Source organism: Streptomyces sp. NPDC048389, assembly GCF_040706335.1.
Lineage (GTDB): Bacteria > Actinomycetota > Actinomycetes > Streptomycetales > Streptomycetaceae > Streptomyces.
The window spans coordinates 1-55129 of record NZ_JBEZKP010000003.1; the positions used below are offsets into that span (position 1 = coordinate 1).

The 55129-nt window shown below is 72.0% G+C and carries 55 protein-coding genes and 5 pseudogenes (1 of these 60 cut by a window edge); 41 read left to right on the forward strand and 19 right to left on the reverse strand.

Annotated elements, in window-relative coordinates; translation table 11 throughout:
• Positions 1 to 181: 181 nt before the first annotated feature.
• From AB0903_RS03175 to AB0903_RS03210, 8 genes and pseudogenes are all read left to right on the forward strand, one after another.
• Positions 182 to 462, forward strand: a pseudogene (locus AB0903_RS03175) (hypothetical protein); the annotation flags it as partial.
• A gap of 16 nt (positions 463 to 478) precedes the next feature.
• On the forward strand, positions 479 to 1546 hold the full coding sequence (locus AB0903_RS03180; protein WP_366698432.1) for a glucose 1-dehydrogenase: 1068 nt from the start codon (positions 479 to 481) through the stop codon (positions 1544 to 1546).
• Positions 1543 to 2043, forward strand: coding sequence for a gluconokinase (locus AB0903_RS03185; RefSeq protein ID WP_366698434.1), 501 nt, complete (start codon positions 1543 to 1545; stop codon positions 2041 to 2043). Before AB0903_RS03180 ends, AB0903_RS03185 begins: the two co-directional genes overlap by 4 nt.
• A 192-nt stretch (positions 2044 to 2235) precedes the next feature.
• On the forward strand, positions 2236 to 3360 hold the full coding sequence (locus tag AB0903_RS03190; RefSeq protein WP_366698436.1) for an amidinotransferase: 1125 nt from the start codon (positions 2236 to 2238) through the stop codon (positions 3358 to 3360).
• Positions 3361 to 3581: 221 nt separating this feature from the next.
• A pseudogene (locus AB0903_RS03195) lies at positions 3582 to 3939 on the forward strand (PRC-barrel domain-containing protein).
• A gap of 45 nt (positions 3940 to 3984) precedes the next feature.
• Complete coding sequence (locus AB0903_RS03200) at positions 3985 to 4152, forward strand: hypothetical protein (RefSeq protein WP_366698438.1); 168 nt, start codon at positions 3985 to 3987, stop codon at positions 4150 to 4152.
• 486 nt (positions 4153 to 4638) lie between these two features.
• On the forward strand, positions 4639 to 5367 hold the full coding sequence (locus AB0903_RS03205) for a DUF2470 domain-containing protein (protein WP_366698440.1): 729 nt from the start codon (positions 4639 to 4641) through the stop codon (positions 5365 to 5367).
• A gap of 136 nt (positions 5368 to 5503) precedes the next feature.
• Positions 5504 to 5839 carry a YnfA family protein gene (locus AB0903_RS03210; RefSeq protein WP_366698442.1) on the forward strand — a complete coding sequence of 112 codons (336 nt, stop codon included), beginning with the start codon at positions 5504 to 5506 and terminating at the stop codon, positions 5837 to 5839.
• Positions 5840 to 5879: 40 nt separating this feature from the next.
• Here the strand turns inward: AB0903_RS03210 and AB0903_RS03215 are convergent, their stop codons facing one another.
• Positions 5880 to 6248 carry a DUF4180 domain-containing protein gene (locus tag AB0903_RS03215; RefSeq protein WP_366698444.1) on the reverse strand — a complete coding sequence of 123 codons (369 nt, stop codon included), beginning with the start codon at positions 6246 to 6248 and terminating at the stop codon, positions 5880 to 5882.
• A 187-nt stretch (positions 6249 to 6435) separates the two neighbouring features.
• Here AB0903_RS03215 and AB0903_RS03220 point away from each other — a divergent pair, with 187 nt between their 5' ends.
• Positions 6436 to 8079, forward strand: coding sequence for a GMC oxidoreductase (locus tag AB0903_RS03220; RefSeq protein ID WP_366698446.1), 1644 nt, complete (start codon positions 6436 to 6438; stop codon positions 8077 to 8079).
• Positions 8080 to 8100: 21 nt separating this feature from the next.
• On the opposite strand, the gene AB0903_RS03225 is transcribed toward AB0903_RS03220, so the two are convergent.
• Positions 8101 to 8580 (reverse strand): carboxymuconolactone decarboxylase family protein, encoded by a 480-nt coding sequence (locus AB0903_RS03225; protein ID WP_366698448.1) that lies wholly within the window; start codon positions 8578 to 8580, stop codon positions 8101 to 8103.
• On the reverse strand, positions 8577 to 9656 hold the full coding sequence (locus AB0903_RS03230; protein ID WP_366698450.1) for a dihydrodipicolinate reductase: 1080 nt from the start codon (positions 9654 to 9656) through the stop codon (positions 8577 to 8579). The genes AB0903_RS03225 and AB0903_RS03230 overlap by 4 nt, the downstream gene beginning before the upstream one ends.
• A 218-nt stretch (positions 9657 to 9874) precedes the next feature.
• Between AB0903_RS03230 and AB0903_RS03235 the strand changes: the two genes are divergently transcribed.
• On the forward strand, positions 9875 to 10276 hold the full coding sequence (locus tag AB0903_RS03235) for a hypothetical protein (RefSeq protein WP_366698452.1): 402 nt from the start codon (positions 9875 to 9877) through the stop codon (positions 10274 to 10276).
• Here the strand turns inward: AB0903_RS03235 and AB0903_RS03240 are convergent.
• From AB0903_RS03240 to AB0903_RS03255, 4 genes are all read right to left on the reverse strand, one after another.
• Positions 10254 to 10814 (reverse strand): hemerythrin domain-containing protein, encoded by a 561-nt coding sequence (locus AB0903_RS03240; RefSeq protein WP_366698454.1) that lies wholly within the window; start codon positions 10812 to 10814, stop codon positions 10254 to 10256. The two genes, AB0903_RS03235 and AB0903_RS03240, sit on opposite strands and share 23 nt — an antisense overlap.
• Positions 10815 to 10985: 171 nt before the next feature.
• Entirely contained in the window at positions 10986 to 11498 is a 513-nt protein-coding gene (locus tag AB0903_RS03245; RefSeq protein ID WP_366698456.1) for a hypothetical protein, read from the reverse strand.
• Between the two features lie 135 nt (positions 11499 to 11633).
• On the reverse strand, positions 11634 to 12539 hold the full coding sequence (locus tag AB0903_RS03250) for a carbohydrate kinase (RefSeq protein ID WP_366698826.1): 906 nt from the start codon (positions 12537 to 12539) through the stop codon (positions 11634 to 11636).
• Between the two features lie 56 nt (positions 12540 to 12595).
• The gene (locus AB0903_RS03255; protein WP_366698458.1) at positions 12596 to 13201 is read right to left on the reverse strand and encodes a TetR/AcrR family transcriptional regulator; all 606 of its coding nucleotides are present in this window, start codon (positions 13199 to 13201) and stop codon (positions 12596 to 12598) included.
• 55 nt (positions 13202 to 13256) lie between these two features.
• Between AB0903_RS03255 and AB0903_RS03260 the strand changes: the two are divergent.
• Positions 13257 to 13833, forward strand: a pseudogene (locus AB0903_RS03260) (alpha/beta hydrolase).
• A 69-nt stretch (positions 13834 to 13902) separates the two neighbouring features.
• On the forward strand, positions 13903 to 15180 hold the full coding sequence (locus AB0903_RS03265) for an amidohydrolase (RefSeq protein WP_366698460.1): 1278 nt from the start codon (positions 13903 to 13905) through the stop codon (positions 15178 to 15180).
• A 64-nt stretch (positions 15181 to 15244) separates the two neighbouring features.
• Here AB0903_RS03265 and AB0903_RS03270 read toward each other — a convergent pair.
• Positions 15245 to 15603 (reverse strand): annotated as a pseudogene (locus AB0903_RS03270) (LacI family DNA-binding transcriptional regulator); the annotation flags it as partial.
• 246 nt (positions 15604 to 15849) lie between these two features.
• On the opposite strand from AB0903_RS03270, the gene AB0903_RS03275 reads away from it, so the two are divergent.
• Positions 15850 to 17289 (forward strand): Gfo/Idh/MocA family oxidoreductase, encoded by a 1440-nt coding sequence (locus AB0903_RS03275; RefSeq protein ID WP_366698462.1) that lies wholly within the window; start codon positions 15850 to 15852, stop codon positions 17287 to 17289.
• 37 nt (positions 17290 to 17326) lie between these two features.
• Entirely contained in the window at positions 17327 to 18328 is a 1002-nt protein-coding gene (locus tag AB0903_RS03280; protein ID WP_366698464.1) for an NEW3 domain-containing protein, read from the forward strand.
• A gap of 119 nt (positions 18329 to 18447) precedes the next feature.
• Here the strand turns inward: AB0903_RS03280 and AB0903_RS03285 are convergent, their stop codons facing one another.
• Entirely contained in the window at positions 18448 to 19260 is an 813-nt protein-coding gene (locus AB0903_RS03285; protein WP_366698466.1) for a DeoR/GlpR family DNA-binding transcription regulator, read from the reverse strand.
• Between the two features lie 383 nt (positions 19261 to 19643).
• On the opposite strand from AB0903_RS03285, the gene AB0903_RS03290 reads away from it, so the two are divergent.
• The 3 genes from AB0903_RS03290 to AB0903_RS03300 are packed head-to-tail and all read left to right on the forward strand — an operon-like array spanning position 19644 to position 21700.
• Positions 19644 to 20600 carry an SIS domain-containing protein gene (locus AB0903_RS03290; protein ID WP_366698468.1) on the forward strand — a complete coding sequence of 319 codons (957 nt, stop codon included), beginning with the start codon at positions 19644 to 19646 and terminating at the stop codon, positions 20598 to 20600.
• A complete protein-coding gene (locus tag AB0903_RS03295; protein WP_366698470.1) occupies positions 20593 to 20862 on the forward strand; it encodes a hypothetical protein in 270 nt (89 codons plus the stop codon). The genes AB0903_RS03290 and AB0903_RS03295 overlap by 8 nt, the downstream gene beginning before the upstream one ends.
• Positions 20843 to 21700, forward strand: a complete 858-nt coding sequence (locus tag AB0903_RS03300) for a class II fructose-bisphosphate aldolase (RefSeq protein ID WP_366698472.1) — start codon at positions 20843 to 20845, stop codon at positions 21698 to 21700. The genes AB0903_RS03295 and AB0903_RS03300 overlap by 20 nt, the downstream gene beginning before the upstream one ends.
• A 56-nt stretch (positions 21701 to 21756) precedes the next feature.
• Here AB0903_RS03300 and AB0903_RS03305 read toward each other — a convergent pair whose 3' ends face one another.
• Positions 21757 to 22647 carry an SDR family oxidoreductase gene (locus tag AB0903_RS03305; protein WP_366698474.1) on the reverse strand — a complete coding sequence of 297 codons (891 nt, stop codon included), beginning with the start codon at positions 22645 to 22647 and terminating at the stop codon, positions 21757 to 21759.
• Positions 22648 to 23366: 719 nt separating this feature from the next.
• Between AB0903_RS03305 and AB0903_RS03310 the strand changes: the two genes are divergently transcribed.
• Positions 23367 to 24467 (forward strand): glutamate--cysteine ligase, encoded by a 1101-nt coding sequence (locus tag AB0903_RS03310; RefSeq protein ID WP_366698476.1) that lies wholly within the window; start codon positions 23367 to 23369, stop codon positions 24465 to 24467.
• A gap of 258 nt (positions 24468 to 24725) precedes the next feature.
• Here the strand turns inward: AB0903_RS03310 and AB0903_RS03315 are convergent, their stop codons facing one another.
• Positions 24726 to 25601: a methyltransferase domain-containing protein gene (locus AB0903_RS03315; RefSeq protein ID WP_366698477.1), complete on the reverse strand. Its 876-nt coding sequence runs from the start codon at positions 25599 to 25601 to the stop codon at positions 24726 to 24728.
• Between the two features lie 326 nt (positions 25602 to 25927).
• On the opposite strand from AB0903_RS03315, the gene AB0903_RS03320 reads away from it, so the two are divergent.
• The 4 genes from AB0903_RS03320 (at position 25928) to AB0903_RS03335 (ending at position 30541) form a co-directional block, all read left to right on the forward strand.
• Positions 25928 to 26191 carry a hypothetical protein gene (locus AB0903_RS03320; protein ID WP_366698479.1) on the forward strand — a complete coding sequence of 88 codons (264 nt, stop codon included), beginning with the start codon at positions 25928 to 25930 and terminating at the stop codon, positions 26189 to 26191.
• Positions 26192 to 26301: 110 nt separating this feature from the next.
• A complete protein-coding gene (locus AB0903_RS03325) occupies positions 26302 to 27420 on the forward strand; it encodes a substrate-binding domain-containing protein (RefSeq protein ID WP_366698481.1) in 1119 nt (372 codons plus the stop codon).
• Positions 27421 to 27596: 176 nt separating this feature from the next.
• Positions 27597 to 28640 (forward strand): hydroxyacid dehydrogenase, encoded by a 1044-nt coding sequence (locus AB0903_RS03330; protein ID WP_366698483.1) that lies wholly within the window; start codon positions 27597 to 27599, stop codon positions 28638 to 28640.
• The gene (locus AB0903_RS03335) at positions 28637 to 30541 is read left to right on the forward strand and encodes a DUF2264 domain-containing protein (RefSeq protein ID WP_366698485.1); all 1905 of its coding nucleotides are present in this window, start codon (positions 28637 to 28639) and stop codon (positions 30539 to 30541) included. The genes AB0903_RS03330 and AB0903_RS03335 overlap by 4 nt, the downstream gene beginning before the upstream one ends.
• A 135-nt stretch (positions 30542 to 30676) precedes the next feature.
• Here the strand turns inward: AB0903_RS03335 and AB0903_RS03340 are convergent, their stop codons facing one another.
• Complete coding sequence (locus AB0903_RS03340; protein WP_366698828.1) at positions 30677 to 31225, reverse strand: tellurite resistance TerB family protein; 549 nt, start codon at positions 31223 to 31225, stop codon at positions 30677 to 30679.
• 245 nt (positions 31226 to 31470) lie between these two features.
• Here AB0903_RS03340 and AB0903_RS03345 point away from each other — a divergent pair, with 245 nt between their 5' ends.
• Positions 31471 to 31713 (forward strand): WhiB family transcriptional regulator, encoded by a 243-nt coding sequence (locus tag AB0903_RS03345; RefSeq protein WP_366698487.1) that lies wholly within the window; start codon positions 31471 to 31473, stop codon positions 31711 to 31713.
• Between the two features lie 68 nt (positions 31714 to 31781).
• Here the strand turns inward: AB0903_RS03345 and AB0903_RS03350 are convergent, their stop codons facing one another.
• The gene (locus AB0903_RS03350; protein ID WP_366698489.1) at positions 31782 to 32147 is read right to left on the reverse strand and encodes a PRC-barrel domain containing protein; all 366 of its coding nucleotides are present in this window, start codon (positions 32145 to 32147) and stop codon (positions 31782 to 31784) included.
• Between the two features lie 238 nt (positions 32148 to 32385).
• A complete protein-coding gene (locus tag AB0903_RS03355; RefSeq protein WP_366698491.1) occupies positions 32386 to 32673 on the reverse strand; it encodes a hypothetical protein in 288 nt (95 codons plus the stop codon).
• 144 nt (positions 32674 to 32817) lie between these two features.
• On the opposite strand from AB0903_RS03355, the gene AB0903_RS03360 reads away from it, so the two are divergent.
• Complete coding sequence (locus tag AB0903_RS03360) at positions 32818 to 32988, forward strand: CsbD family protein (RefSeq protein ID WP_366698493.1); 171 nt, start codon at positions 32818 to 32820, stop codon at positions 32986 to 32988.
• Positions 32989 to 33238: 250 nt separating this feature from the next.
• Here AB0903_RS03360 and AB0903_RS03365 read toward each other — a convergent pair whose 3' ends face one another.
• Positions 33239 to 34195 carry an aldo/keto reductase gene (locus tag AB0903_RS03365; protein ID WP_366698495.1) on the reverse strand — a complete coding sequence of 319 codons (957 nt, stop codon included), beginning with the start codon at positions 34193 to 34195 and terminating at the stop codon, positions 33239 to 33241.
• A gap of 197 nt (positions 34196 to 34392) precedes the next feature.
• Between AB0903_RS03365 and AB0903_RS03370 the strand changes: the two are divergent.
• Positions 34393 to 34602: pseudogene (locus tag AB0903_RS03370) on the forward strand (DUF6296 family protein); the annotation flags it as partial.
• A 109-nt stretch (positions 34603 to 34711) separates the two neighbouring features.
• On the opposite strand, the gene AB0903_RS03375 reads toward AB0903_RS03370, so the two are convergent.
• Positions 34712 to 35071, reverse strand: coding sequence for a hypothetical protein (locus tag AB0903_RS03375; protein ID WP_366698497.1), 360 nt, complete (start codon positions 35069 to 35071; stop codon positions 34712 to 34714).
• Between the two features lie 554 nt (positions 35072 to 35625).
• Here AB0903_RS03375 and AB0903_RS03380 point away from each other — a divergent pair.
• Positions 35626 to 36129 (forward strand): metallophosphoesterase, encoded by a 504-nt coding sequence (locus AB0903_RS03380; RefSeq protein ID WP_366698499.1) that lies wholly within the window; start codon positions 35626 to 35628, stop codon positions 36127 to 36129.
• A 51-nt stretch (positions 36130 to 36180) separates the two neighbouring features.
• On the opposite strand, the gene AB0903_RS03385 is transcribed toward AB0903_RS03380, so the two are convergent.
• Together AB0903_RS03385 and AB0903_RS03390 are read right to left on the reverse strand one after the other, a co-directional pair.
• On the reverse strand, positions 36181 to 36924 hold the full coding sequence (locus tag AB0903_RS03385) for a cupin domain-containing protein (RefSeq protein ID WP_366698501.1): 744 nt from the start codon (positions 36922 to 36924) through the stop codon (positions 36181 to 36183).
• Positions 36925 to 37131: 207 nt separating this feature from the next.
• Positions 37132 to 38106 (reverse strand): acetylxylan esterase, encoded by a 975-nt coding sequence (locus AB0903_RS03390; protein WP_366698503.1) that lies wholly within the window; start codon positions 38104 to 38106, stop codon positions 37132 to 37134.
• A 299-nt stretch (positions 38107 to 38405) separates the two neighbouring features.
• On the opposite strand from AB0903_RS03390, the gene AB0903_RS03395 reads away from it, so the two are divergent.
• The 13 genes from AB0903_RS03395 to AB0903_RS03455 all read left to right on the forward strand — a co-directional run bounded on the left by AB0903_RS03395 (position 38406) and on the right by AB0903_RS03455 (position 50674).
• Positions 38406 to 39704 carry an alpha/beta fold hydrolase gene (locus AB0903_RS03395; protein WP_366698505.1) on the forward strand — a complete coding sequence of 433 codons (1299 nt, stop codon included), beginning with the start codon at positions 38406 to 38408 and terminating at the stop codon, positions 39702 to 39704.
• A gap of 32 nt (positions 39705 to 39736) precedes the next feature.
• A complete protein-coding gene (locus AB0903_RS03400) occupies positions 39737 to 40483 on the forward strand; it encodes a PIG-L family deacetylase (RefSeq protein ID WP_366698507.1) in 747 nt (248 codons plus the stop codon).
• A 61-nt stretch (positions 40484 to 40544) separates the two neighbouring features.
• Positions 40545 to 41159, forward strand: a complete 615-nt coding sequence (locus tag AB0903_RS03405; RefSeq protein WP_366698509.1) for an XRE family transcriptional regulator — start codon at positions 40545 to 40547, stop codon at positions 41157 to 41159.
• A gap of 78 nt (positions 41160 to 41237) precedes the next feature.
• Positions 41238 to 42206 (forward strand): NADPH:quinone oxidoreductase family protein, encoded by a 969-nt coding sequence (locus AB0903_RS03410; protein ID WP_366698511.1) that lies wholly within the window; start codon positions 41238 to 41240, stop codon positions 42204 to 42206.
• The gene (locus AB0903_RS03415) at positions 42203 to 43390 is read left to right on the forward strand and encodes an acyl-CoA dehydrogenase family protein (protein WP_366698513.1); all 1188 of its coding nucleotides are present in this window, start codon (positions 42203 to 42205) and stop codon (positions 43388 to 43390) included. Before AB0903_RS03410 ends, AB0903_RS03415 begins: the two co-directional genes overlap by 4 nt.
• Positions 43387 to 44460 (forward strand): acyl-CoA dehydrogenase family protein, encoded by a 1074-nt coding sequence (locus AB0903_RS03420; RefSeq protein ID WP_366698515.1) that lies wholly within the window; start codon positions 43387 to 43389, stop codon positions 44458 to 44460. The genes AB0903_RS03415 and AB0903_RS03420 overlap by 4 nt, the downstream gene beginning before the upstream one ends.
• Before the next feature lie 107 nt (positions 44461 to 44567).
• The gene (locus AB0903_RS03425; protein ID WP_366698517.1) at positions 44568 to 46163 is read left to right on the forward strand and encodes an ABC transporter substrate-binding protein; all 1596 of its coding nucleotides are present in this window, start codon (positions 44568 to 44570) and stop codon (positions 46161 to 46163) included.
• On the forward strand, positions 46160 to 47152 hold the full coding sequence (locus AB0903_RS03430; RefSeq protein ID WP_366698830.1) for an ABC transporter permease: 993 nt from the start codon (positions 46160 to 46162) through the stop codon (positions 47150 to 47152). Before AB0903_RS03425 ends, AB0903_RS03430 begins: the two co-directional genes overlap by 4 nt.
• Positions 47145 to 48011, forward strand: coding sequence for an ABC transporter permease (locus AB0903_RS03435; RefSeq protein ID WP_366698519.1), 867 nt, complete (start codon positions 47145 to 47147; stop codon positions 48009 to 48011). The genes AB0903_RS03430 and AB0903_RS03435 overlap by 8 nt, the downstream gene beginning before the upstream one ends.
• A gap of 119 nt (positions 48012 to 48130) precedes the next feature.
• Positions 48131 to 49039 (forward strand): ABC transporter ATP-binding protein, encoded by a 909-nt coding sequence (locus AB0903_RS03440; protein ID WP_366698832.1) that lies wholly within the window; start codon positions 48131 to 48133, stop codon positions 49037 to 49039.
• On the forward strand, positions 49023 to 49694 hold the full coding sequence (locus AB0903_RS03445; protein WP_366698521.1) for an ATP-binding cassette domain-containing protein: 672 nt from the start codon (positions 49023 to 49025) through the stop codon (positions 49692 to 49694). Before AB0903_RS03440 ends, AB0903_RS03445 begins: the two co-directional genes overlap by 17 nt.
• A 256-nt stretch (positions 49695 to 49950) precedes the next feature.
• On the forward strand, positions 49951 to 50145 hold the full coding sequence (locus tag AB0903_RS03450) for a hypothetical protein (RefSeq protein ID WP_366698523.1): 195 nt from the start codon (positions 49951 to 49953) through the stop codon (positions 50143 to 50145).
• Between the two features lie 82 nt (positions 50146 to 50227).
• Positions 50228 to 50674 (forward strand): nitroreductase family deazaflavin-dependent oxidoreductase, encoded by a 447-nt coding sequence (locus AB0903_RS03455; protein WP_366698525.1) that lies wholly within the window; start codon positions 50228 to 50230, stop codon positions 50672 to 50674.
• Positions 50675 to 50757: 83 nt separating this feature from the next.
• On the opposite strand, the gene AB0903_RS03460 is transcribed toward AB0903_RS03455, so the two are convergent.
• Positions 50758 to 51777 (reverse strand): GAF domain-containing protein, encoded by a 1020-nt coding sequence (locus tag AB0903_RS03460; RefSeq protein ID WP_366698527.1) that lies wholly within the window; start codon positions 51775 to 51777, stop codon positions 50758 to 50760.
• 828 nt (positions 51778 to 52605) lie between these two features.
• On the opposite strand from AB0903_RS03460, the gene AB0903_RS03465 reads away from it, so the two are divergent.
• Positions 52606 to 54567 (forward strand): beta-ketoacyl synthase N-terminal-like domain-containing protein, encoded by a 1962-nt coding sequence (locus tag AB0903_RS03465; RefSeq protein WP_366698529.1) that lies wholly within the window; start codon positions 52606 to 52608, stop codon positions 54565 to 54567.
• Positions 54564 to 55129 carry the beginning of an amino acid adenylation domain-containing protein gene (locus tag AB0903_RS03470; protein WP_366698531.1) on the forward strand. 1000 nt of this gene lie beyond the right edge of the window, so only the first 566 of its 1566 coding nucleotides appear in the window; the start codon lies at positions 54564 to 54566; its stop codon lies beyond the right edge, outside the window. Before AB0903_RS03465 ends, AB0903_RS03470 begins: the two co-directional genes overlap by 4 nt.

Genomic DNA, 55129 nt, shown 5'->3' on the forward strand with positions numbered 1-55129 from the left:
TCCCAATCCCCCCCCGGCCCTCTGCCCCCCGCCCCCACACCCCACCCGGGGCCGCCCGCCGCCCGCCCCCCCCCCCCGCCATCGTGCGGGGGGGCGGCCGTCGCCGTTTCGGCGACCGTGAACGCCGGGGCCGCGCAGCCGCGGCCTCGCCGGCCGTGAGCCGGTAGGGCGCGGGCGCCGCTTCGTGCCGCCCGGCACGGCGGAGCGCTGGGCCGGCACGGCGGAGCGCGGAGCGGGCAGGGGGACGTGGATCGTCGTTCCCTGCCCCGGGCGGGCCCCCGGCGGAACGCGGTGGCTGGTGCCGCCCGACGGCAGAGGGACCCTCAACGATCCGATCTGCTCGACCAGGCCCTGCGCGAGGCCGCGGCCTCGCTGGCAGCGAGGGACGAGCAGCTCTGCTTCCCCGAGTTTTCGGTCTCCGCGTCGGGTTACCCGGTCCGATGGATCTTTCGGTCCGTCTGACGGAGAAGGGAAGCCGATGCGCGCACTGACCGTCCGCCCGCACGTCAAGAATTCGCTGGAGGTCCGTGACCTGCCCGAGCCGGTCCGTCAAGAGGACCGGCTCCTGGTGGACGGTCTTGCGATGGGGGTCTGCGGCACGGACAAGGAGATCGTCGACGGCTCCTACGGCTGGGCACCCCCGGGTCGTGACCGGCTGGTGCTGGGGCACGAGTCGCTGGGGCGGGTTCGTCAGGCACCGCCGGACAGCGGGTTCTCGGCCGGTGACCTGGTCGTGGGAGTGGTGCGTCGGCCGGACCCGGTGCCGTGCGGGGCGTGTGCGCGCGGCGAGTTCGACATGTGCCGCAACGGTCGTTACACCGAGCGGGGCATCAAGGAGATCGACGGGTACGGCTCCCAGGCGTGGTGTGTCGAGACGGACCGTGCGGTGAGGCTCGACGCGCGACTGGAGCGTGTCGGGGTGCTGCTGGAGCCGACGTCCGTGGTGGCCAAGGCGTGGGAACAGGTGGAACGGATCGGCAGCAGGTCGTGGTTCGAGCCGGAGCGTGTGCTCGTGACGGGTGCCGGGCCGATCGGGGCGCTGGCGGCGCTGCTCGGCGTGCAGCGCGGCTTGGAGGTGCACGTGCTGGACCGCGTCACCGAGGGTCCGAAGCCGTCGCTGATCTCGGCGCTGGGCGCGACGTACCACACGGAGAACGCCGAGAAGGTGGTCTCGTCGCTCCGCCCGGACATCGTGATCGAAGCGACGGGGGCGGCCGAGGTGGTGTTCGAGGCGATGTCGGGTAACGCGCACTACGGCATCGTGTGCCTGACCGGCGTCTCGCCCGCGGGCCGGAAGCTGACCGTCGAGGCCGGCTCCATCAACCGGGAGATCGTGTTGGAGAACGACGCGGTGGTGGGTTCGGTCAACGCCAACCTGCGGCACTACCAGCTGGCCGCGGAGGCGCTGGCGAGGGCGGACCTGTCGTGGCTGGAGGGATTCATCACCCGCAGGGTGCCACTGGACCGGGCCGGCGAGGCGTTCACGGCGCGGCCCGACGACATGAAGGTGGTCATAGCCCTCGACGCATCGGCCGGTGCGGCATGAGTGCTCCTCTGATCGTCGTCACGGGCGTGTCGGGGGCGGGGAAGACGACCATCGGTCAGAGGCTCGCACAGCGTCTCGCCGTGCCCTACGCCGAGGCCGACGACTTCCATTCGCCGCAGAACGTCGCGAAGATGCGGGCCGGCGTTCCCTTGGACGACGAGGACCGCCGTCCGTGGCTCGACGCGATCGCCGCATGGCTGACCGAACACGCCGGCCGTGGAGGTGTGGTCACCTGCTCGGCTCTCAAGCGCGGCTACCGGGACCGGTTGGCCGCCGTGTCGCCCGACGTCTTCTTTCTCCACCTCGACGGCTCGGCGGAGCTCATCGCGGGCCGGCTCGCGGCACGCAAGGGCCACTTCATGCCGACGTCCCTCCTGCGGTCCCAGATCGATGCCCTGGAGCCGCTGGAGGACGACGAGTCCGGTGTGGCGATTCCCATCGACGGCACGCCCGAGGAGACGGTCGCTCTGGCATACGCCGCCGTCAGGGAGCGGTGAGCGGCCGGACACGGCGGTTGCCGGCGGGTGCTCGCGACGGGCATGAGCCCACCTGTCGCGAGACGTGACACGTCGGATACATTGAGTAGTCGACTCCCGTGATCGAAAGTGGTTGAGCATGGCGGCAGTGCACAGGCCCGGCATCCCGGCGGTGGCAGGCGACGGTCCCCTTGTGCGGGCTGTGGGCCGCTCATGATGCCGGAGTCATCGACCAGAACCGCCCGCGCTGCGGAACCTCTCGTGTCGCCGGTCGGATCGCACAACGAGTGGGACCCGCTGGAGGAGATCATCGTCGGGCGTCTCGACGGCGCGACGATCCCCTCCAGCCATCCGGTGGTGGCCTGCAACATCCCGCCCTGGGGCGCGCGGTTGCAGGGGCTTGCCGCCGGTTTCAGATATCCGCGCAGACTGGTCGAGCGGGCGCAGCACGAACTCGACGGCTTCGTCGATCTTCTGCAGTCCCTGGGTGTCACGGTCCGGCGCCCGGACCCGGTCGACCACAGGCAGCGCTTCTCCACTCCCGACTGGTCTTCGCGCGGCTTCTGCAACACCTGTCCGCGCGACAGCATGCTGGTGGTCGGTGACGAGATCATCGAGACCCCGATGGCCTGGCCGTGCCGGTACTTCGAGACCCACTCCTACCGCGCGGTCCTCAAGGACTACTTCCGGCGCGGCGCGCGCTGGACTGCGGCGCCGAGGCCCCAACTCACCGACGCCCTGTTCGAGCCGGACTTCCGCGTCCCCAAGGCCGGCGAGCCCATGCGCTACATCCTCACCGAGTTCGAGCCGGTGTTCGACGCGGCGGACTTCGTGCGTGCGGGGCGGGACCTGTTCGTCACGCGGAGCAATGTCACCAACCGGATGGGTGTGGACTGGCTGCGCCGCCATCTCGGCCCCGGCTACCGCATCCACGAGATCGAGAGCCGCTGCCGTACGCCGATGCACATCGACACGACGTTCGTCCTGCTCTCGCCCGGCAAGGTGATGGTCAATCCCGAATACATCGACGTCGACCGCCTGCCCGACGTCCTGAGCTCGTGGGACGTCCTGGTCGCGCCGGACCCCGACCCGATCGACGAGCGTCTGCTCAAGCTCACTTCGCTGTGCGGCAAGTGGCTCAGCATGAACGTACTCATGGTCGACGAGAAGCGGGTGATCGCGGAACGGCACCACACCGGGATGCTGCGCACTCTCGAAAAGTGGGGTTTCGAGCCGATCCCGTGCGACATGCTGCACTACGCGCCGTTCGGCGGATCGTTCCACTGCGCGACGCTCGACATCCGGCGCCGCGGCACGCTGGAGTCGTACTTCGACTGACGGGGCGGTGGGACGCCGCCCGGCCGTCCTTCCCGCGGTCCCAGCCTCTCCGCTCCGGCTTCATGCCCCGCCGGGCCGGAATGCGACAGCGGGTCGGCCGTGCGAGCGTGTGGTGATGAAATCGCCCCGTCGCGGGGCGTTCATGGGCAGTGAATGAGGACGAGCCCTCCGGGTACTCGTCGACCGTCGACCCGACCGTTCGAAGTCCCGGGGAGCGTTCTGTGTTCGAGTGCAACGACATCAGAGAATGGCGCGGCCGGGACGTCGTCGACACCGGCGGCGACAAGATCGGCACGCTGGAGGCCGTCTATGTCGACACAGCCACCGACCTGCCCGCCTTCTGCACCGTGAAGATCGGCCTCCCCACCCGTCATCGACTGGCCTTCGTGCCTCTGTACGACGCGCGGGTCGGCCCCGACTACGTCCAGGTCGCCGTGGCCAAGAGGCTGGCCAAGAGCGCGCCCGCCATCGATCTCGACGGGGTCCTGCGGGCCGAGGACGAGCCTGCCGTCTATCAAGTACTACGAACTGGACCGCCGGACCGGTACCGGCGGCGAACGGCGACTGGCACGACGCTGACCGGCACACCACCACGTGTGTGAAGCCCGCGAGAAAGGCACCACGATGTCCCTCTTCCTGCTCCTCGTCCTCGCCGCGGTCATCCTGGGCATCATCGGTGTCGTGGTCGAGGGCCTCTTCTATCTGTTGATCATCGGCGTCGTCGTCTTCCTCGCCGCCGTCCTTGTCCTCGGCCTTCGCATGGGACGGCGCACGGGACGCAATCCGCGCTGAGAGCGATCCGGGCTCCGTGGTCCACGGCAATCCGGTGCTTTCCCTGCTTTCCCTTGCGCAGAGCGTGCACCACGTCGTCGAGGACGGAGGACTCCGCGGAGCCCGGACCCGGCCCTCGGCCTGTCGCGGTACGGAGGACCGCGTTGGCCGACGCGCCGGGCAGGCCGGGCCGGGCGCCGTGCCGCCGCACCCGCAGGACACGGCCCCGGCCGCCGCGCGCCGTCCCGGTCACGAAGGCGGCCGGACGACGCTGTCGGTACGCCGTACGGGGCCCGGCCGGCCCTGGCCCGGCGTTCGGCGTACGCGGGCTGGGTGCCCCGGCCGGGTGGGTGTGGCGGCGCGGCGGCCGCTCCGCGCCGATGGCGGGGGATGCGGCGCGCATAGGTATCCGGAGGGCGGCGGGCCCGTACCGACGGACGGGCCGGAAGAAGGACGGCGGCCAGCCTCGCGATGTTAGGTTAGGTAAGCCTAACTTGAGGAGTCCTGATGGTCTTTGCCAAGGCCCGTCCCGCAGGCCCGAGCAACGCCGAGCGGATCCGCTCCGTCGTCGCCGCTGCCGGTTCCCTGAGCCTGACGACGAACGACAACACCTACGACCTGTTCGCGATGCACTCCATGGACCGCTCGGGCCGGCTTCTGCTGCACGCGCCGGCGGAGAGCCCGTTGGCCGTCGAGGCCGTGTGCGCGCCTCACGGAGTGCTCGTTGCGCTGCTGGAGTTCACGGACATCGCCCCCACCGCGGTCCGTGACCGGGTCCGGGCGCGCGCCACCCTCGCCGGCCGGCTCACGCCGTCGGAGACCCGGACCGCGGCCGGCGTCCTGGTGCTCCGGCTCGATGCCGTGCGGGCGAGCATCCAGCGGCACGGGCCCGTCGAGCACGTCGGCCCGGACGACCTCCGCCGGGCCGAGCCGGACGTGCTGGCGAGCGCGGAGGCCGCGATGCTGCACCACCTCGATGACGACGACCGGTACGTCGTGGCGCAACTCGCCCGCCTGGCCGACCCGCTGCTCCTGCGCGGAGCCGTCCGTGTCGTGCCCTTCGCGCTGGACCGCCACGGGCTCACCCTCCGGTACGAGTATTCCTCCGGGCACGCGGACCACCGGATCTCGTTCCCGGCCCCGGTGCGGGAAGCGGCCGAGGTCGGCCGGCAGGTGGAGGTCCTCCTCGGCCGGGTCCGAGCCCGTACGCGCCGGCGCGGAGCCGACCGGCCGTGAGCGGGAACGGCGAGAGGCGCCCGGTCTGTAGCTACGGGCCACTCCTGGGGCGGACTTCGAGACGGCCGATTTCAGGACGGCGGGCTTCCGAGGGGGGCCGACGCCGTGGCAGGGGCCGCCGGTAGGGTGACGGATCATGACCGTTGCGCGTTCCGTGGCACTGTTCGTCGTCGCCGCCCTCTTCGAGATCGGCGGTGCCTGGCTGGTGTGGCAGGGCATCCGTGAACACAGGGGCCGGCTCTGGATCGGCGCCGGTGTCATCGCCCTCGGCCTCTACGGCGTGGTGGCCACCCTGCAGACCGACGACAACTTCGGGCGCGTCCTCGCCGCGTACGGCGGGGTCTTCGTGGCCGGGTCGATCCTCTGGGGCATGGTCGCCGACGGCTACCGGCCCGACCGCTACGACGTGATCGGCGCACTGGTGTGCCTGGCCGGGATGGCCGTGATCATGTACGCGCCCCGCGGCCGCTGACGGGGGAGCGATGCCGTGAGGGCATCTCCCGGGCGGGATCTCAGGCCCTGGCCGCCAGGCGGGCGTCGAGCGCGTCGACATCGGGGACGAACCAGATGTGGTCGGACCGGTTCGACTCATGGACAAGGGCGCGCAGGGCCGAACTGGCTTCGAGGTGTTGGGAGATGTCGCCGACGACGGCCAGACGGAGCCGGTAGTTGACGAACTTCTGCATGATCTCGCCCGCGAAGCGGGTGCCCAGCGAGAAGAACTCCTCGTCCAGCCGCTCCGCGGGCACGGCCACCATCTCGGCGCCGAGGAAGGCCGAGCCGATCAGGTCCAGCGCGTCCTGGGTGGTGGCCACCTTGGGCCCCGCCGGGTCGCACATCAGGACCTGTACTCCGCTTCGCTCCTCCACGACGTCCGTCACTGGGGCCTCCCGTTCGCGCGCAGATCGCCGGCCTGTCCGACGCGCCAGCCGACTCAGTCACATGATGAGTGCGGTACCCGGTATGCCCGCATGCTTCCGGCCATACATTACTCATCGGTATGTCGTGACTTCCAACACGAGCAGCAGTAGAACGTGTTCCCATTCACGAAAGAGTGAGGAACATCACGTGAACTCCTCCGCCTGGCAGGACCGACCCGTTCGGGGTGTGTCCCGCCGTGACCTCATCGCTGGAACCGGGTCCCTTCTCGGCGGTGCGGTCCTCGCCACCCGCACGACAACGGCGGCCGCGCACCCAGCCCCGGCGGCCACCGCGCCCATCCCCTGCGGTGCGCATGTCCCGGCCCTCGTGATCGGCACCGGATACGGCGGCTCCGTCGCCGCGTTACGCCTGGCCAGGGCCGGTGTCGAGGTGCACATGGTCGAGATGGGCATGGCTTGGGACACGCCCGGCCCCGACGGCAGGATCTTCGCCAACACGACCGCGCCCGATCACCGGTCGTTCTGGCTGCGCACCAGGACCGCACAGCCGCTGAGCAACTTCCTCGGCTTCCCCCTCGACAAGGACGTCCCCCGGTACACCGGGATCCTGGACGCGGAGGAGTTCGGCGGCATCACGGTCTACCAGGGCCGGGGTGTGGGCGGAGGCTCGCTGGTCAACGGCGGTATGGCGGTCACGCCTCGGCGGGAGAACTTCCCGGCCGTCCTGCCCACCGTGGACGCCGACGAGATGTACGACGTCTACTACCCGCGCGCCAACGCCGGCCTCGGGGTCGGCCAGGTGGACCAGGGCTGGTGGGAGAGCGCCGACTGCTACCGGTACGCCAGGGTGGGCCGTAAGCACGCGCAGCGTGCCGGCTTCCCGTTCGTCTTCGTGCCCAATGTGTACGACTGGGACTACATGGAACAGGAAGCGGCCGGCGCCGTGCCCCGGTCGGCGTTGGCGGGCGAGGTCCTGTTCGGCAACAACCACGGCAAGAAGTCGCTGCAGAAGACCTACCTCGCCCGCGCCCTGGCCACGGGTCGCGTCTCCATCTCACCACTCCACAAGGTCACTTCGGTCGCCCCGGCGGCCGCCGGCTACACCGTCCTCATCGACCGGATCGACACCACCGGAGCCGTCACCGCCACCAAGACCGTCACCGCCGACAAGGTGTTCTTCGCGGCCGGCAGTGTCGGCACCAGCAAACTGCTGACCAGGCTCAGAGCCACCGGTGCGCTGCCCGCCCTCAACGAAGAGACGGGCAGGGGCTGGGGCGACAACGGCAATGTCATGTGCGGCCGCGCCAACCACATGTGGGACGCGACCGGCAGCCTCCAGTCCGCGATGCCCACGGCCGGCATCGACAACTGGGCCGCCGGCGGCGTGTTCGCCGAAGTGGCACCGCTGCCGACCGGTATCGAGACCTACGCCTCGTTCTACCTGTCGATCACCAGGAACCCGCACCGGGCCGCGTTCTCCTGGAACCCCACGGCCGGCAGGGTCGACCTCGACTGGCGGACCGCGTGGAAACAGCCGTCGGTCGACGCCGCGCGGACGATCTTCGACAGGATCAACGCCAAGGAGGGCACCGTCTACCGGACCGACCTCTTCGGCGCCTGCAAGATCTGGGGCGACCACCTCACGTACCACCCGCTCGGCGGCGCGGTGCTGGACAGGGCGACGGACAACCACGGCCGGCTGCACGGCTACCGGGGGCTGTACGTCATCGACGGTGCGCTGATCCCCGGGAACACGAGTGTCAATCCGTTCGTCACCATCACGGCACTCGCCGAACGGAACATCGAGGAGATCATCGCCAAGGACCTGTGAGCGACCGCGGCCCGCCGGACCTCAGTGCCCGGGCAGCGTGCACACGGCATCCAGACCCAGCACATGGTTGAGGCGGCCGAACGCCAGCCAGGAGCCGATGCTCATGCTCAGCTCCACGATCTCGAGCTGACTGTAGTGCGCGGTCATCCGCGCCCAGAACGCGTCGTCGAGACCATGATGATCAAGGGCGTACCGCTCGGCGTACTCGGCGGCCAGCCTGGTGCGGTCGTCGAAGGCGTCGGTGGTGCGCCACCGGGTCACCGCGTCGGCGAACGATTCCTCGACCCGCTGCCCGTCGCGATCGGTCCGCCAGTCGAGGCAGAACAGACATCCGTTGATCTGTGCGATTCGCAGCCGCGCGGCCTCGAACTCCCGCAGTCCCAGCGTCGTATGGGCGTAGACGGCCAGGGAGAAGCCAGCGGCGGCGGCCCCGATGCCCGGGACCATCTCGCCCCACACGTACTCGATGGGGTTCCTGCCCTCGGGGACGTCGATGTTCACTGCGGTCTCCTTCCGAGTCGGCCGGCTGCGGGGCGCAGCGGGACGTCGAGCGCGTCGTACAGTCCGGGGCCGGCGTCGGCCAGCCAGTCGACCGCGTTCACCAGCCGGCCCACCGCGGTGGCGTTCCCGCCCGCGGACCGGTTCTCGTCCTCGTCGGTGGCCGAGACCGTGACCTCGATCCGCGGCCGGCCCTCGATGATCACCCGGTGGGCGCCCGCACCGTCGGGCGGCGAAGGCCAGCCGGGCGCGCAGGACGGATGGATACGGGTGATGTGCTCGACCACGATGCGGGGCTCACCGCCGACGATGCCCTGCACCTCGAAGCGCACGGCGCCCTGGGTCCCTGCCTCGAACCCGCCCATCGACCTGGTGCTCACACGGGTGTCCAGCGGACACCGGTCCACGGTCTCCCGGATCTCGTCCACCTCGGCGCCGAGCGCTCTCGCCATCAGCCGTATCTGCCCGCCCCACACCATCGTCGGGACGGACGGCGCGAGCATCAGGGGCTCGTACTCCATCGGCTGCCCCATGCCGATCAGGTAGCGGACGGCGTCGGGCCGGTCGTACGTGGAGTAGTCGAAGATCTCCTGGCAGCGGACGGCGTCCACCGTGGTGCCGAGCCCGCTGATGAACAGCGGCAGGACGTCGTTGCCCCAGCCGGGGTCGACGCCCGAGACGAACAGCGAACCGCCGCCCTCCTCGATCGCGGCCAGTACCGGCTCCCGCAACTCCGGGGGTGCGCTCCGCCGGTCGTAGAGCGCGTACAGCGACGGCGTGACGACCACTGCTCCGGCCCGGATCGCCCGCAGGACGTCGGCGAGGGCGTCGCCGGGGCGGATGTCGCCCGACGCCGCGTACACCACCGCGCGGGGACGGGCGGCCAGGACCGCGTCGGCGTCGTCGGTGGCCGTGACTTTCAGCTCCCGTCCGAGACCGGCGAGTTCGCCCGCGTCCTTCCCGATCTTCGCCGGGTTGCGCACCACCACGGCCGCCAGGGCGAGCGCCGGATGGGCTGCCACGGCGCGGATCGCCGCGCGACCGACATTGCCCGTACCCCACACCACCGTCGGAATCATGCGGCGGAGGGTAGCGCCGGGGTCCGAAGGTTCCCAGAGCCGCGCACCGGGCAATGGAGCCGGACGGCCTGCGTGCCCGGGCCTTGGCCCGACGTCGGTTCACGCAACTCTGCGAAAGCGGCGACATCGCGGGCGCCCTCGCGACATCGACCCGCGGAGGACTTCCGGCGGTCCCCACCGACAGCCAAGGAGGATCCCGCGGGTGGACGTCCCTTTTCGTGCCGGCAGCCGTCGGCTTCGGCGCCGCGGGTGCGGCCGCGCTGACGCTCGGCACCGGCGAGTGGGGCTCCGGCGCGGCCCTCGCCGCCCCGCCGATGAAGAGCGACCCCTTCTCACTCGGTGTGGCCTCGGGGGAGCCGATGCCCGACGGCGTGGTGCTCCGGACACACCCGGCCCCCGACCTGTACGCCCCGGACGGCCCGGGCGGCATGCCCGCGAAACCCGTCCGCGTCCACGACGAGTCGGCCCACGACAAGCGGTTCCAGGTCGGACGGATAGCGGCGCGACCGCACGGCGAGGAGCCCGGCCCCTGTACGGATGCTGTTGCGGCATCCTGTACGGGGCCGGGCTCCTGGGACGCGCTGTGCGCCGGGGTGGTCAGCCCCTGCCGCGGCTCGTGAGGAGATCGCGGACCCGGTCCACCATGCCCATGCCCGGCGCCAGGAGCTTGTTGGCCGGCGGCGTGTCCGGGGCCGAGGGGTGCGGGCGGGTCGGCGCGGTCTCCTTGGCCCGGCGGACCTTCTCTCCCAGCTCCATCAGGAAATCGGGCTTGCACGACTCGGCGAGCAGCGGGAACAGCCGCTTCTCCTCGTCGGAGACGTGCGAGGTGACCGACGACTTCAGCTGTCCGATCAGGGTGTCGAAGCGAGGGTCGCCGGCCTCGCAGCCCTCCAGCTCCTTCAACAGGCGTTCGACCTCGGCATGGTCGGCGACCTCCTGGTCCGCCAGGTCGTCACCGTCGTCCACGAAGCGGCGGACCGCGGGATACAGGTGCTCCTCCTCGGCGACCGAGTGCCGCACGAGTTCCTTGGTCAGCTCGTCCGCCAGTTCTCGGCGCCTCGGGGCCCCGGGGCCCAACGCGTCGATCTCGGCGAACAGCTGGTCGACCTCGCGGTGGTCGGCCGTCAACTCCTGGATGACGTTTCCGCCGTGTCCCATGTCCTGGCGTCCTCTCTCGCTCGCTGCGAAGAATCCCCCCACGGGTTTGGCTGCCCCGCCTCATCGGCGACCCTAACGCGGGTGCCCGGCTCCGGCGCGCGCACCGGGCGGCGGCCACCCGGTGGATTTCACCACCGGCCCGGCTTTGTCCGCGGAGTGCGTCCGCGCGCGTCAGGCCACGTCAGGGAGGGCGGGGCGCAGCCTCGTACCGAGCAGCTCGCGGTGCAACTCGGCGACCGGGCCCAGCAGGTCCGGATGGCGCAGCAGGGAGGCCGCCCGCCGGTCGCTCTCGTCGGGCGAGACCAGACGCCTGTACACGCCGGGGACGTCCTCCTCGAGCCCGGCCACCGCCTCGGCGGCGAGCTCGGGGCTGCCCAGCAGACAGGCCGCCCAGCTGGCCACGACCTCGTCCACCCAGCTGCGCCAGGCATCGTCCTGCGGTGTGTCGGCTCCGGCGTGGCCCGTGTCGCTCAGACCGTCGAGCCTGCCCGAGCCGCCCGGCCCGGCCAGGGCGGCCAGCGAGGCGTCCATCGGCGTCGGATACCGCAGGAGTGCGGCGACGGTCACCGCCTGACGCGCCTGTGCCTCGCACAGCGCGGACGCCATCGCGCCGCCGACCGCCGGGTAGGCGCGGGTCAGCCAGGTGGTGGTCGCCGCTATGAGCGGCGACAGGTCAGCATGCACAGAGGGCCGCCCGTTTCGAGAAGGGTGAGGCTTCGAGAAGGGGTGAGGCTTCGAGAAAGGGTGAGGCGAAAGTACCGCCGCCGTCCGCTGGGGCAAATGACGCACGTCACGCCGCAGTGCCACATCTCGGCCGTACTACATCTCGTCGGCGTACGGCGGCTCGGCTCCCGCCTTCGCACAGGTGAGCGCCGCTGCTCTGGAGGCGAGGCCCAGCACCTCGCGCCAACCGCCCGGTGACAGCGACGCCACGGCGTCCGGCGACAGCAGGCTCCGCTCGGCCAGGGCGTGCAGCAGCGCCGCGTTCACCGTGTCGCCCGCCCCGATGGTGTCCACCACCTCCACCCGCTCGGCAGGGACGGACACGGCCTCGCCGCCACGGGTGAAGGCCGTCAGCCCGTCCCCGCCGTGCGTGATCACGACCGCGGCGGGACCGGCGGCCACCAGCTCCCGGACGTCGGACCCGAGCCAGTCGGCGTCCTCCTCGCTGAGCTTGAGCAGCGAGACGTGGGGGAGCCAGCTCCTGAACCGGGCCCGGTAGGCGTCCGCGTCCGGGATCAGGCCCGCCCGGATGTTCGGGTCGAGTGCGATGAAGACTCCTCGCGCGGCCTCCCGTCGCATCAGCTCCTCGTAGGCGCTCGCGCCCGGCTCCAGCACCAGAGAGCAGGTGCCCAGCGACAGCGCACGGGTGGTGGCGGGCAGTTCGGCGGGCAGCTCGAAGAGCCGGTCGGCGGTGCCCTCCATGTAGAAGGTGTAGGCCGCGGCACCGCCGGTGCCGATCGACGCGACGGCCAGCGTGGTCGGCTCCGGCCCGCGCTGCACGAGTTCGAGCCCGACGCCCTCCTCGCGCAACCGCTCGATCAGCGAGTCGCCGAAGGCGTCGGTGGAGATCCGCGAGCAGAACGCGACCCGGGTGCCGAGCCGGCCGAGCGCGATCGCGGTGTTGTACGGGCCGCCGCCCCGGACGGGCAGCAACGGCGCCGGCGGACCACCGCCGGGCTGCGGTACCAGGTCGATCAGGGCCTCACCGGCGACGACGATCACGGGGGCGTCTCCTTCCACAGAGGTGTCGGGGTCTGTCATGGGGGTGCCGGTGGCAGTCACGCGGGAGGTCGCCCTTGGGCAGGCGGCAGGCCGGCGGCGGCGCGGACGACGACGGCGGCCGCGGGGGCGGTGTCGAGAACGGGGGCGGTGGAACGGGCGGCGCGGCCGAGCATGAAGGCGCCCTCGAGGAGCGCGATCACGGCGGTCGCCGTTGCGCGGGGCTCGGCGATGCCACAGGAGCCGTAGTAGCCGGCAAGGGCCTCGGTCCACGAGGTGAACGCCTCCGCGGTGGCCAGCCGCAGCGTCTCGTTCGTGCCGGCGACCTCCATGGCGATGGTCGCGACGGGACAGGGATCGGCGAAGTCGAGGTCGAGAAGCGTCTGCGCGGCCCCGGTGAACGCCCGGGCGGTCGTTTCGGCCGGGCCGTCGCCCCCGTCCTGGAACAGGTCGGTGATCAGTCCCAGATATGCGGCGCCGGAGGCGCGGACGACCTCCTCGCCCAGTTGCGTCTTCCCGCCGGGAAAGAAGTGGTAGGCGGAGCCGTAGGTGGCGTCCGCCGTCGCCAGGATCTGCTTCATGCCGGTGGCCGAGTAGCCCTGGCGCCGGAAGAGCTCGGTCGCCGCGGTCAGGATGCGCGCTCTGGTATCGCCCGTCGTTCTCATCTCGGCCAGTCTCTCACTGGATCGATCAATCCAGTAGGGGGTCTGGCGGATGCCGATGTCGGAGATCGAGTTGAGTGCCGGAACCATCGCGTACAGGGACACCGGCGGAAGCGGCGAGGTCGTCGTCCTGCTGCACGGCCTCGCCTTCGACGCCTCGGTGTGGGACCGGGTGACGGACGATCTCCGCACAGACTTCCGTGTGCTCGTGCCCGTCCTGCCGATGGGCAGCCACCGCACACCGATGCGTGCCGGCGCCGACCTGTCCGCGCAAGGTATGGCCGACCTCCTGGCCGAGTTCCTCGAACGGCTCGACCTGCGGGATCGCGGACCGGCGGATCCGGCGGGATTTCGCAGCCTTCCTGCGCAGCACGCGCAAGGACGCCTATCTGCGGGCGGGTGAGCGGCTGCGCGGGTTCCGCGGCCCCGCGCTCGTCGCGTGGGGCGCCGAGGACCGCATGATGCCGCACGCGACCGGCCGGCGGCTCGCCGCCCTGCTGCCCCGGGGCGCGTACGTCGAGATTCCCGGCGCCCATACCCTCGTGCCGCTCGACAACCCCGACGCACTCTGCGCCGAACTGCGCCGCTTCATCAAGGAGTCACCCGGCTCACGCCGCCAGGACCCGGCGGGCTGACACAGTGGCTGCGTGATCCCGCGCAACCGCCGTGATCCCGCGTACCTCCGTGGAAAGGACGCACCTGTGATGAGAGCGACGCCGCTTTTCACCGGACTCGACGCGCGGCTCCCCGCGCTGCGGGAGATCTACCAGGACCTGCATGCCCACCCGGAACTGGCGTTCCAGGAGGTGCGTACCGCGGGCGTCGTCGCGAAGCTGCTGCGGGCCCAGGGCTGGGAGGTCACGGAACGCGTGGGCGGTACGGGCGTGGTGGGCGTGCTCGGAGCCTCGGCCGGGCCCGTCGTCCTGCTGCGGGCGGACATGGACGGCCTGCCCGTACTGGAGGCGACCGGGCTGCCCTACGCCTCCACGCGGACCGGGGTCGACGCGGACGGCGCCGAGGTGCCGGTCATGCACGCCTGCGGGCACGACATGCACGTCACCTGCCTGCTCGGCGCGACCGCTCTGCTCGCGGCGAACCGGGACGCGTGGCGGGGCACGGTGGTCGCCGTGTTCCAGCCGGCAGAGGAGGTCAGCGGGGCGCAGGCCATGATCGACGACGGGTTCCGAGAGCGCTTTCCGCGCCCCGACGTGTGCCTGGCCCAGCATGTGGCACCCATCCCGGCGGGAGTCGCCGCCACCCGGCCCGGCGTCGTCATGGGTGCCTCCGACAGCTTCTTCGTGCGGCTCTTCGGCCGCGGCGGTCACGGGTCCGCGCCGGAGAACACCGTCGATCCGGTGGTGATGGCGGCCGCGCTCGTGATGCGACTGCAGACCGTGGTGTCCCGGGAGGTGGGGGCGAACCAGGCCGCCGTCGTCACGGTGGGCTCCCTGCACAGCGGAACCAAGGAGAACATCATCCCGGACACGGCGGAAATGAGGATCGACATCCGCAGCTCCGACCCGGCCGTACGCACCCGCGTGCTCGCTTCGGTCGAGCGGATCGTACGGGCGGAGGCGCTTGCGGCCGGCGCGCCGAAGGAACCCGAGATCACCCCGCTGAACAGCTTCCCCCTCACGCTCAACGACACCGGTGCGACGGCCACGGCGACGGCGGGGCTCGAAGCGGTGCTGGGTGAGGGCCGGGTGTGGACGTTGCCGCAACCGATCACCGGCAGTGAGGACTTCGGCGCCTTCGGGGCGTCGATGGGGGTGCCCTCCGTGTTCTGGTTCCTCGGCGGCGCGGAGCCGGGCCTGTTCCCCGACCCTTCGCCGGCCGTGCCGGCAGGCGCTGGACTGCCGCCGGGGGTGCCGTACAACCACTCGCCGCTGTACGCCCCCCTCCAGGATCCGACCATCGAACTGGGCGTCCGGGCACTCCTGGGCGCGGCGGGGCAGTGGCTCGTACGCGGGGGCGCGGGGTAGCGCCCGTCCCGGGCCGCTGTCTTGGACCCTCTGCGCGGACTTCCCACCGACCCTTGACGGCAGCGGCGCTCTCCGCGGCTGCCGCCGCGACCTCCATGCGAGAACCCAGCGCTGACGGACCGCCCTCCACCGCGAACGGCATGGAGGAGGCGAGCGTGACGGCTTTCACCTGTCCACGTTCAGCTGCCCGTGGAATGGAGGAGGCGAGCGTGATGGCCTTCGCCTGCCGGCGCCGTAGCCGCACGCCCGCAGATCGGGGCGGTGACCGAGCTCACCGGCGACCTGCTTGGTGCGCTCCCGCGTCCGAGGGGCGAGCTTGCCGAGCCCGTCGAGGGCGTGCGAGACCGTGGTCCGCGACACTCCTGCGACGCGTGCGACATCGGCGATCGTCGGCGGTCCCGAGCCGGACCCGGAAGTGGGCATCTGCGCCGACGCTCCTCGCATACGGGACGGGGGACACGACCACTTCGCCGACCTGCCACACGCCGGTGGCGGCCGGAGGACCTGTACGGGCGCGCAGTGCTTCCTGATCTCCACCCTCGTGCTTTCATCATGCTTGCTCTTGTTCATAACTTCGGCCTTATGAACATCTATTGACATGCCCGCGCCGGTCCCGTCAGAGTCTTCCCCGCCAGTGATGCCGAATCGCGGACCGAGGAGCGTGCCCTCATGCCCGAAATTCCCGCAGTCTCACGCCGCTTGCTTCTGGGAGGAGCTCTGGCCACCGGAGCGCTGGCGGCCGGTGTTGGATCCGCGCAGGCGGCACTGCTCGCCCAGGACACGGCGGCACCGGCTCCCACACCACGGCGCCGGCCGGGTCAGAGGTCCATGATCGATGTGCCCTACGACGTCCACAGGGCCGTCCGCGTCGGTGTGATCGGGCTCGGGAACCGGGGCTCAGGGATGAGCCGGGGCTGGTCCGCCGTCCCCGGCTGCATGGTGACCGCCGTGTGCGACATCCGCGCCGACCGGGCGAAGCGCACCGCCGACCGGCTGGCCGCAGACGGGAAGCCCCGCCCGGCCGAGTACGGCGGCGCCGACGAGTCCTACGCGCAGATGCTGCGGCGGGACGACATCGACCTCGTCTACATCGCCACGCCCTGGGAGTTCCACTACCGCCAGGGCAAGGACGCCCTGCTGGCAGGCAAGCACGTCATCGTCGAACTGCCCATCGCCACCGAGCTGGACGAGCTCTGGGACCTCGTCGACACCTGTGAGCGCACCCGCAGGCATCTGATGCTCGCGGAGAACTGCTCCTACGGGCGCAACGAGCTGGCGATGCTGAAGATGGCGCACGAGGGCCTGTTCGGCGACATCACCAACGGCCACGGCGGCTATCTGCACGACCTGCGCGCCCTGCTCTTCTCCGACACGTACTACACCGACGCCTGGCGGCGCCTGTGGCACACCCGCAGCACCGCCTCCTTCTACGCGATGCACGGTCTCGCACCGGTCGCCGCGGCCATGGACATCAACCGCGGCGACCGCATGACGGTGCTGCGGGCCACCGCGACAGCGCCCAGGGGCCTCGCCGACTACCGCGAGCGGTTCGTCCCGAGGTCCCACCCCTCGTGGAACGAGACCTACGTCAACGGCGACCTGGTCACCTGTCTGATCGACACCGAGAAGGGCCGCGTCATCAGGGCCGAACACGACGTCAGCTCGCCCCGCCCCTACAGCCGGATCAACAGTCTGGCCGGCAGCCGGGGCATCTTCGAGGACTACGCGGGCGTCATGGCGACCAGCGGGGGGCGCGTCTACGTCGAGCCCGACCACAGCGGCCACACCTGGAGGTCGTTCGACGCGTACCGCAAGGAGTTCGACCACTGGCTCTGGAAGAAGATCGGCGACGACGCCGCGAACAACGGCGGCCACGGCGGCATGGACTACGTACTGCAATGGCGCACCGTCCAGTTGATGCGGGCCGGACTCGTTCCCGACATCGACGTCTACGACTCCGCGGCCTGGTGCGCGCCGGTGCCGCTGAGCGTCAAGTCCCTCGCGGCGGGCGGCCGCCCGGTGGAGATCCCCGACTTCACCCGGGGGTCCTGGGTGAATCTGCGCATGGGGCTCGACTCCCGCACCTCCGAGATGCCCCCCGTCGCCTGAGTGACACCACTCGGGCGCCCGAACGTAGGAGCAGTCAGTGAGACCAGCCGGACTGATCACGTCTCTCAGAGCCATGGCGGTGGTGGCGGCGGCAGCGCTGCTGGTCCCCGCGTCCGCCGCGGTCGCGGCCGAACCGGAACCCGCCCCGGCCGCCGCGGCGACCGAGGTGACGATCTCGCCCGTCGACCTGGACGGGCCGGCCGTCTCGACGGTGAAGGTGACCGTCAAGAACGCCGGACCTCACCGGATGCGGTCCCTGCGCGTGTCATTCGCCGGGCCGGTCGGCTGGGCCGTCCAACCGTCCGTGCGCGGCGTCGACGGCACGTTCGCGGCGGGCGCCACAGCCGCCGCAGAGTTCCGGATCCGGGTGCCGGAGCAGCGGCCGGGATTCACCGTGCGGACCTTCACCGCCACGGCCACCTACAAGGGCGGGGACGGGGCCGGTTCCGCGACGGGTACCCGGGCCCAGGCCGGCGGCACCCCGCTGGCGAACCTCGCCGCCGCCTACAACAACGTGGGCGTCACCGACGAGAGCAACACCACGCCGGGCGACTACGACGGCGACGGCAACAGCTTCTCCGCGCAGAAGCTCGCCGACGCGGGGCTGACGCCCGGCAGCCGGGTTGAGGCACTGGGCGCCCAACTGACCTGGCCGGACACGGCACCGGGCACCAAGGGCAACGTCTCGAGCGCCGGGCAGGCGATCAGCGTGAGCGGCCAGGGCGGCAAACTGGTCTTCCTCGGCTCCGGTGTCACCGGCGCGGCGGTCGGCAGCGCCACCGTGTACTACACGGACGGCACCAGCGACACCGGCTCGTTCGGCTTCCCCAACTGGTCCTTCGACCCCGCTGACGCCCATGGCGCGACACTGGTCGCCTCGTCCGACGGCCGCAACCGGCCCGGCGGGTACGGGAACGCGGGCATCGCCTACCGGATCTTCGCGCACTCGATCCCGCTGGACCCCGAGAAGCAGGTCGAGTTCGTGGTCCTGCCGAGCAACGGGAACGTCCATGTATTCGACATGGCGATCGCTCCCTGACGTATCCGCGTGACCGTGGCCCGTGCACGCCGGCGGCCCGTGCACGCCGGTCGGCCGCACGAGGCGCGGCGGCCACCGGCGACCGCGTCGTCGGACGGCCGGGTCGGACGGCGGCCGGGTCAGACGGCGTGGACTTTGATACCGGCCTCTGCGAGCCGGGCCGCCATGTCGGCGGACAGCGCCGAGTCGGTGACCAGGACGTCGACGCGGTCCAGCCCGCAGATTCTGGCGAAGGCGCGCTTGCCCATCTTCGACGAGTCGGTGACCACGATGACGCGGCGCGCCCGCTCGGCGAAGAGCCGGCTGATGCTGGCCTCGTCCTCCTGGTGGGTCATCAAACCCAGCCGAGGGTCGACACCGTCGACGCCGAGGACGGCGACGTCCAGAACGACCTCGTTCAACACCCCCACCGTCAGGGGACCGACGAGTTCGTACGTCTGGGGCCGGGCCACACCGCCGGTGACCACGATCTTGATCTGGGGTCGCACGGCGAGCTCACCGGCGATGTTGAGCGCGTTGGTGACGACGGTGAGCGAGGGCCCGGACGCGTCCGACGAGTCCCGCCGCCCCGTGCCGCTGCTGCCGCCGCCGGCGCGCAGCGCCAGCGCTCTCGCCACCTCGGTCGTCGTCGTCCCTCCGTTGATGCCGACCACGTCGCCCGTGGCGATGAGATCGGCGACGGCCGCGGCGATGCGCTGCTTCTCGGAGGCGTGCCGGGAGGACTTGTAGCGCAGCGGCAGCTCGTAGGAGACGCCGTGCGCGACGGCCCCGCCTCGGGTGCGGACCAGCATTCGCTGCTCGGCGAGCTCGTCGAGATCCCGCCGGATGGTCGCGGGCGACACCTCCAGGGCCGTCGCGGCGTCGTCGACGTCCAGCCTGCCCTCTGCGGCCAGCAATTCCAGCAGTCGGCTCCACCGCTCATGTTTGGACATTGTGTCGGACTCCTTCGGGCATCGGTCCTGCGCTCTCGACACGCTAAGGGACGGGGGAGCGAGCAGGTGAGCGAGGGCATCACGGCAACGTTCGCACAACGGCCACTGGACCCGGCGTCCGTGCCTGCCGGATACTGCACGAATCGATGAATGCTCGATATTGTTTGCAAGCCTCGCATAGTGCGCAGCTTCGTGCAGGTAGGGTGGGGGTGGTCGTGGTGAACAAGCGAATGTTCGCCTTCACCGAACGTCAGGTGGTGTCCCGACCCAGCGCCGGTCCGGTGCAGCAGACCGGCTTCCGTCCCGCCGAATCCGCACTTCACCCTCCGCGCTTCGCCCCCCGCACTTCCCGACCGCCCGCACCTCCCGAAGGAGTACGCACCGTGTCCGCCGACACCTCCTCCCGCACTTCGGCCGAGATCGCCACCCAGCCCGCCGTATGGCGGCAGGCCGCCCGGTCACTGCCGCGGCACGTCGCGGCTCTGCCCCGCCGGGGGGAGCGCGTCGCCGTCATCGGCTGCGGCACCTCCTGGTTCATGGCCCAGTCCTACGCCGTCCTGCGGGAGGGCGGCGGCCACGGCGAGACCGATGCCTTCGCCGCCTCCGAGTTCCCGCACGGCCGCCGATACGACCGCGTCATCGCCATCACGAGGTCCGGCACCACGACCGAGGTCCTCGACCTGCTGCACCGGGTGAAGGGCACCGTGCCCACCGGCGCGATCACCGCCGACCCCACGACCCCCGTCATGCGGGCTGCCGACGCCGTCGCCGTACTGGACTTCGCCGACGAGGAGTCCGTCGTCCAGACCCGGTTCGCCACCGCCAACCTCGCGCTGCTGCGCGCCCATCTGGAGGCGGAGGACGCAATGTCCGCCGGCGTACGGACCCTCGACGCCGCGATCCGGGACGCCGAACGGGCTGTCGCGGAGCCGCTCGACGCCGCCTTGTGCGGTGCCGAGCAGTTCACCTTCCTCGGCACCGGCTGGACCTGCGGCCTGGCACTGGAGGCCGGGCTGAAGATGCGGGAGGCCGCCGGAGCCTGGACCGAGGCGTACCCGGCTATGGAGTACCGCCACGGGCCGATCAGCGTCACCGGCCCCGGCCGCGTCGCCTGGGCGTTCGGTCCGCTTCCGCTCGGCTTGGCGGACGACGTGGGGCGCGTCGGCGGCACCCTCGTCGCCGACTCCACCGGCACCGGCACCGGCCCGGACCTCGATCCGCTCGCCGACCTGGTGCGCGTCCAGCGGCTCGCGGTCGTCCTCGCCGCATCACGCGGGCAGGACCCCGACCGGCCCCGCAACCTCACCCGGTCCGTCGTCCTCGAGAACAGCCGTGCCTGACGACCCCGACGCGCCCGGCCGCCCGGTCGCCGCGCCGCGCGACCGCACCGGGGCGGGAGACCCCTGTGCAGCCATGCTCGCGGCGGGGCTTGCCACCGGCGTGCAGTGGCCCGACATTCCGGGCGAGGCCGTGGCCCTGGAGGCCGTGGCCGTGCTGGCCGTGCCCCGCTCCGCGGCCCGCGACCGTGCCGCCGGCGTCAGCCGCCGTTTCCGTACCGCCGCCGTATCCGTGGAGGAAGCCCATGCCGCTCACGCACACTGACGACATCGTCCGTTCCGCTGCCGAGGACGGCGTGGGTGTCGGCGCGTTCAACGTCGTGCAACTGGAGCACGCCGAGGCGATCGTCGGCGGGGCGGAGGCGGCGCGGCGGCCGGTAATCCTGCAGATCAGCGAGAACACCGTCCGCTACCACGGCTCGCTGGAGCCGATCGGACTCGCGACGCTCGCCGTCGCCCGCGCATCGAGTGCCCCCGTCGCCGTCCACCTGGACCATGCCCGGTCCACGGAGCTGGTGCAGGAGGCCGTCGAACTCGGCTTCACCTCCGTGATGTTCGATGCCTCCGAGCTCCCGTACGCGCGGAACGTGGCCACGACCCGCGAGGTCACGGTGCGCTGCCACGCGGCGAACGTATGGGTCGAGGCGGAGCTCGGCGAGGTAGGAGGCAAGGACGGTGCCCACGCCCCCGGCGTACGCACCGATCCCGACGAGGCGCGCGACTTCGTCGCCGCCACCGCCGTCGATGCCCTCGCGGTGGCCGTGGGCAGTTCGCACGCCATGCTCACCCGCGACGCCGTCCTCGACTTCGCGCTCATCACCCGACTGCGGGACACCGTGAGCGTGCCGCTCGTCCTGCACGGTTCTTCCGGTGTCGCGGACGCGGGCCTCACGAAGGCCGTGGAGGCGGGTATGACGAAAGTGAACGTCTCCACGCACTTGAACAAGGCGTTCACCCGGGCTGCCCGTGGCTGCCTCGAAGCCCACCCGGAGACCGTCGATCCCCGCACATACCTCGGACCCGCCCGCGAGGCCGTCGCCGCTGAGGTGGCCCGGCTGCTGCGCGTACTGGACGGCGGGCGCGGACAGGGGGCGGTGCGATGAGCGGGGCAACGGTGCCGCGATTCCCGGGACCGGTGCGCTGAGTCGTGAAGCGGGCCTCAGGGCAGCGGGGTCCCGCCCGTCGCGTTGACGATCTCGGCCGTGATGTAGCTCGCCTGCGGTGAAGCGAGGAAGACATAGGCGGGCGCCATCTCCGCAGGCTGCGCCGGCCGGCCGAACGGCGACTGCTTGCCGAACTCGGCGGTGTCCGGCATGGTCGCGGGGATCAGTGGCGTCCATACCGGCCCCGGGGCGACGGCGTTGACCCGGATCCCGTCCGGCGCGACCATCTGCGCCAGCCCCTGGGTGAACGTGACGATCGCGCCCTTCGTCATGGCGTAGTCGAGCAGATGCGGGCTGGGCTTGTACGCCTGCACCGACGTGGAGTTGATGACGCATCCGCCCCGACGCATGTGGGGCAGCGACATCTTCGACAGCCAGAACATGCCGTACAGGTTCGTGCGCATGACCCGGTCGAACTGCTCCGTGGTGATCGCGCCGATCCCGTCCGGTTGCGACATCTGGTAGGCGGCATTGTTGACCAGGATGTCGATGTGGCCGAACTCGGTCACGGCCCGGTCGACGAGCTGCCGGCACTGCTCCTCCTCCCGGATGTCGCACGCCACGGCAACCGCCTTGCGCCCCGCGTCCTCGACCAGCGCGCGGGTGCGTGCCGCCTCCTTCTCCTCCTCGGGGAGGTGGGTGAACAGCACGTCCGCGCCCTCGCGTGCGAAGGCGAGCGCGACCGCCCGGCCGATGCCGGAGTCGCCGCCCGTCAGTACCGCCTTGAGGCCACGGAGCAGACCGGAGCCCCGGTAGCTCTCCTCACCATGGTCCGGCGGCGGGTCCATCGGTCCGGTCCAGCCCGGATGCTCCTGCTCCTGGCGGGGGAACTCCGGTTCCGGATGCTTCGACACCGGATCCCTGGTCTCGTCGTTCTGTTCGGGCACGATCGTTTCCTCCTCGCTGTGCGTCTCTGCCTTCGCGGGCCGTCCCCCGCCTACCCTCCGGCGCCTCGGAAATGCCCGCAAACGGGGTGGGCGGGTGCGTGAGGGGCGTGGAGTGATGGGGATTCGATGACCGTCGCCGCGTCGCCGTGTCATGGCAGGCGGCTTCGGCCGCGCCTTGGCCGCTCCGGCCCGCCCCACCGCTGCAGGTCCGGCCCGCCCCGCCGCCCGTCCGATGTGCGGTCGGCGGGCGGGCGCCGCCGCGTCACGGCCGCCGCGTCTCGGGTCCCGGCCCGCGTGCGGCCGTCGTGCGGTGCTCGTCGAGAACAGACGTTCCTCGTAGCGGTCCGGTGCGACCACCAGCCCGAGGATTCGAGCCGGGAGCAGCAGAGCGGTCAGGAGAGCAGCGGCCCTCCGCCGCGCCGGCTGTCACGGCTCCGGCTCCGGCTTCGTTCCGGGCATCGGGCAGGCCGCCGGCAGGGATCTTGCCGCGCGTCCGGCCCGGCCGTCGGGGCGGACGGCACATGTGTCGGTCCGACGGAGTGCGACGGGCTGCTTTCGCAGCCGGGCAAAGCGTTCCATGGGGTGCGGCTGCCCCCGGTTCGCCCGCATACGCGGCGCCATGACAGGACTTCGTCCCGAGGGCCGGGCCCCCGCGTGCGCATTGAGTCCGCGTGTCCGGGCACCTGAGAGGTCTCGACTGCGGCTGATGGGGAGAAGTGATGGACGTGCGCACCGTGGGTGTGGAGGAGGAGCTGCTCCTCGTGGACCCCGACTCGGGGGAGCCGCAGGCGCTGTCCGCGGCCGTGCTCGCGTCGGCCGGACGCGAGGGAGGTGTCGGCAAGGAGGTGTTCGAGTCGGAGCTGCAACGGGAGCAGTTGGAGTTCGCCACGCTCCCTCAGGCCGCGATGGGTGATCTCGCCGACGAGATCGTCCGCTGGCGTGCGGAGGCCGCCCGCCACGCAGAGCGGCTGGGAGCGGCGGTGGCCGCACTGGCGACGTCGCCGCTGCCCGTCAGCCCGTCACTCGCGAGCGGCGAGCGGTACGGCTGGATGGCCGAGGAGTTCGGGCTGACCACGCAGGAACAACTCACCTGTGGCTGCCATGTTCACGTCTCGGTCGACTCGGACGAGGAGGGCGTCGCCGTCATCGACCGGATCCGCCCCTGGCTCTCCGTCCTGGTGGCGATCAGCGCGAACTCGCCCTACTGGCAGGGCAGGGACAGCCGGTACGCGAGCTACCGCAGCCGGGTCTGGGGCCGCTGGCCGTCCTCCGGACCCACGGAGATCTTCCGTTCGGCGGACCGGTACCACGAGCAGGTGTCCGCGATGGTGGCCACCGGTGCCCTGCGGGACAGGGGCATGGTCTACTTCGACGCCCGGCTCTCCGCCTCGTACCCCACCGTGGAGATCCGGGTGGCCGACGTCTGCCTGGACCCGGCCGCCACCGTGTTGATCGCCACGCTCGTCCGCGGCCTGGTCGAGACCGCGGCCCGTGAGTGGCGCGCGGAAGTGCCCCCGGTACCGCACGGCGTCGGCCTGCTGCGGCTGGCCTCGTGGCGGGCGGGCCGCTCGGGACTGGAGGAGCGGCTGATCCATCCGCTCACCATGAGCCCCGAGCCCGCGGACGTCGTGGTCCGGGCACTGATCAATCACGTCAGGGGCGCCTTGGAGGACTCGGGCGACGTGCGCCTGGTGGAGGAGTCGGCGGCCGCGCTGCGGGCGACCGGCAACGGCGCCCGTTTCCAGCGCGACCTGATGAGCCGTACGGGGAACCTCCGGGACGTGGTGGCCGCCTGCGTGCGCAGGACCACCGGTGGCTGAGCCGGCCCCGGGCCGCCAGCCGGGACGAGGCGCCCGGGGCCCCGCGTACGGCTCTGCCGCCGCGGCCCCGATGCATGCATCGTCGCCACCGGGGCATACGTCCACCGGGCCCCGCCGCGCCTCCCCCGTCGCGGCGGGGTTCCTCCGTCGACACAGGTCATGCGTCGGCCGACACAGTTCGCGCGCCGGTCGCCGGACGCCACACGTCGGACGGTGAAGCGCGTGCCGGTGACCGGAGGCCAGGCACTCGTCGAGGAGTCACGCACTCCGGCGGCATGTCAGCAGCAGGTACTCCCACTCCATGGTCGAACGCCCCGACCCGCAGCCGTGCTGCCTGGCGAGTTCGACGAGGGACCTGTCCAGCTCGGCGACCCGGTCGGGGGAGTCGGCGATGCTCCGGTAGATCGCGATGGTCGGTCCGTAGGCGGTCTTGAAGTAGTCCCTGAACGCTTCCGGCCGCTTGAAACGGTCCACCTCCACGGTCGCCCTGCTCGCCTCGACATCCGCCACCCGGTCCCCGAGCAACGTGCGGACATGCTCCTCGTTCCCCCACAGGGGAGGCGGCTGGGTGCCGGGCGGCGGAGCGGGCGCGTACGGCCGCATCACGGCGAACATCTGGCCGATGAAGCCTTCAGGAGTCCAGTTGAGCAGGCCGATGGTGCCGCCCGGGCGGCAGACGCGGACCAGTTCGTCGGCGGCCGCCTCGTGGTGCGGGGCGAACATCACGCCGACACACGACATGACGGTGTCGAACTCGCCGTCCTCGAAAGGAAGCGCCTCGGCGTCGGCCTCCTGCCAGACGAGACCGACGTCCTGCTGCCCGGCCGACCGGCGTCCGGCATCGAGCAGCTCCGGCGTCAGGTCGCACGCCACGGCATCGGCGCCTGCCAGGGCCGCCGGAATCGCCGCGTTGCCCGTGCCGGCGGCGACGTCCAGCACGCGGTCGTCCGCCTTCACCCCGCACGCCCGTACCAGGACGGCGCCCAGGCCGGGGATGAGGTCGCCGGCGACTGCGGGGTAGTCGCCCAGCGCCCACATCTTCCGGTGCTTCGCCTTGAGGGCCTGGTCGGCCTCGGTCGCCCCGCTCGCCCCGTTTGCCCCGTTTGCCCCGCTCGTCTCGATCGCGTCCGCCATGACAGATCTCCTCCTCGGGATCCCGGCCGGCGGCCGCTCGGAGGAGAGCCCGTTCCGACCCCGTGAGCATCACTTCTGCCGATGTGTCCAACGATAGGCCGGTTCGCCCGATCACCCCTTTTCAAGCGGCTTCGAGCGCGGCTCTTCCCTCGGATGCGGCGCGTCCGCCGCGACGATGGCCGCACGCGGCGGGCCTGGGCCGGGGCAGTGCGGTCATCGTCGTGTCGGAGCGTTTCCGGCGGGTACCCGTGAGGTTGCCCACCACGCCGCGAACCAGGAACGACGCCGCCGACAACGCCACAGCCGACGCCACGAGGGAGGACGAGATGAGCGACGACTACCGGCCGGAGGGGTTCGAGAACCGCGATGCCCCGCTGCCGCGCGACATGCAGGATCAGCAGGCCGGTGCCCGGAAACCGGAGCAGCGGGACGAGGCTGTGGACCGGCGGGCCGGAGAGGGAGGCGACGAGGGCGAGTCGGGCGGGACCGGGGGAGACGTGCCCGAGGCCGACGAGGCGGGGGCCGGGAGCCAAGGATCGCAGGAGGAGAGCGGCCCCGGAACGCCGGCCCCCGAGGAGCTGCCCGACTGAGTCCGCCGCGGAGGAGGCCCTGCGAGGGCGTACCGGCCCTCTCGTGTGATCGGTATGCTTCCGGAAAACGGTCAAACGATCAGCGTGTGCCGCGCGCGGAGGGGCCAGGGATGCGCGAGCCGAGCGACGCGAGACGCCGGCGGATTCTCGCCGTGGTGCGGTCGAGGGGAACGGTGCGCGTGGCCGACCTCGCCGCCGAGCTGGAGGTCTCCGTCGTGACCGTCCGCCGGGACGTGGAAGAGCTCGACCGGGCCGGACTGCTCCGGCGCGGCCACGGCGTGGCCCGCTCGGTCGAGCCCGTGGAGCAGCCGCCGGGTCCCGCAGGCCGGGGCACCGCCGGGGACACTGCCGTGGCGCTGGTCGTCCCGGAGCGGCACACGTATCTGTACGAGACCATGCACGGCGCCCGGACGGTCCTGGAGGAGGCCGGGCTGCGGGTGGCCCTGCACATCGCCCCGCGAGCCGCCGGCGCCGAACGCCCCCTTGTCGACAGGGTACTGGCCGACGGAGCAGCCGGGCTGCTGATCGCCCCGCGGTGGAGCACCGCCGCCGAGGAGGAGGCGGACTGCGCCTGGCTGGCAGGCGTGGGCGTGCCGACGGTGGTGACGGAGCGCAGACCGCGCCGGGGGAGCGCACTGCACGCCGTGGACTCGGTGTGCTCCGACCACTGGTACGGCATGCACCTCGCCGTGGACCACCTCGTCTCGCTGGGCCACCGCCGGATCGTGCTGGCGGTCCGCGACGACAGTCCGACCGCTCGCGCCCTGCGGTCCGCCTTCGTACGGATCGCTCATGACCGTGAGAAGATCGAGGACTGGACGGTGACGCTCAGCGCCCCGGAGGCTGGCCGTGCCGAGGTCCCGGGCCGCCCGGCTCCCTTCCCTGACCCCGCCGACTTCGGCAGCTCCGCAGGAGGTCTCGTCGGCCTCCTGCGGGAGCGGCGTGCCACCGCCGCCGTGCTGCACGGCGACGTCGATGCGCTGATGCTGGTCCAGCAGCTCGCGGACAGGGGTGTCCGGGTGCCGCAGGACTGCTCGGTCGTGGCGTACGACGACGTGGTGGCCGCCTTCGGCAGCACTCCGCTCACCGCTGTCGCCCCGCCGAAGGCCGAGGTGGGGCGGTTGGCGGCGGAGGTGCTGGTACAGCGGCTCGCGGGGAGGGGCGGCCCGCCGCGGCGCGTCGAACTGCTGCCGGAACTGAAGATCCGTGGATCCGCCCGGGAGCTGTGATTGTTCGTTTGACCGATTGTTCCGGTCCGATCGATCTGTTGACCTCGATCCGATCAGTCGCTCAGGATGGCCCGGTGAACCGCCATGCGCTGCCGCAGGCATCCTGTCCGGCAGCCAGAACCACCGGTTCCTGCTCCACGGCTCGGCCCGTTACGACGACATCGTCCAGGAGAGAGATGGTTCGCACCACAGCCGCCGCCCCCGGTTCCACAGGTCGCCGCCCGCGCGTCGCGATCGCCATGGAGGCCGCCGCGGCCGCCGCGGTGCTCGACCCCGCCGCTCTGGCAGCCCTCCGCGACATCTGCGACCTGGCGGAGGGACCCGCTCTCGACGACCTCACCACCGAGCGGGCACGGGACGTCCTCGCCGACATCGAGATCCTGGTCACCGGGTGGGGCTGTCCGCCGCTGTCCACCGCCGCACTCGACGCGGCGCCCCGGCTCCGCGCCGTGGTCCACACCGCCGGTTCCGTACGCGGACACATCACCGACGCGTGCTGGGAACGCGGCATCGAGGTCTCCTCCGCCGCCGCGGCGAACGCCCTCCCGGTCGCGGAGTACACCGTCGCCATGATCCTTCTCAGCGGCAAACGTGTCCTGGAGAGCGCCCGGTGGCTGCGTGCCGAGCGCCGCCGCCCCGACCTGCTCGCCACGCCTCGCGACGTCGGCAACTACGGCAGAACAGTCGGCATCCTGTCCGCCTCCGCGATCGGGCGCCGCGTGATCGAACTGCTGCGCCCCTACGAGTTCGAGGTGCTGCTGCACGATCCCTACGTGGGTGCAGAGGACGCGGCAGCGCTCGGCGTGCGGTCCGTCTCCCTCGGCGAACTGTTCACCCGCAGCGACGTCGTCAGCGTCCACACACCGCTGCTGCCCGCCACCCGGGGTCTCGTGAGCCGCGAACTGCTCGGCGCCATGCGGCCCGACGCGGTCCTCGTCAACACCGCCCGCGGCGCCGTCGTCGACCAGGAGGCCCTCACTGAGGCAGCGACGCAAGGCCGGCTGAGAGCCGTACTGGACGTCACCGATCCCGAAGTGCTGCCGCCTGACCACCCGTTGTGGACGTGCGACAACGTCACGATCACCCCCCACCTCGCCGGATCGCTGGGCAACGAGTGGGGGCGGCTTGCCGGCCTGGCCGCCGCCGAGATCGCCCGCTGGGCCTCAGGCGCGGGATTCGCCCACCCCGTACGACGCGAAAGGCTGGCCCACCTCGCATGAGCGCCCTCCGTCTGCCCGGCGACGACCACGCGAGGAGCCCGTACACCGGATACACCCGCGACCACTGGGAGGCCGCCGCCGACGGACTGCTGACCGCTGCCTGGAAGTGCGCCACTCCGCGCGGTGCCCTGCTCCGCCTTCCCGGCCGCGCCTCGGCGTCCGGCGTCCGCTCCGACGGCCTCGAGGGGTACGCCCGCACCTTCCTCGCCGCCGCGTTCCGGGTGGCCGGGGCCGGGGGCGAGGACCCGCACGGCCGGCTCGAGAGGTACGCGGAAGGACTCGCGGCCGGCACCCGCACCCCGGGCCGGGACGACACCGAGTCATGGCCGCCGGTCCTCGGCCACGACGTCGCCGGCCAGCCGATGGTCGAATCCGCCTCCGTGGCCCTCGGCTTGCGGATGACCCGCCCCTGGCTGTGGGACCGGCTGGACGAGAGCGTCCGGGACCGGGCCGAGGAGTGGCTGCGCGGCGCCCTGCGCCATGTCCCGGCGCCGAACAACTGGTACCTCTTCCCGTACACGGTGGCCGGCTTCCTGGAGTCCGTCGGCCGCGGCGACGCGGAGACCGCCCGTGCCAGGGAACGCGCCCTCGGCCTGCTGGAGAGCTGGTATCGGGGGCAGGGCTGGTACTCGGACGGCGACGGCCGGGCCTTCGATCACTACAACGGCTGGGCCCTGCACCTGTATCCGGTGCTCGACGCCCTTCTCGGCGACGGCGGTACGGGCCCGTACGGCGGCCGGCTGAGTGAACACCTGGAAAGCCTCGGGCTGCTCTTCGGCGGGGACGGCGCGCCGGTCCACTTCGGGCGCTCGCTCACCTACCGTTTCGCCGCCGCGTCGGCCGTGGGCCTCGGTGCCGTCACCGGCCACACGCCTTTCCCCCCGGGGGTCTCCCGCAGACTGATCAGCGGATCTCTCCGGTACTTCCTCGACCGCGGCGCCGTTGGACCGGACGGCCTGCTCGGCCTCGGCTGGCACGGACCGCACGAGGGGACGCTGCAGCGCTACTCCGGTCCGGCCTCCCCTTACTGGGCGTCGAAGGCGTTCGTCTGCCTGCTGGCCCCGGCCGGGCATCCGCTGTGGACCGCCACGGAGGCCGCGGCCCCGAGCGAGGGACCGGACCGGGTGCTCGCACTGCCCGCGCCGGGACTGCTGATCCAGAGCACCCGCGAGGACGGGGTCGTCCGGCTGCACAACCACGGCAGCGACCATGTCCGGCCGCACGAGGGCGAGTCGGCCGCCGACGACGATCCGCTCTACAGCCGTCAGGCGTACTCCACCCGGACCGGCCCGACCGCGATCGCCGACACGGCGGACAACCACCTCGCCGTCGTCGTCGACGGCAGACGCAGCGTCCGCCGCCGCATCCACCCGCTGGGCGCCGGGGGTGGTGACGGCTGGGGCTGGGCGGCCTCCTGGCACCGGCCGGTGTTCCCTGCCGGGCCGCCCATGGTGCCCGGGCTGCGAGTGGAGAGCGTCACCGTTGCTCACGGGCGTCTTGAACTGCGGGTGCACCGGGTGGTCGGCGCCCCGCCGGGCGCCGGGGTCGAGCAGACGGGTTGGGCTACCGGCCCCGACGAGCCGCTGCGTTCGGCGCTGCATCCGCTGCACGGCTGGCGCGCACAGGACCGACTGCGGGCTCCCAACGGGACGGCGTACACACATCGGGCGGTGCTGCCCCGGCTCACCGCACCGGCCGAGGGCACGGCGCTGTACGTGGCACTGGCGACGCTCTGCGCCGGGCCGGACCCCGCGCCGCTCGCGGGCGCCGTCGAGGAAGTGACCGTGGACGCAGACCGCGTCGAGGTCCGCTGGACCGACGACGGCTCCCGGACCGGTGTCGCGTTCGACCCTGTCACCGTGCACCGCAGCGCCGGGCGGGAGACCGCGCTCCGCCCCTGACCGAGCGACGCGCCGAGGCACGCCGGACACCGGACGAGCGGCGGGGCGTGTCGAGGTGGCGTCGGACGTATCGACGCGCACGGGCCGCTCGAGGGCCTTCCGCCGGAGCCACGAGCAGCCGGCAGCGGTGTGGCCTCAGATGCCGAACTCCGTGGGGGACAGGCCGAGCGCGGCGCACGCCTCGCGGATGACCTCCAGCTCCGACTGCTCGACATGTCCGTCGGCGCCGGCGATGACGAAGCCGGTCTGGACGACCGCCCTTGCCTCCGTCGGCTTCTTGGCGGCCTTGGCGATCTCCTGCAGCACTTCCGCCTTGCCCAGCAGGAAGTTGGCGGAGAGCTGGTCGGCGTGCTTGTTGAACCGCTGGCGCAGCTGGTCCGCCGGGAAGTTCTGCAGGACGTCGTTGCTGAGGATCAAAGACTCCACATGCTGGCGCTCCGCCGCGTCCACATGCCTGTCAGCGGCCGCCACCAGCGCGCACATCGCCATGCTGGCGTCCCGGAAGGCGCCGCTCTTCAGCTCCGCCTTCAAAGAAGTCAGCTGCGACTTGAAGGTGTTCACCAACTGGGCGCGAGAGCCACCCCCCGAGCGCGGGCCGGTCCCCTGTCCGCCCGCGCTCCGAGTGCTGCCCTGGGACTGCTGCAGACTCTTGGCCTGGTCCTTGATCCGGTCCCACATTGCCACTGGTGCCACCTCGGCTTCTTCTCATTGCTTCCGGGACGTCGTGCGCGCCGCACGACGCTCACCCCGACCAACGCGCGGACACCGTCAGGCGTTCCGGATTCCGACGCGGAAGCCTGCCGCGGCATTGGGGCCGTCGCCACCGGACCACGGCCGGCCCCGTTTCGGAGCCCGCACGGCGGTCACCCGGCAGGACGGCACACGAGCGGCCGAACCCCCGTACACCCTACGACCTTTACGAGGCACACATGGACGACTGGCGTGACGAAGCGGCATGCCGCGACGAGGACCCCGACCTCTTCTTCCCCATCGGCACCACCGGGCCCGCGCTCATGCAGGAGGCGGAGGCGAAGGCCGTCTGCGGTCGCTGCCCGGTGCGGGAGCCATGTCTGCGATGGGCCGTGGAGGCAGGTCAGGACCTCGGGGTCTGGGGAGGGACGAACGAGACCGAACGCCGCAGGGTGAAGCGGCGTAACAGCCGCAGCCGCTGACACGGCCGCCCGCCGGCGGTTGATGCGGGAAGCCCCTGTGAAGAGCGGTCGGCGCCGGGGCGGTTCGGTCACTCCGGGGGCCGGTCCGTGAGGCCGAGGCCGGCGTAGTAGCGGGCCACCTCGGTCAGATAGGCGCTGTCCGCCGTCTCGCTGTCGGTGGTGAACCGCGGAGCGTTCTTGATCTGCTCCTTGGTGGCGATCACGGTGACGCTCCGCTCGGCGTCGCTGATCCGCCGGACGAAGCCGGCCGGGACCAGTACGCTCCGCCCGAAGACCCACGCCCCGGTGTCGACGACCAGGTGCTGCACCCCCGGCCTGTCGGACTGCCGGTCGACACGCCCCAGCACTCCGTCCGGTGCCTCGACCGTGAAACCCGCCAGGTCCCGCGCCGGTGCGTAGCCGCTGTCGGCCGGGTAGACCCACATGTCCTGCACCCTGAAGCCTCCTGATCATCGAACGCGGCCGTGTGCCGACCACTTCCGGACGGCGTGCCCGCACCAGGGACGCCGGATCCCGGTGCGGGCGCGCCCACGGGACCGGCGGGAACACCGGCGCACGGCGGGCGCCACTCTCCCCGGCCCGCCCCGCGCGTCGCGGCTTCCGGACACGCCTCAGCGCCCGGGGGCGGCGCGGTCCGGAAGGCCGCGGGGTCGGCGGCACCGCTCGGGCCGCTCACTCCTGCGGTGCCCAAGCGGGGACCATCGCCCCCGCGCCGTTCCGGACCGCCTGCACCACCGCGTCGTGCAGGGCCCGGCTCGACTCTTCGGAGGGGCAGGGAGTGGGGCTGCCCGTCATCGTGAACCAGTCGGTCGCGCCGGTGTACTGCAGGGCGACCTGTGCGGTGCCGTCGGCCCAGGTGGTGTGGACCGTGAGATTCCCGGTCATGACACCGGTCTCCTCCGTGAGCGCACCGCCACGCCCTGTGTAGACATTGCGAGTTGTCCATGACGCCCAGCTCATGACTCCAGCGTCACACCACGGCGGCGGAAACGCGACCCACTGCTCCGGCGCCTGGTCGCGGCGCCGGTGGACGTTTGGGGCGCGCGTCAGCGGACAGCCGATCAATCGAGCCATGACGTCGGACGTAATGGGGATGTGAGTTTCATGGCCAAGAAGAAGTCCCGCGCGAAGATGGAACAGGCGAAGGGCAAGGCGAAGGAAGCCACAGGCCGCGCCGTCGGCAACGAAACACTTGAGGCCGAGGGGCGCACGGAGCAGGCGAAGGGTGACGCCCGGCAGGCCAAGGAGAAGACGAAGGACGTCTTCCGCCATTGACGGGGACACAGGGCCGGGCCTGTCGCGATGACGCGACGGGCCCGGCCTTCGCCACGCGGAGAACCAGGTGGTACGCGGAGAGAGCCAGGTCGTACACGGAGTGTCCACGGTCCCGCCGCGCCTCCCGTGCACGGACCGCCCCGGCCGGGTCCGGCCGAGTACGCGCCTGTCGCCCGGCAGCCTGTGAAGCCCTGCGCCGCGCACCGGTGGGGCGCGTCACCGAAGCCCGGTCGCCCCGCGGACGCCGCCTCTAGGGAAGCGCGGCGCCCCGCGCGGTGATCCAGAGCCGGTACCACTCCTCGTGGGTGAGTTCGGGCTCCCGCCGGGCCGCGTCGCCGCACGCGCGGACACGTTCGGGCCGTGCGCTGCCGATGACCGGTGAGATCCGCGCCGGATGCCGCTGGAGCCACCACAGCAGGACGGTCTCCGGCGTGGTGCCCTTCGCCTCGGCGAGAGCGGCGACAAGCTGCGCCGTGGCGTGCTCCGACGCCGTCTCCTGCCGGCCCGTGAAGCGGCCCTGGGCGAGGGCGCCCCACGCCTGCAGGCGGACGCCGTTCGCACGGCAGTGCTCGAGCGTCCCCAGCGGGAAGCCGTTGGCGGCGGCCTCGGGGGTGTTGACCAGAACACCGGCCTCGAGCCAGTCGCGTCGGTGGAGACTCATCTCGAGCTGGTTGGCGACCAGGGGCAGATCAAGACAACTCTGCAGGGCGGAGATCTGCGCGGCGCTCATGTTGGAGACGCCGAAACTCCGCACCAGCCCCTGGCGGTGCAGCGAGGTGAGGGCGTTCGCGATGTCCTGAGGGTCGGCCAACGGGTCCGGCCGGTGCAGCAGCAGCACGTCGATGACGTCGGTGCGCAGACGGCCGAGGCTTTCCTCGACGCGCCGGACGATGCTCGCGCCCCTCAGGTCGTAGACGCCCGGCCCGTCGCCGTCGGCCGGCCGGATGCCGCACTTGGTCTGCAGGACGACGCGCTCACGCAGACCGGGCGCGCGGGCGAGAACCTCACCGAAGACCGCCTCGGCCTTGCCGTGACGGTAGATGTCGGCATGGTCGAAGACGGTGATCCCGCTGTCGAGTGCCGCCTCGACCGCTGCCTCTGCCACGGCTACGTCCGCCGCGCCGTAGGGCGAGGTGTCCCAGCTCCCGCCCAGCCCCATGCAGCCGTACAGCAGCCGCTCCGCACCGGTTTCCGCGTTCGTCGTCACGCGGTCAGCCTTCCACGGGTGGGCGCGTCCGCCCAAACCCATATCGTTGCCGTCCGCTGCCGTCCGGTGCGCAGACGGGTGGCCGGGGGCCGGGCGGGCAGGACAGGCGTCGCGGCCGGAGCGGAGCGACCATGGAAGGAGGGCGCCGCACGGCCGGCCCGTGTTTCCCGGTCGTGCACAGCGCCCGGGAGGCGGTCATGGAGGATTACCCGGAGAGCTACGAGCTCATCTTCCAGGCGTCGGCCGTGGACGACGTGGTCGTGGTCCGGCGCACCGACAAGTCCGGAGCGGGCGGCAGCCCGGTCTACGAGGACGAGACAGGAATCGTGCGCGCCGAGATCAGCGCCCGCGGCGAGGTCCGGATGCTGGCGAGTGGTGGGCACCAGGCACACGAGCTGCCGGTGACGGCGCGGAGAACACCGGCACCCGCCGGTGACGGCTCAGACCGTGCGCCGATGAGCGACGCGCGCGTGAGTGACGGGCGCACGAGCGGAACGCCGCGTTCTGCCCGCCGCCCTACACACGCCGGTCGCTGAAGCCGCAGATCCAGGCCAGGGCGGAGTGCACACCCCGGACGTAGTCCCGGGTGGCTGGGTCGGCCACGGCCTCGTCCTCCCGCACCACCGCGGCGTCGATCTCCGCGGTCAGGAGTTCCATGTCCGGCACACCGTTCGCGCCCGCCCCGGTGACGGGCGCGCGGGCGTCGCGTCCCAGGGCCCAGCTGTATCCCGCGGCCACCCCGGCGCCGTATTCGGGCGGATGCCCACCGCCGGAGAGCAGCGCGGGCAGCTCCCGCTTCGCCGCCTCGGCGTCGGCGTAGGCCCGTACGCCCACGGGTCGGCCTTCGTCCCGTTGTGATCGCGCAGGTGCGGTCACCGATGTCACCTGTCCTTCCGACCCTCGTCGGGCCGTCTCGGTGGAACCACCGACGGACGGCCGCGGTCCGGCGGCCCGTCGGCGGCAGGTCATGTGCGGGTACCCGCGTCGGGCCCCGATTCCACCGGAAGCCGTGAACTACGTGTTCGCACGAGAGGGCGAAGCGCTCCGAGCGGCGTCCCGATCGCTTGCTCGGGCAGGAGACCGTGGACCCGAACCTCTTGCCGGAACGTCATCCCGGGACGCTGGACCTCGCGGATCCTCGGGCGCACGACCGTGCGGCGGCCCCCTGACGCCCGCCTCGCGAAGCTTTCCGTGGCGAGGCACCTCGGGGGCGCGGGCCCAGAGAGCGGCCCCGCCTCCGGGGGGGGGGACGAGGACGGGGCCGCGACGCCTCGCTGCCGGCTGGGGGGGGTGAGCCGGGCGAGCGTTCAACCTTCGGATGCCCGGTCCGCGAGCGGGTATGCCTGCGACTTCGTACGGCGATGTGGCAGTGCCGTTGCCGCCTGTCCGGCAGGGCTGCGTGGGGCCGCCGCACGGAGCATCGTGGAGGCATGCGGCTGCTGCTGACCTCCGACACTCATGTGCCCGCCCGTGCGCGCCGGCTGCCTGCGGAGCTGTTGGATTCCATGAGCAGGGCGGACGTGGTGATCCACGCCGGCGACTGGATCGACGCCGCGACCCTCGATCTGTTCGAGTCCCGGTCCGCACGCCTGCTCGCGGTGTACGGGAACAACGACGGGCCCGAGTTGCGGAGCCGGCTGCCGGAGGTCGCCCTGGCCGAACTCGGGGGAGTGAGGTTCGGGGTCGTCCATGAGACCGGCCCGGCCCATGGGCGTGAACGCCGCTGCGAGAAGCGGTTTCGCGACCTCGACGTCCTGGTGTTCGGGCACAGCCACATTCCCTGGGACACGACGGCGCAGGAGGGGCTGAGGCTGCTCAATCCGGGCTCGCCGACCGACCGCCGGCGGCAGCCCGACTGCACCTACATGACCGCCCGAGTGGCCGGCGGCAAGCTGTCGGAGGTCGAACTGCACCGCCTGCAGCGTCGCCGCTGACCGTGGGGAGATCCGGTCCGGTCGCCCGGTCACGGGTACGGGGTGACCGGGTCAGCCGGTCTCGTAGACGTCGAGACGGCCGCACATGCCGAAACGGCCGCGCGCGGAGGGCCGCTCGGCCCGTATCCGCGCTCTGGCGAGATGGCCGGCGTCCCCTCGTTCGAGCCGGTCCAGCTGGGCGCCCGTCGCATTGGCGGCCGCAGCCGCGCCCGTCCGCCAGCGCTCGCGCCAGGCGCCGACGAAGGGTCGTACCAGGGCCCCGGCAGCCCGGTGGAAGGCGGCCAGCGGCTCCGGATCCCCGGCCTCGACCGCCTCCCGCAGCACCGCGAAGCCTTCGAGAGCCAGATCACGGCGGTGGCGGGCCGCCCGCTCCAGTTCCTCCTCCGAACCGCCCTCGGGCAGGGCGACGGCGGCGCGGTAGGTGGCCGTGTCGGCGAGCAGACGCGGTGGCAGGGTCAGCACCGCGTCGCCCGCCTCCGGCAGACCGCAGTTCTGCATCAGCACGGTGATGGTCAGATCGCCGTCGTTGACCAGGCGGTGGATCACGCCCGGCGTGAACCAGACCAGTGCGCCCGGAGTCAGCGGGGTCTGCTCGAACCCCGAGGCGGTCAGCGTCTGGACCGCGCCCCGGCCGCCGGTCACGGCGTACCCCTCCGAGCAGGTCAGATGGACATGAGGGGTGCCGCCCCGCAGGCCGTCGGCGGACGGCCAGTCGTAGACCCGCAGCCGGGACACGCCGATCCCGCCCGGCAGACCGTCGTGGACGGCGGCCGCGGACGCTTCCGGCGTGCTCACCACTGTCCTCCTCCGGGCAGTAAGCGCTTACCGTCGGCAATGTAGGCCGCCCGGACAGCCATCGTCAAGAGCAGCCATGGTCAAGAGCAGTCATGGCCGAGAGGAGCGATGGCCGAGAGGAGCGATGGTCAACAGCAGTGCAGGGCACCGGCGCGCCGGCGCGCGGCCGGCGCTCACGCCGCCCGAATCGTCAGGCGGCCGTCGGAGCTACCCCGCCGCCAGCCGCTGCGGCAGCCAGCGCAGTTGGGCGGCCTGCTGGAACGGGCCGCCCCCCTCGTGGTCGTTGAAGTCGTAGACCTCGATCTGCTTGTCCTCGTGGGCGTACGCGTTGAATGCGGCGAACACCGTCGACGGCGGGCAGGTCTGGTCCTCCAGCGCCACGGAGAACAGGGCCGGCGCGCGACCGCGCGCCGCGAAGTGCACCCCGTCGAAGTAGGCGAGCGTTCGCGCCGTCTGCTCGGTGCTGCCGCGGTGGACCTTGAGATAGTTGCCCACCTCGCGGTAGGGGTCACGGTCCGTGAGTGTCGTGGCGCGCGGGAAGTCGCACAGGAACGGGACGTCGGGGGCGATGGCCGCGAGGTCCGGCACGAGCCCGGCGGCGGCGAGCGTGATCCCGCCGCCCTGGCTGCCGCCGACCGCGGCGGTGCGGGACGCGTCGGTGGCCGGGTGGGAGCGGGCCGCCTCGATCGCGCGCACCGCGTCGGTGAACACCCGGCGGTAGTAGAACTCGAACGGGTCCTCGATACCGCGCGTCAGGAAGCCCGGGTGCGACGGCGCGCTGCCCACCGGGTCCGCCGTGTTCCCCGTCGACCAGCCGCTGCCCTGGCCCCGGGTGTCCATCACGAAGTGCGCGAAGCCGGCCGACGCCCACAGCAGATGCGTGTGCGGCAGTCCGCGGCCGCCGCCGTAGCCGACGAACTCGACGACCAGGGGCAGTGGTTCGCTCGCGCCGACGGGAAGTATCAGCCACCCCTTCACCGGGTGGCCGCCGAAGCCGGCGAAGGTCACGTCGTACACGCCGACCAAGGTGAGGCCGCTTTCCACGCGCTCGAAGCGGGCGTCGAGATCGTGGCCGCGGGCCTCATCGAGGGTCTTCGTCCAGAACGCGTCGAAGTCCTCCGGCTCGGGGGAGAGGCTGTGGTACTCGCGGAGTTCGGGGAGTGACAGATCGAACAGGGCCATGGGGCCGCCTTCCGTACGGTAATGGGTGAGCAGATCAACACGGAGGGCCGTGACTGGGCAAGTACCGCCCGGAAGCCGGACGCGAGGGCCGATGCGCTGCCCGCAGCGCCACACTGAAGCCGTGCTTCGCCGACTGTGCCTCGCCCAGTGCGCTTCGCCGACCGCGTACCGCCCACTGCGCTGTGCCGACCGCGTACCGCCGACCGCGCCGCCACCGGCTGATCTTGCTTCTGTGCGCGTCCTCGCCCGGCCGCTGTGATCCACTGGACCGGCGGGGGCGCATCAGGACAGGAGCAGCAGTGGCCAGCTACCGACAGCCGGGAGTGGTCCTCACCGACCACCACTTCACCGTCCCGCTCGACCATGACGACCCGGCGGGTGAGCAGATCGAGCTCTACGGCCGTGAGGTCGTCTCCGCGTCCCAAGCGGACGGGTTCCGGCCGTGGCTGGTGTACTTGGAAGGAGGCCCGGGCAACGCGGTGCGCCGCTTCGTCGGAAAGCCGGCCTGGCTCGGGAGGGCCGTGCAGGACTTCCGCGTACTCCTGCTCGACCAGCGCGGCACCGGGCGCTCCACACCCCGGAGCAGACAGACGCTTCCGCAGCGGGGCGGGCCGGCGGCGCAGGCGGACCACCTCGCGCTCTTCCGCGCCGACAGCATCGTCCGCGACTGCGAGAGCGTCCGACGGCGGCTCACCGGCGGAGCGCCGTGGACGGTGCTCGGCCAGAGCTTCGGCGGCTTCTGCGCCACCCACTATCTCTCGGCCGCGCCCGAGGGGCTCGACACCGTCCTGATCACCGGCGGGCTGCCGTCCCTCGACGCCCACGCCGACGACGTCTACCGGGCCGCCTACCCCCGTATCCGCCGCAAGGCCGAGGCCCATTACGCCCGCTATCCGCAGGACGTGGAGCGCGCCCGGCGCATCGCCGCCCACCTCGCCGAGCGGCCGGCGCGGCTGCCCGGCGGCTACACCCTCACCGTGGAGGCGTTCCAGTCCCTCGGCATCCTGCTGGGCGGCCAGGACGGCAGCCACCAGCTGCACTACCTGCTGGAGAACGCCTTCGTGCGCACCGCGTCGGGCCACGAACTCTCCGACGCCTTCCAGGAAGGCGTACGGCCCGTCCTCTCCTTCGCCGGCCACCCGCTGTACGCGGTGCTTCACGAGGTCATCTACGCCCAGGGCAGCAGGCCGACGGACTGGGCGGCCGAGCGGGTGCGCGCCGAATTCCCGGAGTTCGACGCGGTGACGGCGCTCGCGGGCGACGAGCCGGTGCTTTTCACGGGCGAGACCATCCACCCCTGGCACTTCGAGGTGGACCCGGCTCTGCGCCCGCTGCGCGAGTGTGCCGAACTGCTGGCCGCCCGCACCGACTGGGCGCGGCTCTACGATCCCGTGCGGCTCGCGACCAACGAGGTGCCCGCCGCGGCGGCCGTCTACCACGACGACATGTACGTCGACACCGCCGACTCGCTGCGCACCGCGCGCGCCGTGCGGGGCCTGCGGACCTGGGTCACCGACGAGTACGAGCACGACGGGGTGCGGGCGAGCGGGCCCCGGGTGCTGGACCGCCTGCTGGCGCTCGCCCGGCAGGAGCTCTGACACGGGGTCAGGTCATACGTATCCTGCGGGACATGACTGATCCGAAGACCGAACAGCTCCAGGAGATGCCCGCCGACTGGCAGCGCGCGCTCGCGGTCGTCGCCCACCCCGACGACCTCGAGTACGGCTGCGCGGCCGCCGTCGCGCTATGGACCGACGAGGGCCGTGACGTCGCCTATCTGCTGGCCACGCGCGGCGAGGCCGGGATCGACGGCATCGCCCCCGAGGAGTGCGCGCCGCTGCGCGAGCGGGAGCAGCGGGCCAGTGCGGCCGTGGTCGGTGTCTCCACCGTGGAGTTCCTGGATCACGAGGACGGCGTGATCGAGTACGGGACCGCGCTGCGGCGGGACATCGCCGCGGCCGTCCGCCGGCACCGGCCGGAGCTGGTGATCACGCTCAACCACCGTGACACCTGGGGCGGTACGGCCTGGAACACGCCCGACCACCGCGCGGTCGGCCGGGCGACGCTCGATGCGGCAGCCGACGCGGCCAACCGCTGGATCTTTCCCGAGCTGATCTCCGAGCAGGGCCTTCAGCCGTGGGACGGCGTGCGCTGGGTGGCCGTCGCGGGGTCGGCGAGCCCCACCCACGCGGTCGACGCGGGCCCCGGGCTCGACCGGTCGGTGGCCTCGCTGCTGGAGCACCGGCTCTACATCGAGGGTCTGACGGACCAGGACCCGGAGGAGTACTGCCGGGGTTTCCTCACCGGCATGGCGGAGAGGGCGGCGCCCCGATTCGGCGGCCGTCCCGCCGTCATGTTCGAACTCTTCCCGCGCTGAGCCCCCGGCTCTTGGGGATTGCTCATTTGACAAACCACGATGCTGTTTCTGCAATGGAAGGATGAGTGACGACCAGCACGGCCAACGCGACGGGCACGAAGAGGCGCGGCTCGACGCCGTGCTGAACGAGGTGGGCCCCCGCCTCCGCCGGATCCGGCGGGAGCGGGGAGCCACCCTGGGTGCGCTCTCGGAGGCGACCGGCATCTCCGTGAGCACCCTCTCGAGGCTGGAGTCCGGCGGCAGGCGCCCCAGTCTGGAACTGCTGCTGCCGATCGCCCGTGCCCACCAGGTCCCGCTGGACGAACTGGTCGGCGCGCCGCCGGTCGGCGATCCGCGGGTGCGCGCCAAGCCCATCGTCCGTGGCGGCCGGACGATGTACCCGCTCACGGCGCGGCCCGGCGGGCTCCAGGCGTACAAAGTGGTCCACCAGGTCTACGGCGAGGAGCCGGACCCCCGCACCCATGAGGGGTACGAGTGGATGTACGTCCTCTCCGGCCGGCTGCGGGTGGTGCTCGGTGACCACGACGTGGTGCTGGCCGCGGGGGAGGCGGCGGAGTTCGACACCCGGGTGCCGCACTGGTTCGGCTGCGCCGACGACAAGCCGGTCGAGTTCCTGAGCCTGTTCGGCCCGCAGGGTGAGCGGATGCACGTGCGGGCCAGGCCGAAGGGTGCCTGAGGGGCTTCCCGGCGAAGCAAGCGACCGCTTAGTATGCGGGCAGAGCGCAGTACTGCCCTACGTGTGGGAGGCCCCGAGATGCAGGCATGGCAAGTGCACCGCAACGGCGAGCCGAGCGAGGTGATGCGGCTCGAAGAGGTCGACCACCCGGCGCCCGGCGATGGGCAGCTCCTGCTGAAGGTCCGTGCCGCGAACATCAACTTCCCGGACGCCCTGCTCTGCCGCGGGCAGTACCAGGTGCGGCCCCCGCTGCCGTTCACTCCGGGGGTGGAGATCTGCGGCGAAACCGAGGACGGCCGCCGCGTCATCGCCAACCCCGTCCTGCCGGGCGGCGGGCTCGCCGAGTACGTGGTCGCCGATGCCGCCGCCGTGCTTCCCGCGCCCGAGTCGCTCGACGACGCCGAGGCCGCCGCGATGCACATCGGCTATCAGACGGGCTGGTTCGGGCTGCACCGCAGAGCCGCGCTCCGGGAGGGCGAGACCCTCCTCGTCCACGCCGCCGCCGGCGGGGTCGGCAGCGCCGCCGTACAGCTCGGCAAGGCCGCCGGAGCCCGGGTGATCGGCGTCGCCGGCGGTGCCGAGAAGGCCGCCGTCGCCCGTGAACTCGGCTGCGACGTCGTCATCGACCGCCGCGCCGACGACATCGTCGCCGCCGTGAAGGAGGCGACCGGTGGGCGCGGCGCGGACGTGATCTACGACCCGGTCGGCGGGGACGCCTACGCCAAGTCGGCCAAGTGCGTGGCCTTCGAGGGCCGTATCGTCGTCGTCGGCTTCGCCAGCGGCGACATTCCGGCCCCCGCGCTCAACCACGCGCTGGTCAAGAACTACTCGATCATGGGTCTGCACTGGGGCCTGTACGCCACCAAGGACCCGGCCTCCATCGGCCGCTGCCACCGGACACTCACCGACTACGCGGCCAAGGGCCTGATCAAGCCGCTCATCAGCGAGCGGGTCGCCTTCAAGGACGCCGCCGGCGCCGTGCAGCGTGTCGCCGACGGCACCACCACGGGCCGCCTGGTCGTCGTCCCGGACGGAGCCGGCCGATGACGGACGCCGCCGGACTCCTCGACCTGACCCGGAAGCTGCTGGCCGACCATCCGCCGGCCACCACCGACCGCACCGGCTTCCTCAAGGCGCGCTTCGACGCGGGCCTGGCCTGGGTCCACTTCCCGAAGGGCCTCGGCGGGCTCGACGCCCCCCGCGCCCTGCAAGCCGTCGTCGATGCGGAACTCGCCGCCGCGGGCGCACCCGACAACGACCCCCGCCGCATCGGCATCGGCCTCGGCATGGCCGCGCCGACGATCCTCAAGTACGGCTCCCAGGAGGTCAAGGAACGCTTCCTGCGCCCCCTGTGGATCGGCGAGGAGGTGTGGTGCCAGCTGTTCAGCGAGCCCGGAGCCGGCTCCGACCTCGCGGCGCTCGGCACCCGCGCCGTCCGCGACGGCGACACCGGAGACTGGATCGTCACCGGCCAGAAGGTGTGGACCTCCAGTGCGCACGTCGCCCGCTGGGCCATCCTCATCGCCCGCACCGACCCCGACCTGCCCAAGCACCGGGGCATCACCTACTTCGTCTGCGACATGACCGATCCGGGTGTGGAGGTCCGGCCGCTGCGCCAGATCACCGGCGAGGCCGAGTTCAACGAGGTCTTCCTCACCGAGGTCCGTATCCCCGACGCCCACCGTCTCGGCGAGGTCGGCGAGGGCTGGAAGGTCGCCCAGACCACGCTGAACAACGAACGCGTCGCCATCGGCGGCATGCGGCTGCCCCGCGAGGGCGGCATGATCGGCCCGGTCTCGCGGACCTGGCGCGAACGGCCCGAGCTGCGCACCCACGACCTGCACCAGCGGCTGCTCACCCTGTGGGTCGAGGCCGAGGTCTCCCGGCTCGCGGGGGAGCGGCTGCGCCAGCAGCTCGTCGCCGGCCAGCCGGGCCCGGAGGGCAGTGCGATGAAACTCGCCTTCGCCCGCCTCAACCAGGAGATCAGCGGCCTGGAGGTCGAACTGCTGGGCGGGGAGGGGCTGCTGTACGACGACTGGACCATGCGCCGGCCCGAGCTGGTGGACTTCACCGGCCGCGAGGCCGGGTACCGCTATCTGCGGTCCAAGGGCAACTCGATCGAGGGCGGCACCACCGAGGTGCTGCTGAACATCGTCGCAGAGCGTGTCCTCGGGCTGCCCTCCGAGCCGCGCAACGACAAGGACGTCGCCTGGAAGGACCTCGCGCGATGACGGATCTGCTCTACTCGGAGACCGAGGAGGACCTGCGCGCCGCCGTACGGTCCCTCGTCGCCGCCCGCGGCGACACCACGGCCCTCGCCGTACGCGCCGAGGCCGGCTCCCCCCACGACCCGCGGTGGTGGACGTCGCTCGCGGCCGAGATGGGCGCCGCCGGTCTGCTCGTACCCGAGAAGCTCGGCGGCCAGGGCGCGAGCCACCGTGAGGCCGCGGTCGTGCTGGAGGAGCTTGGCCGCGGCGTCGTCGCCGCGCCGTACCTCACCAGCTCGGTCATCGCCACCGAGGTGCTGCTGGGCCTCGGGACGGAGACGGAGGCGGTGTCCGGACTGCTCGGCGCACTGGCGGAGGGCCGCCGCACGGCGGTGCTCGCGGTGCCGCTGACCACGGCACCCGGCGGCCCGCTGCCCGACGGAGGCGGCCGCATCACCGGCGTCGCGGACGCCGCGAGCGCCGATGTGCTGCTGGTTCCGCGGGCCGACGGCCTGTACGCGGTCGAGGCGGCGCAGGCCGCGATCGAGGCGCTGACCCCGCTCGACCTCACCCGGCCGCTCGCGGCGGTGACCGCCCCGGACGGCGGGACGCTTCTCGCCGGCGCGGCGGCGGGCGAGGCGGCGGTGCGCCGGGGGCTGCTCGCCGGGGCCGGACTGCTCGCCTCCGAACAACTCGGCCTCGCCGAATGGTGTCTTCAGGAGACGGTCCGGCACACCGGCGAACGCCACCAGTTCAACCGCCCGATCGGCTCGTTCCAGGCGCTCAAGCACCGCATGGCGCAGCTCTGGCTCGAGGTCGTCTCCGCGCGGGCCGCGGCCCGCTCCGCCGCGGACGCACTGGCGACCGGCAGCCCGGAAACCCCGCTCTCGGTGGCCGTCGCCCAGGCGTACTGCTCACGGGTCGCGGTCCACGCGGCGGAGGAGTGCGTGCAGTTGCACGGCGGCATCGGCATGACCTGGGAACATCCGGCTCATCTGTACCTCAAGCGCGCCAAGGCCGACGAGATCGCCCTGGGCACGCCGGGACGCCACAAGGAGGTGCTCGCCGGCCTCGTCGACCTGCGGGCGCCGTAGGGCGCCTGGTCATGCCGTAACACCCCTGGTTCCGTCGCATCCTTTACATGCGGTTTAATTGCGATCTGTTTGCAATAACGGCTGATCTTCAACAGGGGTGTACACGTATGACGGGCCGATCGATACGGGCTGCGGCCGCCGCGGCCATGGCCGCCGCGCTGACCCTCGGTGCGGCGGCCTGCTCCGCCCCGGGCGGCGGCGCCGGCGGTGCCACGGCGAAGGACTCGGCGGTCGTCGGCATCGCCTACGAACCCGACAGCCTCAGCCCGCTGCTCGGATACGGCAAGGACGGCAACTCCAAGATCTTCGACGGGCTGCTTGCCTTCGACCGGGACATGAAGCTGCGGCCCGCGCTCGCGGCCGGGCTTCCGGAGGTCAGCGCCGACGGCCTCACCTACACCTACAAGCTCCGCCAGGGTGTGAAGTTCAGCGACGGCCATCCGTTCGCCGCGGAGGACGTCGTCTTCACCTACCGGACCATCCTCGACAAGAAGACCAACAACGCGTCCCGGACCGAACTCGACGCCGTCAAGGACGTCAAGGCCGTCGGCGACGACACCGTGGTCTTCACCCTCAAGTACCCCTACGCGCCGTTCGCCCAGCGCACCGTGCTCCCCATCGCTCCGAAGCACATCGCGGGAGAGCAGGACGTCAACACCGGCCCGTTCACCACGAAGCCGGTCGGCACCGGGCCGTACGTCCTCACCGGCTGGTCCAAGGGCGAGAAGATCAGCTTCCAGGCCAACCCGGACTACTGGGGCGGCGCGCCCGCGGTGAAGAAGTTCACCATGGCGATCATCAAGGACGACGACGTCCGCGCCACCCGGCTGCGCGCAGGCGACCTCGACGGCGCCATCCTGCCGCCCAACCTCGCGCGGGGCTTCGAGAACGAGCCGGGCAAGAAGACGTACGAGGCCACCACTTACGACTACCGCACCGTCACCCTGCCGACCCGCAACAAGGTCACCGGCGACACCGCGGTGCGCCGGGCGCTGGACATCGCCGTCGACCGGCAGGCCATCGTGGACAGCATCCTCGAGGGCGCGGGCAAGCCCGCCTACGGACCCGTCCCCACCGACAGCGAGTGGTTCACCGAGGGCACCGAGCGCCGCCACGACCTCGCCGGGGCGAAGAAGATCCTCGACGAGGCGGGCTGGAAGCCCGGCCAGGACGGCATCCGCGTCAAGAACGGTGTCCGTGCCGCCTTCCCGCTCTGGTACGTCACCGGCGACAAGCTCCGCCAGGACCACGCCCTCGCCTACGCGTCCGACGCCAAGAAGGCCGGCATCGACATCACGACCAAGGCAGGCACCTGGGAGGTCATCGAACCGCGCATGAAGCACGACGCGGTGCTCGCCGGCGGCGGCGCGCCCGGCGACCCCGACTTCGACCAGTACCTGCTGCTCACGTCCTCCCTCGCCGGCGACGGCTTCAACAACATGGCCTGGTACGACAACCCGGCCGTCGACAAGGCCCTCGAGACCGGCCGCCGCAGCGGCGACGAGGCCGAACGCAAGGCCGCGTACGACACCGTCCAGCGCGAACTGGTCAAGAACCCCGGCTACACCTTCCTCACCCACATCGACCACGTCTACGTCGTGAACGACAAGTGGGACGGCCTGAGCACCCAGGTCGAGCCGCACGACCACGGACTGGCCTCCGGCCCCTGGTGGAACGTCGAGGACTGGACGCCGAAGAAGTGATCCGCGCCCTGCCCCTCGGGGCGATGGCGCGGATGACGGGACGGCGGGCCCTGTTCGCCGTCCCGGTGCTCCTCACCGTGACGTTCGCGGTCTTCGCCGTCGCAGCCGCCTCCCCCTTCGACCCCGTCAAGGCGTACACCGGAGCCGCCGGGCTCACCGCCTCGCAGGAGAACCTCGACCAGATCCGGGCCAATCTCGGGGTGGACCAGCCGCTGGTCACCCGCTGGTGGGACTGGCTGACCGGCGCGCTGACGGGCGACCTCGGCGACTCCAGCGTCATGCGGCAGCCCGTCGCCGACGTCGTCGCCGAGCGCATCGGCTGGTCCGTACTGCTCGCCGCCACCGCCTTCGCGCTGGCCATCGTGCTCGGCACCGCCCTCGGCGTGCTCGCCGCCCGCCGCCGCGGCGGGTACCTCGACCGGTGCGTCAGCTCTCTCGCCTACACCCTGGAGGCCGCGCCGGCGTTCTGGCTGGGACTCCTCGCCATCTGGTTCTTCGCGCTCGAACTCGGCGTGCTGCCGGCCGGCGGCCTCACCGACACCGCGTCCGACACCGTGACCTTCGGCCAGGTCGCCACCCATCTCGTCCTCCCCGCCGCGGTCCTCGGTGTCAGCCAGCTGCCGTGGTTCTTCCTGTACGTGCGCCAGGGGGTGGGCGACGCCCTCGACGAGGACCCGGTACGCGGCGCCCGCGCCCGCGGCCTGGGCGAGCGCACCGTCCTCGTCGGCCATGCGCTGCGCTCCGGGATGCTGCCGATGCTCACCCTCGTCGGCTCCCGCGTACCCGAACTCATCACCGGAGCACTGCTCGTGGAGACCGTCTTCAGCTGGCCCGGCATCGCCGCCGCCACGGTGCAGGCCGCCATCTCCGTCGACTTCCCGCTGCTCGCCGCGCTCACCGTCCTCGCGACGGCGGCCGTGCTGCTCGGCAACCTGCTGTCCGACCTGCTCTACGGACTGGCCGACCCGAGGGTGGGTTTCGATGGCTGACCTCGCCTGGAAGTCCCACGGCCGTACGCGCCGCTCCACCCGGACCGTGCGTATCACGGTCTCCGCCGTGACCGTCGCGGCGGTGGCGCTGGCGGTACTGCTCGTACCGCCGCTCGTCCAGCTCGACCAGCAGGCCGTCGACCTGTCGATGAAGCTGCGACCGCCGTCTCTCGCCCACCCGTTCGGCACCGACGACGTCGGCCGCGACCTGCTGCTGCGCTGCGTCTACGGGCTGCGCGTCTCGCTGCTCGTCGGGCTGGTGGCGGCCCTGGTCGCCACTGTGATCGGCACGGTGGTGGGCGCGGCGGCCGCCGTGGCGGGCGGCTGGACGGACCGGGTGCTGATGCGGCTGGTCGACACCTTCTCCTCCGTGCCGCACCTGCTGCTCGGCATCTTCATCGTGGCCATGTTCCGGCCCGGGGTGTGGCCGGTGATCGTGTCCGTCGCGCTCACGCACTGGCTGTCCACGGCCCGGATCGTCCGCTCCGAGGTGCTGTCGCTGCGCTCACGTCCGTACGTCGACGCGGCGATCAGCGGTGGCGCGAGCCGGTGGCGGGTGACCGTACGGCATCTGCTGCCCGGGGTGCTCCCGCAGGCGGGGCTCGCGGCCGTGCTGATGGTGCCGCACGCCATGTGGCACGAGTCGGCGCTCTCGTTCCTGGGCCTCGGACTGCCCACGCACCAGGCCAGTCTGGGCAACCTGGTGCAGTCGGCCCGCGGTTCCCTGCTCGCCGGCGACTGGTGGCCGACACTCTTCCCCGGCCTGTTCCTGATCGTCCCCACCCTCGCCGTGGCCGGCCTGGCCGGCGCGTGGCGCGAACGGATCAACCCCCGCCGCCGATCGGAGCTGATGCTGTGAGCCCGAGATCCGACGCCACCGGGCCCGCGACGGCCGTTTCCGGTGCGGACGGCCCCGACGCGGCTGCCGACGCGACACCCAACGTGCTGGCCGTGCGCGGGCTGTCGGCGCGCTTCCGGATGCGCGACGGCCGGCATGTGTCCGCCGTCAGCGACGTCTCCTTCGACCTCGCGGCCGGTGAGTGCCTCGCGCTCGTCGGCGAGAGCGGCTGCGGCAAGTCCGTCCTCGCCTCCGCGCTCCTCGGACTGCTGCCCGCCAACGCCCAGACCGCCGGTTCGGCCGTCGTCGGCGGCGTCGAGCTGCTCGGCGCCGACGAACGCACCCTCGCCCGCACCGTCAGGGGCCGCCTCGTCGGACTGGTCCCGCAGAGTCCCGCGGCCCATCTCACCCCGGTGCGCACCGTCGGCGCCCAACTCGCCGAGACCGTGAGGACCCTGACCGGGCTGCGCGGCCCCGCGGCACGCGAGGCGGCCACGGCGGCGGCAGAACGCGCCGCGTTCCCCGCCGACCACCTCGACCGCTACCCGCACGAACTCTCCGGCGGGCTCGCGCAGCGCGCCGCCACCGCCATCGCGCTCGTCGGTGACGCGCCGCTGCTGCTCGCCGACGAGCCGACCACCGGCCTGGACCGCGCACTCGTCGACCACACCGCCGACGAGCTGCGCCGTCACGCGGACGAAGGGCGCGCGCTGCTGCTCATCACCCACGACCTCGCGGCCGCGGAGCGCATCGCCGACCGGGTCGCCGTCATGTACGCGGGGCGGATCGTCGAACTCACCGCCGCCGGCGACTTCTTCGGCGGCCCCGGGCCGCGCCACCCGTACGCCCGCGGTCTGTTGAACGCGCTGCCGGAGCGGGAGTTCACCCCGATCCCCGGGCTGCCGCCCGAGCTGGGCGATCTTCCCGCCGGCTGTGCCTTCGCGCCACGCTGCGACCGGGCCGACGACGCGTGCACCGCGCTTCCCCGCCTCACCGACGGCGCCGCCTGCCATCACGCCGAGGAGCCGCAGCGTGTTCGAACTGTGTGACATCACCGCCGGTTACGACCGCCGCAGGCCCGTCGTACGCGGTGCCTCCCTGACCATCGCCCCCGGCGAGGCGGTCGGGCTGCTCGGCCCCAGCGGCTGCGGCAAGTCCACCCTCGCCAGGGTCGCGGCGCTGTTGCACCGGCCCGACGCCGGCCGCGTCGTGCTGGACGGCGCCTCCGTGAATCCGGGAGACGGCTGGCGCCACCGCGCACCGCGCGCGCTGCGCACCGCCGTCGGCGTGGTGTTCCAGCAGCCGCGGCTGTCCGCCGACCCGCGGCTGTCGCTGCGCGAGCTGATCGCGGAACCCCTGCGCGCCACGGGCCACCAGCGGTCCGACGCCGCCGCCCGCGCCGAGGGGCCCGCCGCGGCCGTCGGTCTCACCGGCGAACTCCTCGGCCGGCGACCGCACGAAGTCAGTGACGGCCAGCTCCAACGCGCCTGTCTCGCACGGGCGCTGGTGCTGCGTCCGCGCTGGCTCGTCTGCGACGAGATGACGGCCATGCTCGACGCCTCGACGACCGCCGCGCTGGTGGCCGTCATCGAGGACTACCGCCGTGAGCACGGCGCCGGTCTCCTTGCCGTCGGCCACGACCACGTCCTGCTGAACCGCTGGTGCGACCGGACCGTCGACTGGTCCGCGGTCGCGGAGGGATGAGCCGCCGTCGGGTACGGCACATGACGGGCGGCCGGACTCTCGTCGCCGCCCTGCCGGTCGGGCTCCGGCCGCCGGGTACTCACCGGTGTCCTCCCGGCCCTGGAGCGCGGAGGTCACCGTGCCGGCGGCCGGCCGCAACCGTCGACTTCGCGAGGTAGACCCGTACGGCGGACACGCCAGTCGGCCGTACGGGACCTCCGCTGCGCCAGACTGGCCGCCGAATGCCGCAATTCCGGCGCGGCGAAGGAGGTTGGCGATGGCCATTTCGATCTCGGTGGTGCTGCTCCTGCTGGTGCTCGCAGCGATCTTCCTGCGCAGCGGTGGGCTGAAGATGAGCCATGCGGTGGTGTGCGCGCTGCTCGGCTTCTTCCTGGCCGGCACCAGCATGGCGCCGACGATCCACGAGGGCATCGCGGCCACGGCCAACGTGGTGGGAAGCCTCAGGCCCTGATTGGCACGGCGGCAAGGCGGGAAGCAGCACAGGCGTGCCGGTCCGCGACCGGCTGTCGAGCGACAACGATGGGACGCGAGCGATGCCTCTTGAGGGTGAGTACGAGCCGAGCCCCGAAGCCTGGGTGCGCGAACAGGTGGAGGAGTACGAGAGTTCGGGCGGGAGGAGCGGGACGACGATGCGTGGCATGCCCGTCGTCGTCCTCACCAGCCGCGGCGCCAAGAGCGGCAAGATCCGCAAGACCCCGGTGATGCGGGTGGAACACGCGGGAGCCTATGCGCTGGTCGCCTCCCTGGGAGGTTCGGACCGGCATCCGGTCTGGTACTACAACCTGATGGCCCACCCGCAGATCGAGCTCCAGGACGGCCCGGTCCGCAGGGACATGACGGTGCGTGAGGTGACGGGCGAGGAGAAGGCCCTGTGGTGGGGGCGCGCGGTCGAGGCGTACCCCGACTACGACGACTACCAGAAGAAGACGGACCGCGAGATCCCCGTCTTCGTCGCCGAGGTACCGGACCGGGACCGCTGAAAGACCGGGGACCGGTACGCCGGCGGGCGTACCGGTCCCCGGCACGGGGGCCGGGCTACCGGCCGGGTACGGGAAGGTCCTGGCTACCGGCCGGGGACCGCGTTGCCGAAGCCGTTGGTACCCAGCTGTTCGAACCGCTCCTGGACGTTGGCCGCGAACACCCGCTGCTCTGCCGCGGGATATGTCTCGTGACTGTTCATGGCGACCGTCAGCACTCCGCTGACCGGTGCGGTCGGCGATGTCCGCACGGGGGTGCAGAGGAAGCTGAACGCCTGCGGCGTGGCCGAGTCGTAGGTGGTGATCGCCGCATGGGGGAGTGTGGTGGTGCGGCCGGTGTGGAAAGCCTCGTCCATCGCGTTGAAGACTCCGACGGAGTCGAGACCGGGCAGGACCTGCCGCCCGGGGCTGAACTGGGGGACCATGCCGAAGGCGGCGCCCTGTTTGCCGTTGGCGTAGCGCAGCAGATGGTGCGGCCCCTCGGTGAGCATGATGGGGAAGGGCGCACCGTCGAAGACGGCGAACAGCTCGCTCTGCTGGGCGAGCAGGCTGTCCCGTAGCTTGAACTCGGACAGCAGGGTCTCGGTGAGTTCCTGCATCCCCTCCTTGATCTTGCGGTCCCAGGTGCGGGCGACCATGTCGGCCACGCACACCGTGCCGAGGATCATGCCGGTGTTGTCCCGCAGCGGTGTTCCCAGGTAGGAACGCACGCCCATGTCGTTGACCAGGGCGTTGCCCCGGAACCGGGGGTAGTCGAAGACATCGTCCAAGGCCAGCTGGGACCCCTGGGCGACCACGTGGGGGCAGAAGCCGTAGTCGTTGGGTGCCTCGCGGGCTATGTCGCTGAGGTCGAAGACGATGCCTCGGCCTTCGGTGTCGGTGGCACCGTCGGGGGAGTTCGGCGGCACGTACATGCCGCGGAACATCTGCCGTTCGTCGTTGATGAAGTTGACCATGGCGAGGGGCGACTGGGTGAAGCTCGCCGCCAGCCGTGCCACACGGTCGAACGTGGCCTCGGCCTCAACGGTGTTGAGGCCGAGGACCTGCAACCGGAGCCTGCGCTGCTCGCCGGCGTGCCGGGTCTGATCGGGTGTCAGGGGGTCCATGCGACCAGATGAAACCAGATCAGTGGTACCGGGCACTAACCAAGTTCGTTCTTTTCCGCTCCGCTGGGGAGAAGCGCGTGGCCGCGAGGCAGGGCGGAGGTCGTGCACGTGACGGTCTTCCCGTAGCTCGAATCGTGCATTCCGCCTGAATCGGGCGGGATTTCGACCTCCGGCGATCACTTCCCGCCAATTCATCAACCGGAATCGGTCGCGGCGGTTTTACATATGACAATCGTGCGGTGGGTATCGATGCGGCGGACGGCGCCGCGGGGCCGTGGGGAGGGGAACGGGCAGTGGGGCAGGTGCGGTTCGGACAGCAGGGACACTGCCGCGGGCACGGGCAGTACAGTCCTGCCGTCGGCCGTGTCCCGCTCGACGCCACGCGGGGGAGCCGTCCTTCTCCGGGCCGCATGGATGCGGCCCCGGCCCCGCTGGGCATGGCCCGGGGGCTCTCCCGTGCGGCCTGTCCGCCTGCGCCGTGCACCGTGGCACGGCGTCCCGCCCGCCGCACGGTGGCGTCCTTATGGACAGCACCTCGAGCCGCGGGCCCGGCGCCGTCCCCGCCGTCCGTGAGCGCCTGTGCTGCCTGTCCGTGAGAGTCCGCGACAGGCCGGACCCCCGTGCCGGTACCGAACCCGGCAGCACGACGCCGGAGTTCGTCACACCGGGTGAGCCGTGCCGTCCCGGCCGGCACGGCCGCGCGCGCGGCAGCGGCCACCGCCCTGGAGGACGGGCCGGCCGCCGTTCGACCCGGAACCCTCATGGAGCCATGTGAACAGCGCGTTCGTGCATCGGCATCACGAAGCGAAGCATCTAAGGAGTGGTCTGATGAACAGGACGGACGACGTCGACGCACGGTCGGTCGCGGTGATCGGCATGGCCTGCAGGCTGCCCGGCGCCGACGGGCCCGACGAGCTGTGGGAGCTGCTGCGCAACGGTGTGGACGCCACGAGCGAGACACCTCCTGATCGCTACGACGTGGACGCCCTGCACTCCGAACGGCCGGGCCCGGGGATGATCGGCAGCCGACGGGCCGGCTACCTGGCCGACATGGCCGACTTCGACGCCGAGTTCTTCGGGATGTCGCCCACCGAGGCGCTCGAACTCGACCCGCAGCAGCGGCTGCTGCTCATGACGGCCTGGGACGCGCTGGAGGACGCGGGCCGACGTCCCGACGAACTGGCGGGCACACGGACCGGGGTCTTCGTCGGCAACGCGCGCGGCGACTACCTGGAGATCCGCTTCCGCCAGGGTCTGCAGGCGGTGACCGCCTCGCAGCTGAACAACTACCGCTCCCTGCTCCCCGCACGCCTGTCCTACTTCTTCGACCTGCGGGGTCCGAGCGTCCTGATCGACACGGCCTGTTCCTCGTCGCTCGTGGCGGTGCACAGCGCGGTGCAGAGCCTGCGCGCAGGGGAGAGCCCCCTGGCCGTCGTCGCCGGGGTGAACCTCACCCTCCGCCCCGACGAGGGCGTCATGATGACGCAGGCCGGGGCCCTGGCCGCCGACGGCCGGAGCAAGTTCGCCGACGCGGGCGCCGACGGCCACACCCCCGGCGACGCGGTGGGCGTCGTCGTCCTCAAGCGCCTCGCCGACGCCCTGGCCGACGGTGACCCGGTCCGGGCCGTCATCGAAGGCAGCGCGGTCGGCAACGACGGACGCACCAGCGACTCGGTGCTCAACCCCTCGCGGACCGGGCAGGTCGAGGTCCTCCGGTGGGCGTACGAGGACGCCGGTGTGCCACCGGCCCAGGTGGACTACGTGGAGGCGCACGGCTCCGGCTCCCCGGTGCTCGACGCACTGGAGATCAGCGCGCTCGGTGAAGTGCTGGGCGAGGACCGGCCGTCGGACCGGCCGCTGCTCGTCGGCTCCGTCAAGACCAACATCGGCCACGCGGAGGCCGCGGGCGGTATCGCCGGGCTGATCAAGGCCGTGCTGTGCCTGGAGCACGGCCAGGTCCCGGCGAGTCTGCATCTCGACACCGCGACCCCCAGGGTCGCCTGGGACGACCTGCCCGTGCAGGTGCCGGAGAAGCTCCACGACCTGCCCGACCACGGCCGGCCGCATCGCGCGGGGGTGTCCGGGCAGGGCTCCTCTTCCCTGAACGCACACGTGGTGATCCGCCAGGGCGGACCCCGGCCCGGCGCCGCCACGGCGGAGCCGGCCGGCAAGCCGTACCTGCTGACGCTCTCCGCCCGTACACCCGACGCCCTCGCCGCGCTCCGCCGTTCCTGGGCGGAGTACCTCGGACCGGACGGGCCCGGCGCCGCGTTCTGCCTCCGGGACATCTGCTACAGCGCGGCCACCCGCCGTCAGCACCATGAACACCGCCTGGCCGTCGTCGCGTCGTCGCACGAGGAGATGGCCGCTGCGCTCGACGGGCCCGCAGGGACGACGCGGCGCAAGGGGACACCCAAGAAGCTGGCCGAGGCCGCGGACCGCTACCGCGAGAGCGGCACGATCGACTGGCAGGCGCTGTCCGGCGAGGCCGGCCGCTTCGTCCCGCTGCCCCGCTACCCCTGGCAGACCAAACGCTACTGGCCCGACGACGAGCGGGAGGAGCGCACGGGCGACCTCGCGGAGTGGGTGCTGCGCGAGCACGCACGCACCTCCTTCGACGACGACTCGACACTCGTCGACGTCGGGATCGACTCGCTCGCGAAGCTGCGGATCATGGTGGAGCTGTCCGAGCAGACCGGCCGCGAGGTCGACCCCGAGGAACTGGGCGGGCTGCGCACGGTCGGCGCGCTGCGCCGGTGGATCCAGGCGATGGAGGCGCACACGCCATGAGCGACCCCCAGACCGTGTACGGCTGGTTCGAACGTTCCGCCACCGCCTTCGGGGACGACTGCACCGCCCTGGAAGTGGGCGAGGAGCAGCTGACCTACCGCCAACTGCGCGAGCTGGCCGAACGCATCGCCACCCGGCTCGTCGCGTTCAACGGCGGTGTGGCGCCCCGGAGGGTGGGGCTGCTCGCGAGCCGTTCGGTGACCGCGTACGCCGGCTACCTGGCCGTTCTGCGGACGGGTGCCGCCGTCGTCCCCCTCAACCCGGAGCATCCGCCCGCCCGTACGGCCCGTATCGCCGAGACCGCGGGCCTGGAACTGGTGCTCGCCGACCCCTCCGCGGCCGACGCCGACCCCGGGGTGCCGCTGCTCGTGCTGGGCCCCGGTGAGCCGCCCCCCTCTGCGGCCGGGGCGCCGGGCGGACCGCCGGACGGACTGCCGGACCCGAAGACCCGTCCGGACGACATCGCGTACATCATCTTCACGTCCGGGTCGACGGGTGCCCCCAAGGGCGTTCCCGTCTCGCAGGCCAACCTCTGCTCCTACCTCGGCCATGTCGCCTCCCG

Bases quoted from the DNA above. Each gene is read 5' to 3' on its own strand.
- AB0903_RS03180 (WP_366698432.1), top strand. From the start codon at position 479: ATGCGCGCACTGACCGTCCGCCCGCACGTCAAGAATTCGCTGGAGGTC.
- AB0903_RS03185 (WP_366698434.1), top strand. From the start codon at position 1,543: ATGAGTGCTCCTCTGATCGTCGTCACGGGCGTGTCGGGGGCGGGGAAG.
- AB0903_RS03190 (WP_366698436.1), top strand. From the start codon at position 2,236: ATGATGCCGGAGTCATCGACCAGAACCGCCCGCGCTGCGGAACCTCTC.
- AB0903_RS03200 (WP_366698438.1), top strand. From the start codon at position 3,985: ATGTCCCTCTTCCTGCTCCTCGTCCTCGCCGCGGTCATCCTGGGCATC.
- AB0903_RS03205 (WP_366698440.1), top strand. From the start codon at position 4,639: ATGGTCTTTGCCAAGGCCCGTCCCGCAGGCCCGAGCAACGCCGAGCGG.
- AB0903_RS03210 (WP_366698442.1), top strand. From the start codon at position 5,504: ATGACCGTTGCGCGTTCCGTGGCACTGTTCGTCGTCGCCGCCCTCTTC.
- AB0903_RS03230 (WP_366698450.1), bottom strand. From the start codon at position 9,656: ATGATTCCGACGGTGGTGTGGGGTACGGGCAATGTCGGTCGCGCGGCG.
- AB0903_RS03240 (WP_366698454.1), bottom strand. From the start codon at position 10,814: ATGGGACACGGCGGAAACGTCATCCAGGAGTTGACGGCCGACCACCGC.
- AB0903_RS03255 (WP_366698458.1), bottom strand. From the start codon at position 13,201: ATGAGAACGACGGGCGATACCAGAGCGCGCATCCTGACCGCGGCGACC.
- AB0903_RS03265 (WP_366698460.1), top strand. From the start codon at position 13,903: ATGAGAGCGACGCCGCTTTTCACCGGACTCGACGCGCGGCTCCCCGCG.
- AB0903_RS03275 (WP_366698462.1), top strand. From the start codon at position 15,850: ATGCCCGAAATTCCCGCAGTCTCACGCCGCTTGCTTCTGGGAGGAGCT.
- AB0903_RS03285 (WP_366698466.1), bottom strand. From the start codon at position 19,260: ATGTCCAAACATGAGCGGTGGAGCCGACTGCTGGAATTGCTGGCCGCA.
- AB0903_RS03300 (WP_366698472.1), top strand. From the start codon at position 20,843: ATGCCGCTCACGCACACTGACGACATCGTCCGTTCCGCTGCCGAGGAC.
- AB0903_RS03310 (WP_366698476.1), top strand. From the start codon at position 23,367: ATGGACGTGCGCACCGTGGGTGTGGAGGAGGAGCTGCTCCTCGTGGAC.
- AB0903_RS03315 (WP_366698477.1), bottom strand. From the start codon at position 25,601: ATGGCGGACGCGATCGAGACGAGCGGGGCAAACGGGGCAAACGGGGCG.
- AB0903_RS03320 (WP_366698479.1), top strand. From the start codon at position 25,928: ATGAGCGACGACTACCGGCCGGAGGGGTTCGAGAACCGCGATGCCCCG.
- AB0903_RS03325 (WP_366698481.1), top strand. From the start codon at position 26,302: ATGCGCGAGCCGAGCGACGCGAGACGCCGGCGGATTCTCGCCGTGGTG.
- AB0903_RS03330 (WP_366698483.1), top strand. From the start codon at position 27,597: ATGGTTCGCACCACAGCCGCCGCCCCCGGTTCCACAGGTCGCCGCCCG.
- AB0903_RS03335 (WP_366698485.1), top strand. From the start codon at position 28,637: ATGAGCGCCCTCCGTCTGCCCGGCGACGACCACGCGAGGAGCCCGTAC.
- AB0903_RS03345 (WP_366698487.1), top strand. From the start codon at position 31,471: ATGGACGACTGGCGTGACGAAGCGGCATGCCGCGACGAGGACCCCGAC.
- AB0903_RS03355 (WP_366698491.1), bottom strand. From the start codon at position 32,673: ATGAGCTGGGCGTCATGGACAACTCGCAATGTCTACACAGGGCGTGGC.
- AB0903_RS03360 (WP_366698493.1), top strand. From the start codon at position 32,818: ATGGCCAAGAAGAAGTCCCGCGCGAAGATGGAACAGGCGAAGGGCAAG.
- AB0903_RS03380 (WP_366698499.1), top strand. From the start codon at position 35,626: ATGCGGCTGCTGCTGACCTCCGACACTCATGTGCCCGCCCGTGCGCGC.
- AB0903_RS03390 (WP_366698503.1), bottom strand. From the start codon at position 38,106: ATGGCCCTGTTCGATCTGTCACTCCCCGAACTCCGCGAGTACCACAGC.
- AB0903_RS03400 (WP_366698507.1), top strand. From the start codon at position 39,737: ATGACTGATCCGAAGACCGAACAGCTCCAGGAGATGCCCGCCGACTGG.
- AB0903_RS03405 (WP_366698509.1), top strand. From the start codon at position 40,545: ATGAGTGACGACCAGCACGGCCAACGCGACGGGCACGAAGAGGCGCGG.
- AB0903_RS03410 (WP_366698511.1), top strand. From the start codon at position 41,238: ATGCAGGCATGGCAAGTGCACCGCAACGGCGAGCCGAGCGAGGTGATG.
- AB0903_RS03415 (WP_366698513.1), top strand. From the start codon at position 42,203: ATGACGGACGCCGCCGGACTCCTCGACCTGACCCGGAAGCTGCTGGCC.
- AB0903_RS03420 (WP_366698515.1), top strand. From the start codon at position 43,387: ATGACGGATCTGCTCTACTCGGAGACCGAGGAGGACCTGCGCGCCGCC.
- AB0903_RS03425 (WP_366698517.1), top strand. From the start codon at position 44,568: ATGACGGGCCGATCGATACGGGCTGCGGCCGCCGCGGCCATGGCCGCC.
- AB0903_RS03435 (WP_366698519.1), top strand. From the start codon at position 47,145: ATGGCTGACCTCGCCTGGAAGTCCCACGGCCGTACGCGCCGCTCCACC.
- AB0903_RS03440 (WP_366698832.1), top strand. From the start codon at position 48,131: ATGCGCGACGGCCGGCATGTGTCCGCCGTCAGCGACGTCTCCTTCGAC.
- AB0903_RS03450 (WP_366698523.1), top strand. From the start codon at position 49,951: ATGGCCATTTCGATCTCGGTGGTGCTGCTCCTGCTGGTGCTCGCAGCG.
- AB0903_RS03455 (WP_366698525.1), top strand. From the start codon at position 50,228: ATGCCTCTTGAGGGTGAGTACGAGCCGAGCCCCGAAGCCTGGGTGCGC.
- AB0903_RS03460 (WP_366698527.1), bottom strand. From the start codon at position 51,777: ATGGACCCCCTGACACCCGATCAGACCCGGCACGCCGGCGAGCAGCGC.
- AB0903_RS03465 (WP_366698529.1), top strand. From the start codon at position 52,606: ATGAACAGGACGGACGACGTCGACGCACGGTCGGTCGCGGTGATCGGC.